34 protein-coding genes and 2 pseudogenes are annotated in these 44319 nt (G+C 68.5%); 19 read left to right on the top strand and 17 right to left on the bottom strand.

The window, feature by feature from the left end; genetic code table 11:
• Positions 1 to 543 (top strand): annotated as a pseudogene (locus tag FXN61_RS16775) (hypothetical protein); the annotation flags it as partial.
• On the opposite strand, the gene FXN61_RS16770 reads toward FXN61_RS16775, so the two are convergent.
• Both FXN61_RS16770 and FXN61_RS16765 read right to left on the bottom strand, forming a co-directional pair.
• Positions 540 to 1127, bottom strand: a complete 588-nt coding sequence (locus FXN61_RS16770) for a fibronectin type III domain-containing protein (protein WP_223165470.1) — start codon at positions 1125 to 1127, stop codon at positions 540 to 542. The pseudogene FXN61_RS16775 and the gene FXN61_RS16770 overlap by 4 nt on opposite strands.
• 13 nt (positions 1128 to 1140) lie before the next feature.
• Complete coding sequence (locus tag FXN61_RS16765; protein WP_167974970.1) at positions 1141 to 3360, bottom strand: hypothetical protein; 2220 nt, start codon at positions 3358 to 3360, stop codon at positions 1141 to 1143.
• 291 nt (positions 3361 to 3651) lie between these two features.
• Here FXN61_RS16765 and FXN61_RS16760 point away from each other — a divergent pair, with 291 nt between their 5' ends.
• On the top strand, positions 3652 to 5529 hold the full coding sequence (locus tag FXN61_RS16760) for a S41 family peptidase (RefSeq protein ID WP_167974968.1): 1878 nt from the start codon (positions 3652 to 3654) through the stop codon (positions 5527 to 5529).
• A gap of 51 nt (positions 5530 to 5580) precedes the next feature.
• Here FXN61_RS16760 and FXN61_RS16755 read toward each other — a convergent pair whose 3' ends face one another.
• Positions 5581 to 6507 (bottom strand): LuxR C-terminal-related transcriptional regulator, encoded by a 927-nt coding sequence (locus FXN61_RS16755; RefSeq protein ID WP_167974966.1) that lies wholly within the window; start codon positions 6505 to 6507, stop codon positions 5581 to 5583.
• A 184-nt stretch (positions 6508 to 6691) separates the two neighbouring features.
• Between FXN61_RS16755 and FXN61_RS16750 the strand changes: the two genes are divergently transcribed.
• Positions 6692 to 8482 carry a S8 family peptidase gene (locus tag FXN61_RS16750; protein ID WP_223165469.1) on the top strand — a complete coding sequence of 597 codons (1791 nt, stop codon included), beginning with the start codon at positions 6692 to 6694 and terminating at the stop codon, positions 8480 to 8482.
• Between the two features lie 64 nt (positions 8483 to 8546).
• On the opposite strand, the gene FXN61_RS16745 is transcribed toward FXN61_RS16750, so the two are convergent.
• Positions 8547 to 9782, bottom strand: a complete 1236-nt coding sequence (locus FXN61_RS16745) for a glycosyltransferase (RefSeq protein WP_167974964.1) — start codon at positions 9780 to 9782, stop codon at positions 8547 to 8549.
• A gap of 99 nt (positions 9783 to 9881) precedes the next feature.
• Here FXN61_RS16745 and FXN61_RS16740 point away from each other — a divergent pair, with 99 nt between their 5' ends.
• Positions 9882 to 10631, top strand: coding sequence for a PIG-L family deacetylase (locus tag FXN61_RS16740; RefSeq protein ID WP_167974962.1), 750 nt, complete (start codon positions 9882 to 9884; stop codon positions 10629 to 10631).
• Between the two features lie 57 nt (positions 10632 to 10688).
• On the opposite strand, the gene FXN61_RS16735 is transcribed toward FXN61_RS16740, so the two are convergent.
• From FXN61_RS16735 to FXN61_RS16720, 4 genes are all read right to left on the bottom strand, one after another.
• Positions 10689 to 11306 (bottom strand): LPXTG cell wall anchor domain-containing protein, encoded by a 618-nt coding sequence (locus tag FXN61_RS16735; protein WP_167974960.1) that lies wholly within the window; start codon positions 11304 to 11306, stop codon positions 10689 to 10691.
• A 133-nt stretch (positions 11307 to 11439) separates the two neighbouring features.
• On the bottom strand, positions 11440 to 14304 hold the full coding sequence (locus FXN61_RS16730; RefSeq protein ID WP_167974958.1) for a DEAD/DEAH box helicase: 2865 nt from the start codon (positions 14302 to 14304) through the stop codon (positions 11440 to 11442).
• A 173-nt stretch (positions 14305 to 14477) separates the two neighbouring features.
• Positions 14478 to 15140: a non-homologous end joining protein Ku gene (gene ku, locus FXN61_RS16725; RefSeq protein WP_167974956.1), complete on the bottom strand. Its 663-nt coding sequence runs from the start codon at positions 15138 to 15140 to the stop codon at positions 14478 to 14480.
• 169 nt (positions 15141 to 15309) lie between these two features.
• Positions 15310 to 16695, bottom strand: coding sequence for an SDR family oxidoreductase (locus FXN61_RS16720; protein ID WP_167974954.1), 1386 nt, complete (start codon positions 16693 to 16695; stop codon positions 15310 to 15312).
• Positions 16696 to 16731: 36 nt separating this feature from the next.
• On the opposite strand from FXN61_RS16720, the gene FXN61_RS16715 reads away from it, so the two are divergent.
• Genes FXN61_RS16715 through FXN61_RS16700 form a run of 4 tightly spaced genes read left to right on the top strand, consistent with a single transcriptional unit; the run spans position 16732 to position 19283 of the window.
• Positions 16732 to 17451, top strand: coding sequence for an HAD family hydrolase (locus FXN61_RS16715; RefSeq protein WP_167974952.1), 720 nt, complete (start codon positions 16732 to 16734; stop codon positions 17449 to 17451).
• Entirely contained in the window at positions 17448 to 17618 is a 171-nt protein-coding gene (locus tag FXN61_RS16710) for an Rv3202a family protein (RefSeq protein ID WP_167974950.1), read from the top strand. Before FXN61_RS16715 ends, FXN61_RS16710 begins: the two co-directional genes overlap by 4 nt.
• 43 nt (positions 17619 to 17661) lie before the next feature.
• Positions 17662 to 18864, top strand: a complete 1203-nt coding sequence (locus FXN61_RS16705) for a TRP family putative cation channel (RefSeq protein WP_167974948.1) — start codon at positions 17662 to 17664, stop codon at positions 18862 to 18864.
• On the top strand, positions 18861 to 19283 hold the full coding sequence (locus FXN61_RS16700; RefSeq protein WP_167974946.1) for an SLATT domain-containing protein: 423 nt from the start codon (positions 18861 to 18863) through the stop codon (positions 19281 to 19283). Before FXN61_RS16705 ends, FXN61_RS16700 begins: the two co-directional genes overlap by 4 nt.
• A 247-nt stretch (positions 19284 to 19530) precedes the next feature.
• Here the strand turns inward: FXN61_RS16700 and FXN61_RS16690 are convergent, their stop codons facing one another.
• Positions 19531 to 20214, bottom strand: coding sequence for a DUF2306 domain-containing protein (locus FXN61_RS16690; RefSeq protein ID WP_167974942.1), 684 nt, complete (start codon positions 20212 to 20214; stop codon positions 19531 to 19533).
• 89 nt (positions 20215 to 20303) lie between these two features.
• Here FXN61_RS16690 and FXN61_RS16685 point away from each other — a divergent pair, with 89 nt between their 5' ends.
• The 9 genes and pseudogenes from FXN61_RS16685 (at position 20304) to FXN61_RS16645 (ending at position 32890) form a co-directional block, all read left to right on the top strand.
• Positions 20304 to 20519 carry an RNA-binding S4 domain-containing protein gene (locus tag FXN61_RS16685; protein ID WP_167974940.1) on the top strand — a complete coding sequence of 72 codons (216 nt, stop codon included), beginning with the start codon at positions 20304 to 20306 and terminating at the stop codon, positions 20517 to 20519.
• A 364-nt stretch (positions 20520 to 20883) separates the two neighbouring features.
• Positions 20884 to 22375 (top strand): annotated as a pseudogene (locus FXN61_RS16680) (sugar transferase).
• Positions 22376 to 22389: 14 nt separating this feature from the next.
• A complete protein-coding gene (locus FXN61_RS16675; RefSeq protein WP_312877791.1) occupies positions 22390 to 23412 on the top strand; it encodes a Gfo/Idh/MocA family protein in 1023 nt (340 codons plus the stop codon).
• Entirely contained in the window at positions 23412 to 24431 is a 1020-nt protein-coding gene (locus tag FXN61_RS16670; protein ID WP_167974936.1) for an NAD-dependent epimerase/dehydratase family protein, read from the top strand. Before FXN61_RS16675 ends, FXN61_RS16670 begins: the two co-directional genes overlap by 1 nt.
• Before the next feature lie 91 nt (positions 24432 to 24522).
• A complete protein-coding gene (locus FXN61_RS16665; protein WP_312877790.1) occupies positions 24523 to 25683 on the top strand; it encodes a DegT/DnrJ/EryC1/StrS family aminotransferase in 1161 nt (386 codons plus the stop codon).
• 148 nt (positions 25684 to 25831) lie between these two features.
• Positions 25832 to 30613: a DUF4082 domain-containing protein gene (locus tag FXN61_RS16660; RefSeq protein WP_167974934.1), complete on the top strand. Its 4782-nt coding sequence runs from the start codon at positions 25832 to 25834 to the stop codon at positions 30611 to 30613.
• Positions 30610 to 31257, top strand: coding sequence for a NeuD/PglB/VioB family sugar acetyltransferase (locus FXN61_RS16655; RefSeq protein ID WP_167974932.1), 648 nt, complete (start codon positions 30610 to 30612; stop codon positions 31255 to 31257). Before FXN61_RS16660 ends, FXN61_RS16655 begins: the two co-directional genes overlap by 4 nt.
• Complete coding sequence (locus FXN61_RS16650) at positions 31254 to 32333, top strand: DegT/DnrJ/EryC1/StrS family aminotransferase (protein WP_167974930.1); 1080 nt, start codon at positions 31254 to 31256, stop codon at positions 32331 to 32333. The genes FXN61_RS16655 and FXN61_RS16650 overlap by 4 nt, the downstream gene beginning before the upstream one ends.
• On the top strand, positions 32330 to 32890 hold the full coding sequence (locus FXN61_RS16645; RefSeq protein WP_167974928.1) for an acyltransferase: 561 nt from the start codon (positions 32330 to 32332) through the stop codon (positions 32888 to 32890). The genes FXN61_RS16650 and FXN61_RS16645 overlap by 4 nt, the downstream gene beginning before the upstream one ends.
• 351 nt (positions 32891 to 33241) lie before the next feature.
• Here FXN61_RS16645 and FXN61_RS16640 read toward each other — a convergent pair whose 3' ends face one another.
• From FXN61_RS16640 to FXN61_RS16630, 3 genes are all read right to left on the bottom strand, one after another.
• Complete coding sequence (locus tag FXN61_RS16640; RefSeq protein ID WP_167974926.1) at positions 33242 to 34420, bottom strand: HNH endonuclease signature motif containing protein; 1179 nt, start codon at positions 34418 to 34420, stop codon at positions 33242 to 33244.
• A gap of 316 nt (positions 34421 to 34736) precedes the next feature.
• Positions 34737 to 36071, bottom strand: coding sequence for an O-antigen ligase family protein (locus tag FXN61_RS16635; protein WP_167974924.1), 1335 nt, complete (start codon positions 36069 to 36071; stop codon positions 34737 to 34739).
• Positions 36050 to 36889 (bottom strand): YveK family protein, encoded by an 840-nt coding sequence (locus tag FXN61_RS16630; RefSeq protein ID WP_167974921.1) that lies wholly within the window; start codon positions 36887 to 36889, stop codon positions 36050 to 36052. Before FXN61_RS16630 ends, FXN61_RS16635 begins: the two co-directional genes overlap by 22 nt.
• Before the next feature lie 137 nt (positions 36890 to 37026).
• Between FXN61_RS16630 and FXN61_RS16625 the strand changes: the two genes are divergently transcribed.
• The gene (locus tag FXN61_RS16625) at positions 37027 to 37992 is read left to right on the top strand and encodes a TolB-like translocation protein (protein ID WP_167974919.1); all 966 of its coding nucleotides are present in this window, start codon (positions 37027 to 37029) and stop codon (positions 37990 to 37992) included.
• On the opposite strand, the gene FXN61_RS16620 is transcribed toward FXN61_RS16625, so the two are convergent.
• The 3 genes from FXN61_RS16620 to FXN61_RS16610 are packed head-to-tail and all read right to left on the bottom strand — an operon-like array spanning position 37985 to position 41651.
• A complete protein-coding gene (locus FXN61_RS16620) occupies positions 37985 to 39178 on the bottom strand; it encodes a rhamnosyltransferase WsaF family glycosyltransferase (RefSeq protein ID WP_167974917.1) in 1194 nt (397 codons plus the stop codon). The two genes, FXN61_RS16625 and FXN61_RS16620, sit on opposite strands and share 8 nt — an antisense overlap.
• Positions 39175 to 40611, bottom strand: a complete 1437-nt coding sequence (locus FXN61_RS16615; protein WP_167974915.1) for a lipopolysaccharide biosynthesis protein — start codon at positions 40609 to 40611, stop codon at positions 39175 to 39177. Before FXN61_RS16615 ends, FXN61_RS16620 begins: the two co-directional genes overlap by 4 nt.
• Positions 40608 to 41651, bottom strand: coding sequence for a glycosyltransferase (locus FXN61_RS16610; RefSeq protein ID WP_167974912.1), 1044 nt, complete (start codon positions 41649 to 41651; stop codon positions 40608 to 40610). Before FXN61_RS16610 ends, FXN61_RS16615 begins: the two co-directional genes overlap by 4 nt.
• A gap of 91 nt (positions 41652 to 41742) precedes the next feature.
• On the opposite strand from FXN61_RS16610, the gene FXN61_RS16605 reads away from it, so the two are divergent.
• Complete coding sequence (locus tag FXN61_RS16605; protein WP_167974910.1) at positions 41743 to 42585, top strand: glycosyltransferase; 843 nt, start codon at positions 41743 to 41745, stop codon at positions 42583 to 42585.
• Positions 42586 to 42639: 54 nt separating this feature from the next.
• On the opposite strand, the gene FXN61_RS16600 is transcribed toward FXN61_RS16605, so the two are convergent.
• Positions 42640 to 43848, bottom strand: a complete 1209-nt coding sequence (locus FXN61_RS16600) for an MFS transporter (RefSeq protein WP_167974908.1) — start codon at positions 43846 to 43848, stop codon at positions 42640 to 42642.
• Positions 43849 to 43856: 8 nt separating this feature from the next.
• Positions 43857 to 44319 (bottom strand): asparagine synthase-related protein (locus FXN61_RS16595; protein WP_188135135.1); only part of this gene is annotated, 463 nt, incomplete at its 5' end.

Below are 44319 nucleotides of genomic sequence, written 5' to 3'. Positions count from 1 at the left end.
CTGCGGGTCGTCGTCACCGCGCTGGCACCAACGGGGCTGCTGGCCGAGCACGTGTTCCCGCTGGGAGCGCTGTGCGACGACGCCGCGGTGAAGTTGCTCCTCACGCACGTGCACCGGGTGCGGCCCGGTTTCCGGCCTGAACCGGCGAACCAGGCCGCGCTGACGGGTCTCGTGCGCGAGCTGGACGGGCTGCCGTCGGCGCTGGAGTTCGCCGCCGGGTGGTTCATGGTCTACTCGCCGCAGCACCTGCTGGAACGACTGCGGTCCAACCCGATGGATCCGACCTCGGCGCACCTGCGCGACTCGTTGCGGCGCTCACTGTCCACATTGGATAAGCCTGCACGGGCGTTGCTGGCGCGCATGGCCGACCATGAACACGACGACCCCGCGGACGCCCTGTTCCTGCGGGAACTGTGCGTGCGCGGACTGGTCCGCCGCGCCGGGCCCCGGCACGAGGTGCTCAACCTCGTGCGTGCGGCGGTGCGGGAACCGGTGTCAGGGCCGCACCTCGCCGGAGGTGTGGCCCTGACCTGGCCCTGCTAGAACTGCGCGGTGAGGCAGGCGAGCCTGTCGCCGGCGGTGCCCGCCTTGCCGTGCTCGGTGCTGGTGTGCGCGGCGTGGACGATGACCGCGTTCGCCTCGCCCTTGCGGAACTCCCAGCCCACCGTCGCCGTGCCGGTCGCGGCACCCTGCGCGTCGGTCGTGAAGTCGAGCCAGATCTCGTTCTGGGCGTTGGCGTACTTCGGGTCGACGCTCGGCGTCACCGGGTCCTTCTCGTGCTGGTAGTGCGGGCCCGAGTCGGCGGGCTTGGCGCCGCACGGCTTGGTGTGCACGTGCGAGCCGTACTTCGTGTCCGGCAGCAGGCCGGACACCTTCAGCTCGACGGTCGTCCGTCCATCCGAGACGGACGCGCCGGTGGAGAGCTTGGCGCCCACCGGGATTCGCTTGACGTCGTAGGTGATGCCCTTCGGCTGGTCACCGGAGGCGGCGGGGGCGTCCACCGCGGTCTCGGCCACCGGCTTGATCTCGGGGGCCTTCGGCGCGGAGGGCGGGGCCTCGCCCGAGCAGGCTGCCAGTCCACCGGTGAGCAGTACGGCACCCACGAGGGCCGCCACAGTCGTGCGCATGTTTCTCCTTGAGTCAACTGCGTTCCAGGTTCCCACCCCCTCCACGTTCACCATCGGGTGACCGGTTCAGATCAAATGAGACGAGGTCGGTGAACGCCTGCCGATAGGCGGCGCAGTAGTGGTAGTCGCCGTGAGTCTCCACTTTGTCCGGAGATCCGTCCGTCTCGCTCGCGCGACGATCAACGGAGTTCGGTTCCCAGCCGTGCACGGGGAAGCCCAGGTAGTCGGTGCGGCGCCACAGGTTGATCCAGTTCCGGCCCAGGAGCGTGGTGAGCCCGCGATCCGGTGTTGCGCCAGGGTTTCGGCGCCACGGGTCGCACGAGAACATCGCTCCCGCCCGCACTTCCGGCGTTCCGAGCACGGCCGGGCCCAGCAGTTCGGGGAAGATCCGCCCGAAGTACGGCCGCAGCTGCACGCCGTACGTCAGCAGCTGCATCCGGTGCAGATATCCCTCTGGCAACGCGAACAACGCCGCCACGGCCAGCACGGCGCCCAGGCTGTGCGCGGACAGCACCACGCGGTGGTCGGGCGACTCGTCGAGGAACTCGCGGGACCTGTCGGCGATCTCCGGCACCGCGCGCTCGGCGTAGCAGGGCGGCGCGAAGGGGTGGGCCGTGCGCGGCAGGAAGCACATCAGGTCCCACAGCAGCCCGAGCGGCCTGCGGTTGGTCAGCATCCCGGCGCCGACGAACGACCCGACCACCGCGACCCCGGCGAGCCCGGTGATCCAGTCGCCCTTGCCCAGCACCCACGTGACGCCCTCCCATCGCGACCAGGAAGGCGCGTCGAACGTGAGGTAGCAGGTCAGCACCAGGGCGAGAACACCCAGCACCGACAGCACACCGACGACGTTCTCCGCCCGATGCGTGACAGCGACCACGTGCCGCACCCGCACCACGAGCACCTCGGCCTCGTCGTCGAGCGCGGAAGGCTTGGTCAGCCGCGACAACAACGTGAGGGCCTGCGCGATCACGAGCAACACCAACGGAACCAGCGTGACCGCGAAGGCGGCGCTGAACCACGAGTAGAACCACGGCGCCCGCAGCCCGGTACCGACCCAGCCGCGGAACGTCAGCACCAGCACCGTCGACAACATCACCGACGAAGTCAGGGACAACCCCAGCAGCACACCGGGTCCCGCGCCACGCCACGCCTGCCACTCGTCACCGGCACGCGGCCGGGCCCGCCACGCGAGCACACCGCCGAACACGACAGCGCCGATCCAGGCGAGCGAAACCCAGTACGTGGCAACCATGAACGCGACGAACAGCACGAGCAGAACCAGCGGTCCCTTGGCGTCGTTGCGCCGCCACGACCACGCCGCCATCACCGATCCGAGCAACGCCACGGTGACGACCGGCGGACCCCACGAGGTCAGCCACAGCGGCCCGTCGAACGACGGCGCGATCGCGTACAGCCCGAAACCGTGCGCCACCAGCACGATCACGGCCGAGATCATCAGCAGCCACGACCACAGCCCGCCCTTCTCGGTCGAGGGCACGTCCGGGCAGTCGGTCGCGGTCACCACCACCCTGCCCATCACGACCGCCAGCACCCCGCCGGCGAGCACGGTGAGCACCAGGAAGAACACGTGCTGCAACAACTGGGCGCTCGTCACCAGCGTCACGACGCAGCATCCCGCCGCGATGTGCAGGCGGGTGAGCCGGCGGATCCGCGGGCTGCCCTCCCACATCGACGACCGGCTGAGCATCACGCCGGGCCGCCGCACCGGCTTGCGCCGCATGGTCGTCATCTCGTACCTGCTGCGGGACAACGAGGTCAGCGCCAGCAACCCGAGCAGCAACAGCACCGGTACGGCGGACGCGGCGAGCACACGGACGTGCCGCGGAGGATCACCGAGCAGGTCCAGGAACTCCGGCAGCCGCTTGCACGTGGTGCCGGGCGACGAGCACTGGATCGCGTAGACGTCGATCGCGACCTCGCACACCGCGAGCACCAGCAGCACCGTCAGCCCCAGCCCGAACAGCCGCGTGCTGGCGGCGCCGCGCCCGGCGTTCCACCACACCATCCGCTTCGTCGTCGGAATCGAGTCGTCGGGCAGCTTTCGCGACCAGTAGGCGACGTTCGCCAGGCCGAACGGCAGCAGCAACGCCCAGCCGATGCGCCCCAGCACGTTCGCGAGCACCGACGGCACCCCGCTGCCCGGCACACCGGGACTGCTGCGCGCCATGCCGCCCCACGAGTACGCCTCGCGGCGGACCTCCTCCGGCACCTGGCCCGCGTGATCGGTGGCAGCTCGGCGAGCTTGTCCGGTTTCGGCCGCCAGAAGCTGCCGAACCTGTCGCCCCGGAACTGCTCGACCGCGTGCTCGGGGAGCGCGAGCATCGCGTACGGGGGCGTGTTGTTGACCCCGTGGATGCGCAGTTCCAGGGCCCGTGGGCTCATCGACGGCCTCCTTTACTCCAGTTGTCGTCTCGAAAACTGCTCCAGTTAGCGGCCGAACGGGTGAAAAGGGTGTATCCAGCCGCCCTCGAAAGCCTCTACTTGGCAAGGAGGCCCCACCATGACCACAACCGCTCACCCGAACGTCGCAAACTCCGTCGGACTCGCCGAGTTCCTCGCGACCGCGGGCAGTCTCACCCTGGCTCAGCGCAAGCTCATCGTCGACCAGGCGTTGATCCTGCTGGAACAGAACTACGCGCACCTGCCGCTCAAAGTCGCCATGCACGCGGTGAACCCCGTGCAAAGACTCCGGGTTTTACGAGCCAGACTCGAACGGCAGACCGACGCCACGGCCGAGCCCGAGTGGCAGTTCCACCGCGAGCTGTCGAGCACCTTCCACTCCGTGCGCGACCTGCACACGAACTACCTGCTGCCCGCGCCGTTCGCTGGCAAGATCGCTTTCCTGCCGTTCCAGCTGGAGCGCTGTTTCGCCGCAGACGGCACCGAGCAGTACCTCGTCGCCCGCACGGTCGCGAACTTCAACGGTCTCGCGGTCGGCACCGAGGTGACGCACTGGAACGGCACGCCGATCGCCCGCGCGGTCGCGTTGAACGGCGCGATCTTCGCCGGCAGCAACACCGCCGCGAACCTCGCTCGCGGCCTCGAGTCGCTCACGTTGCGCCCCTTGGTGATCCAGCTCCCGCCCGACGAGGACTGGGTCGTAGTCAGCTACCGCAACGAAAACGGCGTCTCCGAGGAGATCCGCGTCGACTGGCAGGTCACCGACAACCTGCCGCCGATGACCGACGTCGACTCGTTGTCACCGGCCGCGGCCGCGCAGGGCGTGGACCTGGACTCCGACGAGAAGGCCCGCGCCAAGAAGTTGTTGCACGCGCCCAAGGTCGTGCAGGCCGAAGCGGCGGGCGGCGCTGTCGCGATGTCGGCGCAGGACGTGCCCACGACGATGCCCGGCGTGTTCCGCGCGCGTCCGGTCACCACGCCGTCCGGCGAGTTCGGCCACGTGCGGATCTTCACGTTCAGCGTGGACGACCCGGACGCGTTCCTCGCCGAGTTCATCAGGCTCGCGGCTTTGCTGCCGCAGAACGGGCTCATCGTCGACGTCCGCGACAACGGCGGCGGCCACATCTTCGCCTCGGAGTTCCTGCTGCAGACGATGACGCCGCGCCGCATCGACCCGGAACCCGTGCAGTTCCTCAGCACGCCGCTGAACCTGCGGATCTGCCGCCGCCACGCGGACGACCCGACCGGCCAGATCGACCTCGGCCCGTGGTTCCCGTCGCTGGACTCCTCGACCGAGACCGGCCAGGCGTTCTCCTGCGCGCACACGATCACGCCGGTCGACGGCGCGAACGCCGTGGGGCAGACCTATCACGGCCCGGTCGTGCTGATCACCGACGCGCGCTGCTACTCGGCCACGGACATCTTCGCCGCGGGCTGGGCCGACCACGAGCTTGGCCCGATCCTCGGCGTGGACGACAACACCGGTGCCGGCGGCGCGAACGTGTGGACGCACGGGCTGCTGTCGACGCTGCTGAAGATCCCGGCGCCGGGCGACGCGGAGTCGCCGTACAAGACGTTGCCCAACAAGGCGAACATGCGCGTGTCGATCCGCCGCACGTTGCGCGTCGGCAAGCTCGCCGGCACGCCCGTGGAGGACCTCGGCGTGCGTCCGACGCACCAGCACAAGGTGACGCGCGCGGACCTGTTGCAGGGCAACGTGGATCTGCTCGCGCGTGCGGGCTCGCTGCTGGCGGCGCTGCCGGTGCGGCGGCTCGGAGTGGTGGTCGAGGGGACGACCGTCACGCTGGACACCGTGAACCTCGACCGGGTGGACATCTACGTCGACGGCCGCCCGGCCACCTCACTGGACGTGACCGACGGCGCGCACACCGCGACGTTGAGCGCGACCGGGCGCGAGGTGCGCGTCGAGGGGTTCGCGGACGGGCAGCTGGTGGCCGCGCGCAAGGTCGCCAGTTGAAAGGGCGGGCGCTTCCGGTGACTCCATGACCGGAAGCGCCCGCTCCTCTTTCTAGAGCCAGCCGCGCCGCATCGCCTGCACTCCGGCCTGGAACCGGGTCTGCGCGCCGCACCGGTCCATCAGCTGCCGCACGCGCCGCTGCACCGTCCGCGGTGCCAGACCCAGCTGGCGCGCGATCGACTCGTCGGTCAGCCCGGCCGCGAGCAGCCCGAGCAGGTTCGGGTCCACGTCGGCCGCCGCCGCGTAGATCCCGCCGGGACTGAACGGGATTCCCTTGTCCCAGTACAGCTCGAACGTCGACCGCAGCACGTCCAGCAAGGCCGACGGGCGGATCAGCAGGACCTTGTCGACGACGTCGCCGTTCGCAACAGGCAGCACGGCCGCGTGCGTGTCGATCACGGCGAGCTTGAACGGCAGGGTCGGCGTGACGCGGGCCCGTTCTCCGGCCGCGACCAGCTCGATGATCTCGGTGACGCGGCCGGGAAGGTCCACAGCGGACCGGTCGTAGACCACCCGCCACTGCACGTCCCGTTCGCGTGTCTCGTCTTCCAGCGCGACGTGTTCGCCCAGCGGCGTCACGTACGGTGGCTGGTCGAGCACGCAGACCTCGTCGCGGGCGCCGCGCAGCAGGGTGTGCCACAGCTCACGCACCGCGCCCACCCCGGACACCACCTCGACGAACGCGTTGTCTGCCTGCTCCTCGCCGCGGTTGCGCAGGTACAGCTCCATCAACGGGGCGACGTCCGAGCGGGCGCGGCGATGAGCCTCCTCGCGGGCCGCGATCAGGGCCTCCACGGCGAGATCCGGTGCGACCGCCTGCCACACGTCACCTGGCAGGTGCCGGACCATGCCGAGCTCCCGCATCTGCTCCAGCACGGTGGCGGCGACGCCGATCTCGTCGGTGGTGCGGCTGCCTCCCGTCACCAGGAGCTCGTAAACAGCGGTCAGCTCCGGTGAGACGCCCAAGTGTCCGAACACGGCCACATTGTGCGCCATTCAGCGCAGTGGCCCTGTCGTGAACACGTCAGTGTCGTTATTCGGACTCCGCCAGACCTGTTTTCGCAGGTGTGCCCGACTTACGGTCCTCGTCACCTCCGCAGCCGGTTCAGAAACCTGACGCCCTCCCCGGCACGCGAAGGCCCTGCGTGGAAGGACCCGTCTCGTGAACGGATTGCGACGCACGAGCCTGTGCGCCGCGGCTGTCTCCGCCGCCGTGCTGAGCGTTGTCTCACCAGTCAACGCTGCCCCCGCCCAGATCCAGTCCCAACCGGACTCGACCCAGGTGAACCGCCCGTTCGAACGGTTGATCGTCGGCTACAAGCCGGGCACCGCCGAAGCCTCGTCCGACACCGCTGCCTCGGACGACGTGAAGAACAAGGGCAAGTCCGTGCACCGCCGCATGTCGAGCGGTGCCGTTGTCGTCGACCTCGGCTCGAAGACCTCGAACGCCGACTCGACCATCCAGGCCTTCAAGGCCGACCCCGATGTCGCGTACGTCGAGCCGGACCTGCTGATGCAGCCGTTCGCCGACCCGAACGACACCGACTACTCCCGGCAGTGGGACCTGTTCGAAGCCACCGCGGGCATGAACGTGCCCGGCGCGTGGTCCAGCACCACCGGCGCCGGCGTGACCGTTGCCGTGATCGACACCGGCTACGTCGCGCACAGCGACCTCTCGGCCCGAGTCGTCGCGGGGTACGACTTCGTGTCGGACGCCACGCGCGCTCGTGACGGCAACGGCCGTGACTTCAACTCGGCCGACGAGGGCGACTGGGTCGCCCGCGGCGAGTGCGGCACCGACGCCTCCGGCAACCCGGTGCCCGCCGCCGACCAGGGCTCGTCCTGGCACGGCACGCACGTGGCCGGCACCATCGCCGCGTCCACGAACAACGCCAAGGGCATCGCGGGCATCGCCTACGACGCCAAGATCCAGCCGTTGCGCGTGCTCGCCAAGTGCGGTGGCGCCACCTCGGACATCGCCGACGCGATCACCTGGGCGTCCGGCGGCACGGTGAGCGGCGTCCCCGCGAACCAGACGCCCGCCAAGGTCATCAACATGTCGCTGGGCGGTCAGTCGTCCTGCTCGACGACCTACCAGAACGCGATCAACGGCGCGATCAACCGCGGCACCACCGTCGTCGTCGCGGCCGGCAACTCGAACATGAACGTCGCGAACTTCACCCCGGCGAACTGCAGCGGTGTGATCACCGTGGCCGCGTCGTCCCGTGAGGGCAACAAGGCGTTCTACTCGAACTTCGGCACCCGCATCGACATCGCGGCGCCCGGCGGTGAGACCCGCCGCGGCACCGACACCCCCGGCACCATCACCACGCCGGAGAACGGCATCTGGTCGACGCTGAACGCCGGCACCACCACCCCCGGTGCCGAGAACTACAAGCCCTACCAGGGCACGTCGATGGCCGCCCCGCACGTCGCGGGCCTCGCGGCACTGCTGGTGGCGAAGAAGTCGTCGCTCACGCCGGCTCAGGTCAAGGACCTGATCAAGACGAACTCCCGTCCGCTCCCCGGCACCTGCTCCGGTGGTTGTGGCGCGGGCCTGGCCGACGCGACCAAGACCGTGAACGCCGTCGACACGACTCCGCCGCCCTCCGGTGGCCTGGAGAACACGACCGACGTCGCCATCGCGGACATGGGCACCGTCACGTCGTCGATCAGCTCCTCGGTGACGGGCAACGCCTCCTCGACCACCAAGGTCGGCGTGGACATCGTCCACACCTACCGCGGTGACCTGGTGATCGACCTGATCGCGCCGGACGGCACCGCCTACCGGCTGAAGAACTCGTCCTCTTCGGACAGCGCCGACAACGTGGTGGCGACCTACACGGTCAACGCCTCGTCCGAGGTCGCGGCGGGCACGTGGAAGCTGCGGGTCCAGGACGTGTACTCGGGTGACACCGGGTACATCAACGCCTGGAACCTGACCCTGCGATAGCTCCACCTGTTCGCCGAGGGGCGGCGCCTTCCAGCCTGGACGTTCTGGGGGAGGCGCCGCCCTTTCACATGCTCACGAGCCTGCGGTTGCGTTGCACGATCCGCTCCAAATACCCGGCGACAGCGCGGATCGACGGCAGGCTCAGCATGTGCCGCTGAGCTCCGCGCACACCTTGCCGGACGGCCTCGTCCGCGAGCGCGTACCGGCAGGCCTCGGTAACCGCATCCGCGCAATGGTCATGAACCCGTACGCCGAGCTTGAGCTCACCGACCCGATGAGCGTTGTGCATCTGGTCGTGCATCACCGGCAACACCGCCACCGGCACCCCTGCCCGCATGGCCTCGCGAATCGAGTTGTACCCACCGTGCGAAACCAGCAAATCCGCGCCCTGCAGCAACAACGCCTGCGGCAACGACTCGACCAGGTGCACGTGCGGCGCCTCGGCCGCCTCCACCGGCAACCCGCCCGTCAGCACCACCGCTTCACAGTCCACATCGGACAGGCCGGCCACCAGCGTCTCCAGGTGCGCCAAGGGCGAACGCCGCAGAGCCTGGTCCGGAATCGCGTCGAAGTCGAACAGCCGCAACGCCGACTCGGTGGCGAACACGCCGCCGGACGTGCTCGTGGACGCCACCACCAGCGGCCGCGACGGATCCAGGTCGGCCAGCCACTGCGGCAACCGTTCCCCGGCGCTGTGGTGCGAGGGCTGCTGATAGGCGAACGCGGCGGGCATCGGCTGGCGGGCAAGGGAGTAGGCAGGGGGAACCGCGTCCAACCGGCCGAACCGGTGCACCGAGTCGAGCGATTCGTGCAGCGGCAGGCGCAGTTCCGCGCGGCGTTCGTTCACAGCGTTCAGCAACGTCGAGCGGTCCATGTACTGGCCGGCACCGGACGGCGCGGCCACGTGCGGCACGCCCAGACGCTCAGCCACGAGCAGCCCGGCGAACTCGATGCCCGCGCGCAGAACGAGATGCGGTCGGAAGTCGGCGGCGACCGGTAGCAGGGCCCGCGCGGCACCGGTGATGTGCGGGCCCGCCGCGAACTCGACGATCATCTCGTCGGCGAACGGGTCGTAGTCAGGCGGGAGCGCCAGAACCTCGCCCTGCAACAGGTCCGCGAGCTGGTCGCACACCTCGGGCAACGCACCGGCGGTCCGCACCGGTTCGTCGGCGAAGCCCCGCAGGACCGAGGACGGGCCCGCGACCAGCACCTCGTGGCCCAGTTCGGTGAGCATGGTGATGAGGGGGAGGGTGGCCCGTGCGTGGGCAGCCGAGAACGCGACCGTGCACAGCACGCGCACGTCAGACCTCCCCTGCGGCCTAGGGTTTGTTCCCCACCGTAGGGAGCCGCGAGAGCGTGCGGGAATGGAAGAGTTCCACTGCCGGGTAACGTCGAGGGCATGGCGACACTGGTGACGTTCCACGCTCATCCCGACGACGAGTGCATCGTCACGGGCGGCGTGATGCGGAAGGCGTTCGAGGAGGGGCATCGGGTCGTGCTCGTCGTCGCGACCCGCGGGGAGGTCGGTGAGATCCCGGACTTCCTGGAGGACGGGGAGGAACTCTCGCAACGGCGGGTGACCGAGACGCACGCGGCCGCCGAGCTGCTGGGCGTGGCGCGCGTGGAGTTCCTGGACTACCTGGACTCCGGGATGATGGGGGACGAGCTCAACGACCGGCAGGGGTCGTTCTGGACGGCTGACGTCGACGAGGCGGCGCGCAAGCTCGCCGCGATCCTCAAGGAAGAGGACGCGCAGACGCTCACGATCTACGACAGCAACGGGGGATACGGCCACCCGGACCACATCCAGGTGCACCGGGTGGGCATGCGGGCCGCGGAGATCGCCGGCACGCCTGCCGTCTACCAGGCGACGATGAGCCGCGAGAACATGATGGAGGCGTTCCGGCGCTTCGGTGAGGTGGACCTCGAAGCCCCCGAGGAGGCGGGCACACCGGAGGCGGAGATCACCGCACGGGTCGACGTGACGAAGTACCTGGACGTCAAGCGAGCCGCGATGCGCGCGCACGCCTCGCAGATCCCGGAGCAGTCGTTCTTCCTGTCGATGGACGACGAGACGTTCGGCCTCGCGTTCGGCACCGAGTGGTTCATCCGCGAAGGCCACGGGTCCGAGACCACTTTGGAGCTGTAGACAGCGAAACGGGGACGGCTCCGCGCTGGGCCGTCCCCGGCTGTCACTCGGCTACTTTCAGGCGCGGCGGCGGCGCAGGAACAGCAGAGTGCCGGCACCGGCGCCGACGAGACCCAGACCCGAGAGCAGCAGCCACATCGGGGACGCACCGGTCGCCGCGAGCGGCGGTTCCGGCGTGCTGCCACCGGGAGCCGGAGCGGTCGGGGTCGACGACGACGGCGGCGTGACGGAGGACGAGGGCACCTCCGGCGTGGTCGGCTCGCTGGGCTTCGTCGTCTTGGTCGGCTTGGTGGGCTTGGTCGGCGGCGTCTTCACGCACGCTTTGACCTCAACCTTTTCGTAGTGGTCGTAGCTCTTGCCCGGCCTGTTGTCGGAGGCCTTGACGTCAACGACGAACGTGTGGTCGACCGTTGCGTCCAGGTCCTCCCACTTCTCGTCGTAGCTCTCGCTGAACTTCCGGTCTCGGAGAACCTTGTCGCCGTCCGTGATCTTCACGGTGTTCTTGTTGCCGCCCGCGTAGTACGTCAGCGACACACTCAGCACGGTCTTCTTGGCCGTCTCGTCGCAAAATGCCTTCACGACGGGGACGTGTGCGCTGGCGGGGGTCGCCAGTGCCAGCGTGGCCAGTGCAGCGGTGACAGTCACCGCGAACGCGCCGAGAACTCTACTTGCCAACGGATTTCTCCTGCTCTGGTTGGTGCGTGGCGGATCGAGCACATGTGATTTGTTGATCACCCGACCGGGTGAACCGCGCCACGCTAGCAACACTGAGCGGTCGGAAGGTCACTGTCCGACAACACTTGCGTCGTCAAACAGGGAATTCCCTCACCTGTGCGAGGAGACCGAGCATCCCGGCCACCAGGCGCATCTGGTCCACGCCTCGGACGTCGGCGTCCAGCAGCCGTGGCGAGCAGATCATCACGGCGAGTGCCTGGGCACGCGAGAGTGCCACGTTCAATCTGTTACGTGACAAAAGAAAGTCCAGGCCGCGCGGCAGGTCCACGGTGGACGAGGACGTCATGGACATGATGACGGCGGGTGCTTCCTGGCCCTGGAAGCGGTCCACCGTGCCCACGCGGGTGTCGTCGAACCCCGCGTCGGCGAGCCTGCGCCGGATCACTCGGACCTGCAGGTTGTACGGCGCCACCACCAGGATGTCCGCATCGGTCAGTTCGCGCGTTTTGCCGTTGTCCGTCCACGTACGACCGACGATCTGCTTGACGGTGTCCACCACCGCGTCCGCTTCTTCGGCCGACGACGTGATGTTGTGCCGGTGATCGACCTCGCGCAGGTAGATGCCGGGCTCGATGCCGTCGATCCACCGGTGTGCGGCGGTTTCGTGCGAATGGAGCAGTCCGGCATAGGAAAGCTCCGACACCGGCTTGCACACCGCCGGATGCATCCGCCGCGTCTCGGCCAGGAAGTAGCCGAGGTGCTCAGGGATCACGTCCGCGTCGCCGAGCAGATGCCCGAGCGCGGAGGCGTCGCTGCCGGGCGGGTGCACGCCCTGCACCACCTGCGGCAGCTGCTGCGGATCTCCCAGCAGCACGAGGTTTCTGGCCGCCGTGGACACCGCGACCGCGTCCGCCAGCGCGAACTGGCCGGCCTCGTCGATGATCATCACGTCGAACGGCTGCGCCTTGATCACGGCGTTGGCGAACGTCCACGCCGTGCCGCCGACCAGATGTCCCTGCGGGTGTTCCTCACGCCAGCGTGCCAGCGCGCCGTTGTCCTTCGGCTGGTCCCACGGCAGGCCTTCCTCCGGCTTTCCCTTGGGACGCTTGGCCATGGGGATGCTCGGGTCGGCGCTGGAGAGCACGTTCTCCACGGCCTTGTGCGACGTGGAGGTCACCGCGACCGTCTTGCCCTGGTCGATCAGGTGCTTCACGAGCTGGGTTGCCAGGTACGTCTTGCCGGCACCGGGCGGTCCCTGTACGGCCAGCGTGCCGCCGTCCAGCTGGTCGACGGCCTTGATCACGGCCTGCACCACGTCGTCGTGCTGCGGCAACTGCCCCGGCGGGGTGCGCAGCAGCAGGTCGATGCCGGGATTGCGGGGGAGCAGCGGCAGCAGGTGGATCGCCTGCTCCGCCAGTTCCGCGACTGCCTCGTCCTTGGGCGCCGCCGGCACCGGACTGCCTGGCAGCACGGCGATCGGCAGTTCGGTGTGCTCCTGCGAGTTGCTTTCCGTGAGCACCAGCTCGTACGGGTTGTCGTCCGCCACGACGGCATTGCGCGTGACGTTGCCGGGATAGAGCAGCCGGACCTGCTCGTCCTTGCCGAACGGGTGCGGCCGCTCCGGGTCGATCCGTGCTTTCACCTGGCGTTTGTGCGTGCGGACCCGCCCGCTCGGCGGCACCCAGTCCTCGGCTTTGAGAGTGATCGGCACCGCGCAGTTGGAGTCCGTCTCCAGGTCGGAGATCGGCGCGCTCGCCTGCCGGAAGAAGTCACCCCACGCGGGACTGGCCTCGCGCCGGTGATACCCGACTGTCGCCGCGAACAACGCGTGCCCCTCGGCGATCAACGGCTCGGTGAGCGCGGCCATCCGGCGCGCCCGTTCGGCCGCCTTCTCCTTGGCCGCCTCGTCCTGCTCCTGCGGCGGCGCGGTCTCGATCTCGTGCTCGCGCTTGATCCGCTCCAGCAGATCGCGGACGCCGCGGGTCGGGATGTCGTCGTCCAGCAACGGTTTCAGCGCCTGCAGGGTGTATTCCCGCGTGGACACCCGTAGCACTCGGCGGGTCAGCACGCCCAGGTCGACGCACCGCCGCACGAGCTCGTCCACTTCGGACTCTTTGGTCGCCGTGCGCGCGGCCCGTCCGGCGAGGTCGTGCGGCGTGAAGTGGTAGACCGTGCCGATGGGCGTGCGGTCGACGAACTCCGCGAACGTGCCCTCCCAGCCGGGCGTGCGGAACGTGTCGCCGTCGACCTCGAGGAACACGTCGTCCTCTGCCGGGTCCGGGAGGTTCTGCAGGGCTTCCGGCGCGACGACCTCGTAGGTGGTGACGCCGGTGCGTTCCTGTTGCACCTGCAGCCGGGCCTGCGCGGTCAGCGCGGTGAAGCTCGCGGGGGAGAGCGTGGCCGGCCGTTCCTCGGTGGCTGCGAGTGCGTCGATGGTGTCAATGCCGGCTGAAACCAGCTTCCTCCGCTGGTCGGCCCTGAGCCCGGCCACGAGCGAGAGGTCACGTGCCTCTTCGCGCCCGGTCACGCAGTGACGGGAGAAGCGGCAGCCGTTGCACGCGGCCCTGACCTCACCCCAGGACCGCTTCGGCGCTGGTGAGGGCTTCGCGAGCCGGGTCTTGAGGCGGCTGATCAGGGGAGCGAAGTCGGCGATCCTGAACGTCGTGCGCCGGCCGTCGATGATCAGATGGGCTCGTTCAGCGCTGATGGCCTGCGCGACCGCAGTCAGGCTCAGGACGGCCAGGGGAGTGGCCTCCTGAGCTTCGTCGCACGGCTCGTAGCCGTCAGGTGTGCGGACCAGCGTCTGTGCCGAGCAGTGGAAGACACCGTCGAAGAAGACGGCGTTCTCGACGAGGTCCTTGCCGGAGCGCATCTCGGCGGCCGTGCGTTCAGCCTCGGCGTGCAGTTCATCCGGGTCGCCTTGCCGATCCTTGCGGCCCAGGTAGCTGCGGTGCTCGCATTCGAGCAGGTCGACGAGGTCGAACGGGCTGGCGAGCATGGCCTCCGATGCTAGTACCGCGGCTCAAAACCATGGCGGTGAACCCACGCTCAGCAGGGCGCCTCGCGGCACCGCCCCCGCGCCCCCGTACAACCAGTACGAGGACGCGGGGGCGGCACCACGATGCACCCGTCTGACCGCGAGTTCGCACGGCATGGTTTTGAGCCGCGGCACTAGACGTTCGCCTCCACCAGATGCAGCAAGGCTTCGTGGTGCGTGTTCGGGTAGTCGTGCGGCTTGAACGGGCGGGTCTGCGCCCGCACCAACGCCGCCGCAGCGGCCAGTTCACCGGTGCGCACCTCGGTGTCGCGGTGCAGGAACGGGAAGTGAGGGTCACGGACCTCGTCCGGCCACAGCAACGTGTGCAGCACCAGAACCCCCTGCTGCGGCCGTATGGCGGCCAGCGTCTCCTTGCCCCGCAACGCGAACTTCACGATCGCCGCGGTCTTGGTTCGCTCCAAGGTCTCCCGCAGCAACACGTAAGAGCGAACCGAGAGGTCGTCCGGTTCGACGTAGTAGCTGCGGTGCAACGCGATCGGGTCCAGGTCGGTCTGCGGCGCGAACTGCTGGACGTCGATGACGCCGTCCTCCGGCGCCGGCAGCTCGTGCGGGTCGATCTGCACGATGCGGCCGTCGTCGAGCTCGTAGCCGCGGCCGATGTCCTCCGGGGTCAGCCGGAGCGAGCACTCGCCACACACCTGTTGGTGCCGCACGCGGCCGCTGTCCTCCCGGTGCACCAGGTGCACCCTGCTGCGATGTTCGGTGGCGGCTGACACCAGCCGCACCGTCATCGTCGTCATCCCGAACCGAAGTGCTCCCCGCCACACAGTTCTCATGACAAATGGGTACTCGAACAAGTGGTCGAGTAGACCTGCCGACTGACGAAAGGGCTCGTTCGGGTGCGTCCGACGGGTACCTCGGACGCGTGCTTCACTGTGACATTCCTAGAAGCGTGAGTTGGTGACGTTGTCGACACGCGAGAAAAGCACTCGCGTGTCGACAACGTCACCAAGCGGCGGGCGCGTAGTCCTTCAGGAAGCAGCCGTACAGGTCCTCGCCGGCCTCGCCGCGCACGATCGGGTCGTACACCCGCGCCGCGCCGTCCACCAGGTCCAGCGGGGCGTGGAAGCCCTCGTCGGCGAGCCGCATCTTCATCGGGTGCGGGCGCTCGTCGGTGATCCAGCCCGTGTCGACGGCGGTCATCAGGATGCCGTCCGCCTGCAGCATCTCCTCGGCGCTCGTGCGCGTCAACATGTTCAGCGCGGCCTTGGCCATGTTCGTGTGCGGGTGCCCGGAACCCTTGTAGGCGCGGGAGAACTGGCCTTCCATCGCGGACACGTTCACCACGTACTTGCGGCGGTGGGCGGACTTCGCCATCGCCGAGCGCAACCGGGAGATCAGCAGGAACGGCGCCGTCGAGTTGCACAGCTGCACCTCGATCAGCTCCACCGGGTCGACCTCGTCGACGTTCTGGATCCACGAGTTGACCGGGGCGGTGTCCGGCACCAGGCCGCCCGCGTCGATGTCCTTGGATCCCGCCATCAGCGCCAGCGTCGTCACCGAGTGCGCCTCGGGGACCGCGGTGCCGGGCAGGGCCAGCTGACCGTGCCCGCCGAACGAGATCAGCTCGGGACGGCGGGCGTCACCGGTCAGCGCCTCGTGCTCGGCGGACGCCAGCGGGGCGTAGGCGCCGGACGAGCGGCGGACGGTCTGCGCGGCGTTGTTGATGAGGACGTCCAACGGGCCGTGCGCGGCGACCTCGTCGGCCAGCGCCAGTACCTGGGCCGGGTCGCGCAGGTCGATGCCCACGATCTTGAGGCGGTCGATCCAGTCCGCGGCGTCGGGCATCTGGGCGAACCGCCTGGCCGCGTCCTTCGGGAACCGGGTGGTGATGGTGGTGTGCGCGCCGTCGCGCAGCAGCCGCAGGGCGATGTACATGCCGATCTTGGCGCGCCCGCCGGTCAGCAGGGCGTTGCGGCCGGTCAGGTCCGTGCGCGCGTCGCGCTTGCTGTGGTTGAAGGCGGCGCAGGCCGGGCAGAGGTTGTGGTAGAAGGCGTCCACCTCGACGAACCGCTTGCGGCACGTGTAGCAGGACCGCGCGCGCAGCAGCGTGCCCGCCGTGGCGCCCGCGGCGTTCGACACCAGGGGCAGGCCCTGCGTCTCGTCGTCGATGCGGTCCGGCGACCCGGTGGCGGTCAGCGCCGTCACCGCACGGTCGTTGGCCGTGATGGCGGCACGGCGCTCCGTCTTCCGGAACTTCTTCGCGGCCTTGAAGATCTTCGCGGTGGCCCGGCGGACGCGCACCGCGTCGTCGTGCTCCGCGGGCAGGTCCTCGACCTGGGCAAGCACGCGCAGGCAGACTTCCAGCTCTGCGGGGTCGATCGAGGTCATGAGCAGGCATTTTACGGGTTGAGGGGTGGTGGTCCGGTGACCGGGCCCGAACTGCTGGTGCTGTGGGACATCGACAACACGCTGATCTCGGCGCGCGGCTTCGGCAAGCTGATGTACCGCCAGGCCTTCCTGGACGCGTTCGGCAGGGAGCTCGACGGCCCCGTCGACCTCGGCGGACGCACCGAGCTGGACATCATCGCGGAGATCTTGCGTCAGCACGGCATCGAGCACACGGACGAGGCCTCGCAGCTGCTGGCCAACGCACTCGCGAACTCGTTCGAGAACCGGCGCGCGGACCTGCCGGGCCACGCCGAGGTGCTGCCGGGCGCGCTGCGGGCGCTGGAGGCGTTCGCGGACGACCCGCGCGTGCACCAGGGCGTGCTGACCGCCAACCTGCAGAGCGTCGCGAGGATCAAGCTGGAGGAGTTCGGGCTCGCGCACCTCGTCGACTGGGACGTGAGCGCGTTCGGCGACGACCACGCGGACCGCGCCGAGCTGGTGAGGTTCGCGCGGGAACGCGCGCGGCACATCCGGGTGTTCACACATGACGAGGTCGTGCTCATCGGTGACACCCCGCACGACGTCCACGCGGCGGTGACGGCGGGTGTGCGGCTTGTGGCCGTCGCCACAGGGCGCAGCAGCAAGGAGGACCTCCGCGCGGCCGGGGCGGAGATCGTCCTCGACGACCTGAGCGACCTCGGCGAGCTGACCAGGCAGGTGTGGAAGACCGCCGCGCAGGGAAACCGCACGGCATGAACCCCGAAGCACCCGACGCGGACGTCCAGGAGCAGCAGCGGGAAGTCGTCCCGCTCGAGCCATCTGAGACGCAGCAGACACCGCACGAGACTCCGCTGGAAGCTAACGAGGCGGACGCCTTCGAGCAGCGCCAGGAAGTCCCTGTGGACGATGAGGACAGGGCCTGAACGGCTCTGGTCTGCGATCGATCACGGCGTTATGGTGCGCGGCATGCCCACAGCAGGCGGCCCGACAGTCAAACGGCTGTCCCAGCCGGACGCCGACATCAAACCCAAGGCCCTCGGCTTGCCCCGAGGGCGGACGGTGATCTCGGTCTTCGGCTCCACAGAAGACATCGAGACGGATCTCGCCGCGAAGTTGTTGCCGGTGCTCAGATCCGTCGTGGTGACCGCGGCGCGCAACGGCGCGGTGTTCGTCACCGAAGGCACCGACAGAGGCGTTGTCCACTTGCTGGGCATGGCTTTGCAGGCGTGCGAGCAACGCTGGCCCGTCGTCGTCGGTGTCGCGCCGAGCAGCAAGGTGCACGACCTCACCGAAACCTCCACCAACGGTCAGATCGCGCTGGAGCCCAACCACAGCGTCGCCGTCATCGTGCCGGGTTCGGAGTGGACGGACGCGACGCCGGTGCTGTTCCGCACGATCGACGCCGTCCGGCACAAGAAGCCCGTGGTCGCTCTCGTCGTCGGAGGCGAGAACGAGAAAGAGGTGATCGACCACCTCAGCGGTGACAACCCGCTGCTCGTGCTCGCCGGAACCGGTGGCCTCGCGGACCGCATCGCGACGGGCGCCCTCACCGGCGACCTCGCGGTGCTCGTGCGCAGCGGCAAGATCTTCATCGTCCACGTCGACGAAGGTGCCGGCAAGGCCGTCACCGCCCTGGAACGGTTGCTGGGCAAGGAAAAGCCCGTCAAACCGCCGAAGATCTGGCCCAAGGTCCGTTATCGGGCACCGGAACCGCGCCCGCTCGTCGACCCCGGTTTCGTCGTCGCGTACCCGGCGCTCGCCGACGCCATCCACGACGCCAACCAGGTCGTCGCGCCGGCGTTCCACGAGCTCGACGCGCAGGCCGACGTCGAGCAGAACCGCTATCGGCTCACGGCGGTGCTGGCGATCGCGGGCGGGCTCACGACGACGGTGTTCGGCGCGCTGCAGACGTGGCTCAAGGACACGCCGTGGCCCGGTGTGCTCGTCGTGGCGGGCGGTGCGTTCGCGGCCGCCATCACGATCGTGGCGCGCAAGCGGGAGTCGCTCGACAAGTACCTCACCGCGCGGTCCCGCGCGGAACGCCTGCGGGCGCTGTACTTCGCCCACCTCGCCGCTCCTGCACCGGCTACGGAAGAGGAGCGGCAGGACAAGGTGGCCGATCTGGAAGCCGCGGTCAGCGACCGCAAGCACGAGGTGGTCAGGACATGACAGCGCCGACCGATCAGCGCCAAGCTCAGTTCGTCGAAGCCTATCTTCGGCACCGCTTCCAGGACCGGCTCGACCACTTCGAACGCGGCCGCAAGCGGTACTCCAGTGCTCGCACGTGGACGGTCGCGATCGCGGCCGCCCTCTTCATCGCCGCAGCGGCCGCCGCGGCCGTGGGGATGGCGGACGGGCCGCGCAGGGCCATGTGGGGTTTCGCGGCAACGACTTTGGCCGCTCTGGGTACCGCGGTGTCGCTCTACGAGGCCACGTTCGGGTTCCGTCGCCTGGCGCGGGAGAGCGCCACCACTTCCGTTGCGCTGCAACGGCTCGCGGTGGACGGTCCCACGCCGGACGATGTGGACGACGAACGGCTTGTCGCATTTGTGACCGAAGTGGAGTCGGTGCTGAGGTACGGCCGATAAAGCAGGGAAAAGCGCATTCCGGGTTTATACTCTGCGTGGGTGGTCGATTACGGAAAGCATCAGCACTGGTGTTTCCCGGGTCCCGTTGTCATGATGACCACATCCCCCGATGCGGAAGCAGGCACGACATGACTTGGGCGCGTCCCGCGATCGCCGAGCCCGAAACCGGCACCTTCGCCGAGGCCAAGGCTCTGGAAAAGGAGCACAGCACGATTCAGAACAGCAAGGCGGCACGTACCGTGGCCTGTCACGCCACGGACGCGCTCGACTGCGCTGACCTGCTCGAGATGCTGGGCCTCAACGCTGCGGAGGGCAAGGCGCGGGTGTAACCCCGCGACTGGATCCACCACTCGGCCACCAGCAGGTTCACCACGAACGACAGCCAGTTCGCGGTGGCGAAGACGAGCAGCCCGTCCCCGTCGGGCTGCAGTGCGCCGAGCAGCAGGCCCCACAGCCGGCCGGTCACGGCGGCGCTGGTGAGAGCGAAACCGCGGATCATCCAGATCCGGTGTTCGCCGAACCGGCGCTGCCGTGCGGTCCGCAAGCCATGGACGGCGCTGATGAACCACAGCGCCGACAGCACCGTCAGCGGCCCTGACGACGCCAGCCCGTACAGCGACAGCTGGGCGCACACCAGGCCGAGCAGAGACGACGGCAGCACCGCCCCGAAGTAGACGCGGCCCATCACCCGATGCACGCGCGGATGCCGCGCGCGCAGGCCGGGCCAGAACTGCGATACACCCGCGAGGATCGCGGCCGTTCCGGTGAAGATGTGCGCGACGAGCAGGCCGTAATGAACCGGGCCGTGCAGATCCGGCCGCGCCTGACTCATGTCCAGCGTCACGTACGCGCTCGCGGCGAAGATCGTTATCGCCACGCAGACCACTCCGGACACCGCCAACCAGGCGACGTACCCCCAAGAAGTTTTCATGCTTCAAGGCTGTCAACGACTTCACCCGGATGCGCTGGGGTGCGCCCCCGAGCGAGCGGTGGGGTGCGCCCTACTGGGATGATGGGCTCATGCGGACGGTGGAGATCTCCGAAGAGCCGATCAGGCTAGGGCAGTTCCTCAAGCTGGCTCAGCTCGCCGAGGACGGCGCGCACGCCAAGGAACTCATCGAGGACGGAGAGGTCCACGTCAACGGCTCTGTGGAGCTGCGGCGCGGAGCACAACTGCGCGACGGCGACGTCGTGGTCGTCGAGCATGACGAGGTGCGCATTTCTGTTCGACAGTAGGCATTACTCCGTTCAGCGGTAAGAGCATGCACAATCACAGTCGATCGGACTAGGGTCCGAAGACCTGTTCTGAACCATTCTCGCGCGCCATACGTAACCTTAATGTCCCTTGTGGACATCAGGAATCGTCTTGCGAGGCCAAGGTTTTCAGACGGTGAGACGCGCGTCACGTCCGGTATTCGGTCATCGGGGAAACTTTTTTCCGGGGCCTGTAACGCGGATGCCACAACTGGCGAATCACCGGTTGCGAGCTTCGGCAGCCGAGCCTGAATGCGGCGTTACCGAAGATCGAAGGTTGAAGGTCCTCGGGGTGACCTGCGTAGGTACACGTCCGGAATCGCCGCTGAGCCGGGGAGTCAGAACGATGAGTGAGCAGGTCCGCGCTGCCCGTGACGTCGACGGTCTGCGCTCCACGCTCAACCCGCTGTCTGAACACAGACAGACTCACCCACCCGTAGCCCGTTGGGAAAGCCGCTACCGCTACGCCGTGATCACGGCTGACGTGCTGACGATCGCCCTGGTCGTCATCGCCGTCGGCGCGATCATGGACATGCGGCACGCTGCCTTTGGCCCGCTTTCCCTTGCACTGCTGGACGTACTCACAGTAGTTGCCGTGGTCGGCTCTCTCGCGATCAACCGCGTGTGGACGTCGACCGTTCTCGGCCAGGGAGCCGAGGAGTTCCGAAGACTTGGCCGGGGTTTGTTCGGTGCCGTCGTGGCGCTCGGTCTTGGAGCGCTCGCCGTCGACATCCCCGGCGCCCGCCTGTGGGTCTTCGTAGTGGTTCCCGCGATCGCCCTGGTCGCGTTCCCGATGCGTTACCTCCTGCGCCGCCCTCTGCACCGCGGCCGCAGTGAAGGGCGCTTCCTGCTGTCCGTCCTCGCCGCCGGCAACCTGGACACCGTCGAGGACCTCATCCACCGCACCAAGCGCGTCGCCCACCTCGGCTGGCGCGTGGACGCGGTCTGCACCATCGACGGTCGCGGCCGCTCCGGCACCGAGGTCGACGGCGTGCCCGTCGTCGGCCAGCTGCGCGAGCTCGCCGAGCACGTCCGCCGCGGCGGCTACCGCATCGTCGCCGTCACACCCGACGCCTACTGGACGCCTCGCCGGCTGCAGCAGCTCGCCTGGGCGCTGGAGGGTTCCGGTGCCGAGATGGTCGTGTCGCCCGGCCTGATGGAGGTCGCGGCCGCGTCTGCACATGAGCGCCGTGCTCGGCATGCCGCTGCTGCGGGTGAGCGAACCGGCACTGAGCGGCTTCCGCCGTCTGGTCAAGGACGTCGTCGACCGCGTCGGCGCATTCCTGTTGCTGATCCTATTGGCGCCGTTGATGTTCGCTGTCGCCGCCTTCGTGATGATCGACAGCCGTGGTCCCGTGTTCTACCGCCAGAAGCGGGTCGGCAAGAGCGGCGTGCCGTTCACGATCATCAAGTTCCGCACCATGGTCACGAACGCCGACGTGCTGCGCGCCAGGCTGGCCGCCGTCAACGAGGGCCACGGTCTGCTGTTCAAGATGAAGAAGGACCCGCGCATCACCAGGGTCGGCACGTTCCTGCGCCGCTACTCGATCGACGAGCTGCCGCAGCTGTTCAACGTCCTCGCGGGCAGCATGTCGCTCGTCGGTCCACGCCCGCCGTTGCCGGAGGAGACCGCGAAGTACTCCTCGGACGTGCGGCGCCGCCTGCTCGTGAAGCCGGGGTTGACGGGTCTGTGGCAGGTGAGCGGACGCAGCGACCTGTCGTGGGAGGAGTCGATCCGCCTCGATCTGCGCTACGTCGAGGACTGGTCGCTCGCGCTCGACGCCGTGATCTTGTGGAAGACCTTCCGTGCCGTCTTCGGCGGTCAGGGGGCCTACTGATGGAGAAATCTCCTGTGATTGGCATTGCTGTCATCGGTGCCGGGTACTGGGGGCCGAACCTCGTTCGCAACGCCCAGGCGACGCCCTCGCTGCGCCTGCGCTACCTGTGCGACCTCGACGTCGACAAGGCCCGGCGCGTGCTGGGGGAGTACTCGACCGTGCGCGCCACGGCGTCGCTGGACGAGGTGCTCGCCGACCCCGAGGTGCACGCGGTCGCGATCGCGACGCCCGCGGCCACGCACCTGCCCGTCGCGCTGGCGGCGTTGGAGGCCGGCAAGCACGTCCTGGTGGAGAAGCCGCTCGCGGCCACCTTCGAGGACGGCCTGAAGCTCGTCGAGGCCGCGGAAGAACGCGGTCTCACGCTGATGCTGGACCACACGTTCGCGTACACGTCGGCCGTGCAGCACCTCCGCGAGATCATTCGCGGCGGCGAGATCGGTGACATCCAGTACATCGACTCGGTGCGCATCAACCTCGGCCTGGTCCAGCCGGACGTGGACGTGCTGTGGGACCTCGCCCCGCACGACCTGTCGATTTTCGAGGCGATCCTGCCCGACGACGTCACGCCCGTGGAGGTCGCGGCGCACGGCTCGGACCCGATCGGAGCCGGTGTCGCGTGCGTCGGTCACCTGACGGTCCGGCTGTCCAACGGCGCGATCACGCACGTGCACGTGAACTGGCTGTCGCCGACCAAGATCCGCACGATGGTCATTGGCGGTTCGCAGCGCACGGTGGTGTGGGACGACAACAACCCGGCGCAGCGACTGTCCATTTACGACCGCGGCGTCGACCGTTCCGAGGAACAGCAGAAGATCTCCTACCGCACCGGCGACATGGTCGCGCCGGCGCTGGTGGAGCGCGAGGCACTGCGCACGATGATGGCCGAGTTCGCCGCGTCCATCACCGAGAAGCGCCCGCCACTGACCGACGGCCGCGCGGGTCTGCGCGTGCTGGCCGTGCTGGAGGCGGCGTCGGAGTCGCTGCGCACCGGCGGAGTTTTCGTTCCCGTTCAACAAGTGGAAAGCAGGGTTTCTTGATGTCGGCCCAGCAGGATCTGGCCCAGCAGGATCTGGCCCAGCAGGATCTGGCCCAGCCCATCGCCGGTCAGCGCGCGCTCGTCACGGGCGGCGCGGGCACGATCGGGTCGTCGGTGGTGGACCAGCTCGTCGAGGCCGGCGCGGCGGAGGTCGTCGTGCTGGACAACTTCGTGCGCGGCCGCCGGGAGAACCTGGCCCAGGCGCTCGAGTCCGGCGTCGTCAAGATCGTCGAAGGCGACATCAACGACAAGGCCCTGGCCGGCGAGCTGACCGCGGGCAAGGACCTCGTCTTCCACCTCGCCGCCATCCGCATCACCCAGTGCGCCGAGGAACCGCGTCTGGCGCTGGAGTGCCTCGTCGACGGCACGTTCACGATCCTGGAGGCCGCCGCGGCCGCCGGTGTGAAGAAGGTCGTCGCGTCGTCCTCGGCGTCGGTGTACGGGCTCGCGGAGTCGTTCCCGACCAACGAGCGGCACCACCCGTACAACAACGACACCTTCTACGGCGCCGCGAAGGCGTTCAACGAAGGCACGCTGCGCAGCTTCAAGGCCATGTACGACCTCGACTACGTGGCGCTGCGCTACTTCAACGTGTACGGCCCGCGGATGGACGTCCACGGCCTGTACACCGAGGTGCTCATCCGCTGGATGGAGCGCATCGCCGACGGCAAGTCGCCGCTGATCTTCGGTGACGGGGCGCAGACGATGGACTTCGTGCACGTGCACGACATCGCCCGCGCGAACATCCTCGCCGCCAAGGCGCCGGTGACGGACGCGGTGTACAACATCGCGTCCTCCAAGGAGACCTCGCTCAAGGAGCTCGCCCTCGCGTTGCTTGCCGCGATGGACTCCGACCTGCCGCTGGAGCACGGCCCGGAGCGCAAGGTGAACGGCGTGACGCGCCGGCTCGCCGACATCAGCGCCGCTGCCACCGACCTTGGGTGGAAGCCCGAGATCGAGATGGACGGCGGCCTGCGCGACCTCGTCGCGTGGTGGCGCTCCGAGAAGCAGGACGCGTAACCCGCACGTCAGTTGGGACGTCTGCAAGTACTACCAACTCGCTGTTGGTGGTACTTGCAGACACCAGAACCGCTAACGAGAAGGTAGAGCTGTGATTCCGGTTATGCGGCCGTTGCTCGGTGAGGAAGAGGCGCTCGCCGCCGCCGAGGCCGTGCGGTCCGGGTGGGTGGCGCAAGGGCCGAGGGTTCGCCAGTTCGAGGAGGCGTTCGCCGCGTCCGTCGGCGCTGGGCACGGTGTCGCCGTGTCCTCCTGCACCACGGGCCTGCACCTCGCCGTGCACCTGCTCGGCGTCGGTCCCGGCGACGAGGTCGTCGTGCCGTCGCTGTCGTTCATCGCGACCGCGAACGCCGTGCGCTACACCGGCGCGACACCGGTGTTCGCCGACGTCGACGCGAAGACGGGCAACCTGACAGCGTCCACAGTGGAACCGGTCCTCACCGCCAGGACGCGTGCGGTGATGGTCGTGCACCAGGCCGGCGTGCCCGCGGACGTCGACGCGCTCAAGGCGTTGTGCGAGCCGCGCGGCATCTCGGTGATCGAGGACGCGGCCTGCGCGGCGGGCTCCACCTACAAGGGCAAGCCGGTCGGCACCAACGCGCTGCTGGCGGCCTGGTCGTTCCACCCGCGCAAGCTCCTCACCACCGGTGAGGGCGGCATGGTCACCACGGACGACGCGGACTGGGCCGTTCGGCTCAAGCGGTTGCGGGAACACGGGATGAGCGTGTCCGCGGCGGACCGCCACAACGGCGGTGCCGCGGTCATCGAGCAGTACCTGGAGACCGCGTTCAACTACCGGATGACCGACATCCAGGCAGCCGTCGGCCTGGTCCAGTTGTCCAAACTGGACGCGATCATCGCCCGTCGCCGTGAGCTGGCCGCCCGCTACCACGAGTTGCTCGCTCAGATCGATGTGGACAGTGCTTCCCCGATCACCGCGGTTCGTGACCCTGAGTACGGCACGACGAACTACCAGTCGTTCTGGGTCTGGCTGCCCGAGGGCGCGCCGGATCGCCAGGAAGTCCTTGCGGGCCTTGCCGAACGTGGAGTGTCGGCACGGCGCGGAATCATGGCGTCACACCTCGAACCCGCCTACGAGGGTCACCCCAGCGCCCCGCTGCCGGTGACGGAGGCGTTCACCGCCAGGACGCTGATTCTCCCGCTCTTCCACGACATGACCGCGCACGACCAGGACACCGTCGTGTCAGCGTTGTCGGCAACTCTCCACGCACCCCATCTGACCCTACGTGGTTGAAAGATAAAGATTCAGCTTGAACCGGAACATTTTTGTGTTGGCACGTAACAGCTTCCATCAAAACGCCGACGTTCGGAGTAGCAGCCCTGTGCTGTCCAGCGTAGTGCGCGGATCACACACGGTAACTCCGTCCGAGAGGTGAAAACCCATGGTGGCTCAGCAGTCGCGTCTCGTGCGGGTGCTTGTGATCACGGCATTGGTCGCTTCCACGATGTTCGTGCTCGGGGTCTTCAACGCGCCCAACGCCAACGCCGCTCCCTGTGACTTCCCGGTCACCAACAAGGTCGCGTGCGAGAACACGCAGCCCGGTGCCGACAACTGGCAGGCCCAGTACCGCGACGACGCGATCCTCGGCTACACCACCGACATCAGCTACAACGTCGGCCAGACCGTCAGCTTCAAGATGCTGACGTCCGCGTCGTCGTACAAGCTCGACATCTACCGGCTCGGTTGGTACGGCGGCAAGGGCGCGCGGTACATGGGCACGGTCAACCGGAACACGCCGCAGAACCAGCCACCATGTCTGCGGGACGGGCCGACCGCGCTCATCGACTGCGGCAACTGGGCAGTCTCGGTGACCTGGAACATCCCGTCGACGGCGGTCTCCGGCATCTACTACGCGCGCCTGACGCGCAACGACACCGGCGTGCAGAACGAGATCGTGTTCGTCGTCCGCGACGACGCGTCCACGTCGAAGGTCTTCTTCCAGACCTCCGACGCCACCTGGGTCGCGTACAACCGCTACGGCGGCAACAGCCTCTACTTCGGTGACGGCCCCGGCCAGGGCGGTTCGTCGTACAAGGTCAGCTACAACCGCCCGTACACCGGCGGTGACGGCGACGAGAACTTCATCTTCAACGCCGAGTACCCGATGCTGAGATTCCTGGAGCGCAACGGGTACGACCTCAGTTACACCACCGATGTGGACTCGGCGCGGCGCGGGAACCTGATCAAGAACCACAAGGTGTTCATGGCCGTCGGCCACGACGAGTACTGGTCGAACGAGCAGATGGCGAACGTCATGGCCGCTCGTGACGCCGGCGTGCACATGGCGTTCCTGACCGGCAACGAGATCTTCTGGAAGACCCGCTACGAGAAGAGCATCGACTCCTCCCAGACCGACTGGCGCACCGTGGCGTGCTTCAAGGAGACCAAGGGCACCCAGAACGACGGCCTGAACGACTGGACCGGCACGTGGCGCGACCCGCGCTACAGCCCGCCACAGGACGGCGGAAGACCGGAGAACGCGTTGCTGGGCAACATGTTCACCGTCAACGGCCGGCGTGACGACGCGCTGCAGGTACCGGCCGCGTACGGCAAGATGCGGCTCTGGCGCAACACCGACCTGCAGAACATGACCTCCGGCACCACGTACACGTTCGAGCCCGGCACGCTGGGCTACGAGTGGAACACCGTGTACGACAACGGCCACCAGCCCGCCGGCGTGGCCCAGATGTCGCGCACCACGGTCAACCTCGACGGCTACTACGGGCTGAAGAACTACGGCGACGAGTACGGCTCTGGCCCCGAGACGCACGCGATCACGTACTACCGGGCACCTTCCGGCGCGCTGGTGTTCGGCGCGGGCACGGTGCAGTGGGCGTGGGGCGTCGACGACGAACACGCGTTCCTCACCAACACGCCGACCTCGGACAAGCGGATCAAGCAGGCGACCGTCAACTTCCTCGCGGACATGGGCGTGCAGCCCTACCAGCTGTGGGGAGCGGACCAGCTCGTCATCTCCGGCGCCATCAACGACAACGCGGCACCCGGCGTGCAGATCACGAACCTGCCGTCGCAGTCCACGGTCGGCCAGCCCTACACGTTCAGCGGCACGGTGATCGACGCGTCCGGCCGCGTGGCGGGCGTCGAGGTCTCCACCGACGGCGGCACCCGCTGGCACTACGCCACCTGGCAGGCCGGTCAGACGACGTGGAGCTACACCTACACGCCGTCGCAGTCCGGTGCCGCGGCACTGCGCGTCCGCGCCGTCGACGACTCGCTGAACCTGTCCACGCCGGTGCAGGCGTCACCGAACGTCGGCGCCCGCACCTGCCCGTGCGGCATGTTCTCCGGCCAGGAGGTCCCGAAGATCACCTCCGCAGACGACAGCTCGCAGCTGGAGCTCGGCGTGAAGTTCCGCGCCGCCAGCAGCGGCTACGTCCGCGGCGTGAAGTTCTACAAGGGCACCGGCAACACCGGCACGCACACCGGTTCGCTGTGGTCGGCCAACGGTGACCTGCTCGCCACCGGCACGTTCGCCAACGAGTCGCCCACGGGCTGGCAGACACTGCTCTTCCCGTCGCCGATCGCGGTGACCGGCAACACGACCTACGTGGTCTCGTACTTCACGCCGACCGGCCACTTCGCGTACGACACCGGCGGGTTCTTCAACCAGCAGGCGTACATGGAACCGGTCACCGGCCTGAAGTCCGGTGTGGACGGACCGAACGGCGTGTTCCGCTTCGGCGCCGGCTTCCCGAACAACACGTTCGACCACACGAACTACTGGGTCGACGTGGTGTGGGCGCCGGACCCCGGTCCCGACACCCGCGCCCCGGTCCAGACCGCGATGTCCCCGGTGTCCAACGCCGGTTCGGTCGCGCTGAACACCACCGTGTCCGGCACGTTCGACGAGAACGTCACGCTGAACTCCGCCCAGGTCACGGTGACCGGCCCGGCCGGTGCGGTGACCGGCACGAAGTCGCTGTCGGCTGACGCCCGCACGGTGACGTTCACGCCGTCCGCACCGCTGGCGGCCGCCACGTCCTACACGGTCACGATGAAGGCCGCGGACGCGTCGAACAACCTGTCCTCGCAGGCGAACTGGACGTTCACGACCGGCTCGCCCCGCCCGGCGGCCTGCCCGTGCACGATCTGGGACGACTTCGCGGGACCCGCCGTGATCGACGCCGGTGACACGAACCAGGTCGAGGTCGGCACCAAGGTCCGCTTCGACGGCAAGGGCGAGGTGCTCGGCGTCCGGTTCTACAAGGGCACCGGCAACACCGGCACGCACACCGGCTCGCTGTGGACCTCCACGGGTCTGCTGCTCGCGACCGGAACGTTCACCGCCGAGACCACGTCCGGCTGGCAGAAGCTGATGTTCAACTCGCCGGTGCAGGTGCAGGCGAACACGACCTACGTCGTGTCGTACTACGCCCCGAACGGCCGTTACTCGGTCAGCTCCGGCTACTTCAACGGCCAGGGCGCGGACTACCAGTCGCTGCACGCCCTGCCGAACGGCGTGGACGGCGGCAACGGCGTCTACCGCTACGGCAGTGGCGGCGGGTTCCCGAACTCGTCGTACAACGCCACGAACTACTGGGTCGACGTCATCTACCGCAACGGCCTCAACGGCGACACCACGCCGCCGTCGCTGACGAACCGCACGCCGGCCGTCGACGCGACGAACGTGGGCCTGCAGAGCACGCTGACGGCGACGTTCAACGAGCCCGTCGACCCGGCGTCGGCGCAGATCTGGCTGACGGACCCGAAGGGCGGCAAGCTCTCCGGCTCGGTGTCGTTGTCCGGTGACCAGAAGACGGTCACGTGGACGCCGTCCGGCAAGCTCGTCCCCGGCACGCGGTACCAGGCGCGCGTGGGCATCGCGGACGTCAACGGCATCGCGATGCCGACGCCCGCGGAGTGGGGCTTCACGACCACGACAACGCCGACCTGTCCGTGTTCGCTGTTCAGCACGGCGACCGTGCCGACGGTGACGTCGGCCGATGACGGCGGCGCGTACGAGCTGGGCGTGCGGTTCAGCCCGACCCAGTCGGGCCAGATCACCGGTGTCCGCTTCTACAAGGGCGCGGGCAACACCGGCACGCACACGGGCTCGCTGTGGAGCGCCTCCGGTCAGAGGCTCGCGACCGGCACGTTCTCCGCGGAGACCGCGACCGGCTGGCAGACGCTGACGTTCGCGCAACCGGTGATCGTCAGCGCCGGGCAGACCTACACCGCGTCGTACACGACCACCACCGGCCACTACGCGGTGAACGGCGGGTACTTCTCGACGGGTCCGGTGAACTCGGGACCGCTGATGGCACCGCAGGAGCAGAACGGCGTGTTCGCGCCGGGCTCCGGGTTCCCGACGATGACGTACGGCTCTGGCAACTACTGGGTCGACGTCGTCTACCAGCCCAACGCGGACAACGACGCCCCGGTGCACCAGTCGCACACGCCGCTGTCCGGGGCGTCCGAAGTGGACCTGACGTCGGCGGTCACCGCATCGTTCAACGAGGCGGTCGACCTGAGTGATGCGCAGTTCACGGTCAGCGATCCCGGTGGCGCTCGCATCGCCGGAACGCTGGCGTTGTCGCCGGACGGCAGGATGGTCACGTTCACGCCTGCCGCGAGGCTCGCGGCGTCCACCGTGTACTCGGTGTCCGTGAAGGTCGCGGACACGTTCGGCAACATGATGGCGAACCCGGTCACGTGGTCGTTCACGTCGGCGACGACGCAGACCTGTCCGTGCTCGCTGTTCAGCGCGGCGACCGTGCCGACGGTGACTTCGGCTGATGACACCAGCGCGTACGAGCTGGGCGTGAAGTTCACCTCCACGGCCAACGGCCAGATCACCGGCGTGAAGTTCTACAAGGGCGCCGGCAACACCGGTACCCACACAGGGTCGCTCTGGTCCGCGGACGGCACCCGTCTGGCAACCGGCACGTTCTCGAACGAGACCGAGTCGGGCTGGCAGACGCTGACGTTCTCGTCGCCGGTGTCGATCACGGCCGGGACCACGTACGTGGCCTCGTACACGACCACCACGGGTCACTACGCGGTGAACGCCGGCTACTTCGGCACGGTGACCTCATCGCCGCTGAGCGCCGCACCGTCGGCCGGTGTGTTCACCTCCGGGTCCGGGTTCCCGACCTCGACCTACAACGGTGGCAACTACTGGGTGGACGTGGTGTTCCAGTGACGGTTCGGCCGTTGCTGCTCATCGGGGCAGGCGGACTCGCTCGCGAGGTGATCGCGACGGTCCGCCTCCTCCCGGACGTCTGGCGGCTCGCTGGTGCGCTGGACGACTCCACCGCCCTGCACGGCACCCTGATCGACGGGGTGCCCGTGCTGGGCGGGCTCGACCAGATCGGTGAACATCCGGACGCGGCCGTCGTTTGTTGCGTTGCGAACGCGCGGCGGCCGCTGTCCCGCCTTTCGCTTGCTGTGCGTCTCGGGCTGCCGGACGAGCGATGGGCGACCGTCGTGCATCCGTCGGCCGTCACGTCCGGTGCCTCGTTGGGTGTGGGCACCGTTGTGCTGGCGGGTGTCGTGATCACGACCCCGCTTTCTGTCGGCCGGCACGTGGTGGCGATGCCCCACGTGCTGATCACCCACGACGACGTCGTTTCGGACGGCGTGACGTTCGCCGGCCGTGCGTCGCTCGGCGGGAGTGTTTTCGTGGGGGAGTCCGCGTACCTGGGCCAGGGCTCGATGGTGCGCGAGGGGTGCAAGATCGGCGCCGGTGCCGTGGTGGGCATGGGAGCCGTTGTCCTGCAGGACGTTCCGGCAGGAGAGACGTGGGCCGGCGTGCCGGCCCGCCCGTTGCGTGGGGAGAGCGCGTGATCGAGATTCCGCTGGTGGACCTGCGTGCCCAGCACGAGCAGGTGGCCGACGAGGTGGCCGACGGCTGGGCAGAGGTGCTCAAGACGACAGCCTTCATCAACGGTCCGCAGGTCGCCAGGTTCGAGTCGGAATTCGCTGCCTACCAAGAGGTTCCGCACGCCATCGGTGTCGGCAACGGCACCGACGCGATCGAGCTCGCGCTGCGTGCACTGGGCGTCGGCCACGGTGACGAGGTCGTCCTGCCCGCCAACACGTTCATCGCCACCGCCGAGGCGGTCGCCCGTTGCGGCGCCACCCCGGTGCTCGTGGACTGCGTCGACGACACACTGCTGATCGACGTCTCCGCCGTTTCCTCGGTGGTCACCTCCCGCACCAAGGCCGTCGTGCCGGTGCACTTGTACGGCCAGGCCGCGCCGGTCGAGCTGCTGCACGGTCTGCCGGTCGTCGAGGACGCCGCACAGGCCCAGGGCGCTCGCCGCAACGGTGTCGCCGTCGGTGGCCTGGGCGTCGCCGCCGCCACCTCGTTCTACCCCGGCAAGAACCTCGGCGCCTACGGCGACGGCGGCGCGGTGCTCACCACTTCGGATGCCGTCGCGGAGTCCGTGCGGTTGCTGCGCGAGCACGGTTCGCCGCGCAAGTACGAGCACCCGGTGCTCGGCTTCAACAGCCGCCTCGACACGCTCCAGGCCGTGGTGCTGTCCGCGAAGCTGCGCCGGCTGGAGGGCTGGAACCAGTCCCGCCGCGCCGCCGCCCAGCGCTACACCGACATGCTGGCTTCCGCTGAGCGCGTGCGGGTTCCGGTGGTCCTCGACGGCAACCTGCCCGTCTGGCACCTGTACGTCGTGCGCGTGCCGGACCGCGACCGCGTGCTGTCCGCCCTGCACGCCGCGGGAATCGGCGCCGGCATCCACTACCCGACGCCGCTGCACAAGACCGGCGCGTTCGCTCACCTGACGGGGTCGTTCCCGGTCGCCGAGTCGTCGGCCGCGGAAATCCTGTCGCTACCGTTGTTCCCGGAGATCACCGAGTCGCAGCAGGCTCGGGTCGTCGAAGCGCTGACGGAGGCATTGCGATGAGCGGCGTGCGAGTGCACCCCCAGGGACTGTGCGAGTCCGACGACGTCGGCGAGGGCACGCGCGTGTGGGCTTTCGCGCACGTGCTGCCAGGCGCGCGCATCGGCCGTGACTGCAACATCTGCGACGGCGCGTTCGTCGAGTCGCGCGCGGTGCTGGGCGACAACGTGACGGTGAAGAACGGCACGTTGGTCTTCGACGGCGTGACGTGCGAGGACGACGTGTTCCTCGGCCCGAACGTGTTGTTCACCAACGACCTGCGGCCTCGCGCACACATCAAGAAGACCGGCAACGCCCTGGAGACCACGCTGGTGCGCCGCGGCGCAACGCTCGGCGCGGGCACGGTGGTCGTGTGCGGCACCGAGATCGGCGAGCACGCGTTCGCCGCCGCCGGCTCGGTCGTCACGCGCTCGGTGCCGGCGCACGCGTTCGTGGCGGGCAACCCGGCGGTCGTGAAGGGCTGGGTCTGCGCGTGCGGTGCGCGGCTCTCAGCCGACCACACGTGCCCCGAGTGCGGTGCCCGGCACGAGGAGACCCCGGACGGCCTGAAGGCTGTCTAACGCCTCCCGTGGAGCCGCCGTAGTCCGGGTTGCCGTAGTCCGGGTTTCCGGGGTGCGGCGGCGTCTGGCGCTGGCCATGTTCCTTGCCGCCGCCCCCCGCGTTCCGCATTTCTGCGGGTGTGAGTTGACCATGGTTTCGTGACATCTACTAGAGGGCGCCAGGCGTGGATCGGGACAAGTTTCACCTGTCTGGGTGACCTGCGCTGGGCGGCCTAGGCCCCGGCGAATCTAGGCCGGGCGACCCGCGCCGGTGGCCTACCCCGGGCGGCCTACCCCGGGCGGCCTGTGCCGGGGGCCTATGCCGGGGGCCTATGCCGGGCGACTTAGGCCGGGCGACCCGCGCCGGGCGGTCTAGGCGGTGCGCAGCAGGTTGCGTTGTGGTCTTCGTTGCGGGTCGATGAACGCGGGCGGGCGGAAGACCGGTAGTCCGCCGATCATCTGGACCTGCCAGTCCGACTGGTGGACGAGGTCGTGGTGGCGGCGGCACAGCAACACGAGGTTGCCGAGGATTGTTTCACCGCCGTCGGACCAGTAGCGGATGTGGTGGGCTTCGCAGTGTTTGGGCGGTCTGGTGCAGCCGGGGAAGGCGCATCCTGCGTCTCTGGCGACGAGCACGCGGCGCAGGCCCGCGTTGATGGTCCTGGTCTTGCGGCCGACGTCGTAGATCTGGGAGCGGCTGCCGAGCAGCACGGGGATGATGCCGCTGTCGCAGGCGATTTTGCGGACCTGGTTCATCGGGATGTGCTCACCGTTGTCGAGGCGGGCGGTGCCGATGCCCGCGCGGAGCTTGTCGTAGTCGACGGTGACGGTGAGCTGGACGCGCTCGCCACCGCAGATGCGGTACTGGTCGGCGCGCAGGGCGAGGTCGACGATCTCGCAGAACGCGTCGCCCTCCCGTTCCGGCGCGAACCTCACGTCGTCCGGTTCGGGTTTGGCCAACGGGTCGATCAACGCGTCCAGCTTCGCGCCGGTCTCCGCGTCGACGTCGGCGAACAGCTGGTACCGGCCACCCTGCCACCGGCGCCGCACCACGTTGCGCGGCTGCACCGGCTCTGGCTCCTTGGGTTCGGGGCCGTCCTGGTCGAGCCGGTAGGCGAGCTCCTTGCAGAACGCCTTGGCTGAACGGGGTTCGTGCCGCAGCGCGTACTCGACGACGTGCTCCTCGGCTGCGGCAGGCAGCGCGGCCATCGCCTCGGCAAGAACCTCAACGTGATCCTCGGACAGCGCGCCGTCCGCCATCGCCGCTGCGACTCCGGGCAGCGCGGGTTCGACCCTGGAACCGGTCGGCGTCACCGTGGGACACAAAGCCTTGGCCTGTGCGAGTTTGCGGCGCGACACCTTGGGATCCCAACGCAACGCGTGCTTGAACACCTCGACGAGATCCTTGTACCCCAACGTTTCCGCCGCACCCTGCTGATCGAGCGCGCCGACGATCTCCACGATCTGGAACTGAAGCTGTTGCAGCGCACGAACTTTCCGCTTGAGCTCGTCGAGGAGCTCAAGCGGTGAAGCAAGTCCGAGTGCTGACATGCGTCCATTGTGGCATGAACACGTGTTCGAATTCCATTCCACAATCGGGTGAAGTCGCAGGTCAGACCCCCTATGGCACCGTGCGCACAAACTCTCTCTTGTACGCAACACGCCCCTAGGGACCACCCACGCAACCGACGCCAACGCACGCAACAGCACCACGCCCCGCAACCACCTACGGACGCCAACCACAGAAACTCGGTCCGGCACACGCCCGACGGAGGAGGGCATGTGCCGGGTCGGCGAAAGGCGAAGCCGTGCCGCCCCAACGCAACCGCCGCCCGTCAACGCAACGCGACAACCGCCGCCCACCGGGTCAGCCGGCCCGCCCCTCACCAACCACCACAGACCGAGCCGCAACGACCTCCTGCTTGGCAACCCGCAGCAACGCCCCAGAAACCCCGATCAACAGGAAAGTCATCCCAGTGGCCACGCTGAAGCTCAGCGAGTCGAACGTGGCAGCACCCAGCGCCGACGTCAGCATCGCGCTGACGAGGCACACCGCGATCCCGCGCACGTTCTCGTTCTTCGACAGCGAGCGGGCCCGCAGCGCCGCGAAGATGCCGCCGATGAACAGCAGGACGTAGGCCAGCAGCCCCAGGTAGCCGTTCTCGATCATCGTCAGCAGGTACTGGTTGTCGAGGATCGTGTACTTGGACGGGAGGAACGTGCCGAATCCGCGGCCCATCCACGGGTGCTTGGCGATCTCGAACCACGCGCCGTCGTAGTCCTTGGTGCGGCCCTGGAACGACGGGTCGTCCTCGATGTTGGAGAACATCGACGTCACCGTGCCGAACAGGCCCGGTACCACGGCCGAGGCGCCGCCCAGGAACAGCGCGCCGACACCGAGCAGCGGCAGGCCGCGTTGGCGTGGGAGCAGCAGGCCGAGCACCAGGCCGGTCACGACGAGGCCGATGATGGCCGTGCGGGACAGCGACAGGATCGCCATCAGGCTCAGCAGCGACAGCGCCGTCCACCAGCGGCCGACGGGTTCGCCCCGGTCGCGGGCCTGGAACACGAAGTGCGCGGCGAACGGCACGCCCAGGACGCAGACCAGGCCGAACTCGATGGGGTGGTTCACGGTGCCCGCCGGGCGGTAGAAGATCGACCGCGACTCCAGCGCCGAGTAGCCGTTGTCCTGCACGCGCAGGCCGGGCAGCGTCACGTACGACGCGAGGTCGATGCCGAGTCCGAACTGGATCAGGCCGATGAACGCGCCGAACGTCAGGCAGCCCACCATGACCCTGAGCACGCGGCTCAGCCGTTCGCCACTGCGGACCGCGTCGCAGACGAACACCGCGAGTGCCGACATCGCCACGATCCGGATCAGCGCGGAGTCCGACACCGACAGTTCGTCGGCGGGCAGGTAGCGGCGGGTGGCGATGGCGTACGTGGTCAGGTGCAGGATCACGTACACCGCGAGGAGCGTGCGGACCGCGTTGCGGCCCTTGGCCATCGACAGATGATCCACGAGGTGGGCGGCGAACCACAGCACCGCGAGGCACAGCGCCACGAACAACGCCGGCGGCAGCGTGATCGGGACGAACGCGATGGTGAACCTGGCAGGGACGACGAGCAGAGCCAGCAGGTAGAAGATCAGCAGCGTGGCTCCGTCGGCACGCTGCTGGGTCAGTCGTCTTTGGTCGGCCATGCCGGGTTCGGCTTGGGCGCGGGGATGATGACAGTCTTCTGGTGCGCGTTCGGCACGCCCTGGCCCTGGATCGGGGGCCGTTGCGGGGGCGCGCCGTTGGCCTGCGGCTGCGGCCGGGCCGGGGGAGCGTGCGAGGGCGGCGGTGGGGAAGCGTCCTTCTCGGACGGTGGCGCGCCGGATTCCTTGCGGCGTTTGATCGTCAGCAGGATCGAGTCGGCGGCGAACGTCGAGGCGATCGTCAGCAGCAACAACACGACCGTGGCGGCGCCGACGTACCGGACCTTGCCGCCGATCTTGGCCGACGCCGTGGTCGGCTTCACCAGGATCTGCGCCGTGATGAACGTCTGCTCAGGCGCGTTGAGCGCCTTCTGCTGCGAGGCGAGCTCGGCCACGGTCTTGTCGAGCACCTTGCCGACCAGGCCCTCTGCCGCCACGGCGGAGTCGGCCTCGGTCGAGACGAACAGCAGCGGGCCGCCGACAGGGCCCGTGTTCGCGGTGTAGGTCGCCGTCGAGCCCTTGCCCGCCAGCTCCTCCGCCGTCTTCGGGTCGCCCAGGACCTGGGTCAGGATCTGCGCGGTGGTCGTGAGGCTGCCGTCGAACTGCAGCAGCGGGTTGACCTTGACCACGTCCTCGGGCTTGGTCTTCTCCGAGTAACGTCCACCGGCCGCGGGGGAGGTGAGGACCAGCACGCCGCTCGACTCGTAGCGGGTCGGCACCGTGATGTAGACGTACAGGGCGAGGACACCGGTGAGCAGCACCGCGGGCAGGGCTATGTACCACCGCCGCCGCAGCACTCGTACGGTTCCCCAGAAGTCCATCAAAATCCCCGATCCGCGGCTCGGTCTTGCGAACGCGATGTTCGTAGGGTATCGCCTGCCTGGAAAATCGGAGTTAGCTGCCAACTGTTACAGGCTGTAGCCCCTGAGCGATGAAGAAGAGGAACCCAGGAGGCAGCATGCGTGCAGGACGACTGACCGTGACCATCGCGGCCATTCTCGTGGTCGTCGGTGGGACAGCGGCTTACGTCGTCACGGCCGCCGGCGACGCGAACGAGCCGGCGGGCACCGAGCACGTGTCGCAGGCCAAGGTCGGCGATCTGCTGTTCGTCGATCTCGCCGGTGGGCAGAACCGGGTCGAGAAGCTGGCCGGCAGCGGTGCCCGCACGCCGACCGACATTGCCTGCCAGCGGTTTTACGCCGCGAGCGGCACGAGCGTGTGCCTCAAGCTGGCCGGTCCCGGCCCGTCCTACGCCGCCGAGGTCAGCCGTGACGGCAAGCCGGTCAAGTCGGTCGCGCTGCCTGGCATCCCGAGCAGGGCGAAGGTGTCTCGGTCCGGGAACGTGGTGTCGTGGACCAGTTTCGTCACTGGCGACTCGTACTCGGTGCCCGGAGGGTTCTCCACCCGCACCGGGTTCCTCGACGTGCGCACCGGGGAGACCGTCGAGTCGCTGGAGCACTTCACCGCCACTGTCGAGGGTTCCGTGCTCACCGCGCGTGACGTCAACTACTGGGGACTGACCGTCGGCTCCGACGACCGGACCTTCTACGCGACCCTCGCCAGCGGTGGCTTCACGTGGCTGGTCAAGGGCGATCTCGCCGCCAAGACGGTGACGTCGTTGCGCCGTGACGCCGAGTGCCCGTCGCTCTCGCCGGACGGCACGAAGGTCGCCTACAAGAAGCGCATCGGCCGCCTCGGACCGTGGGACCTGGCCGTGCTCGACCTCGCCAGCAACACCGAGAAGCGGCTTCCCGGCACGGCAGGCATCGACGACCAGGCGACCTGGCTGGGCGAGAACGAGCTGGCGTTCGCCGCGGTGCCCAAGGACGCCAAGCTGCCCGCGGTTCACATCGTCCCCGCTGATGGCTCGCAGCCCGCGAAGGTCCTGATCCCGGACGCCACTTCGCCGTCTCCTGTCACGTAGAGAGCTCGCGGCGGAGCACCTTCTCGAGCTCGTGTCCTGCCGCATCCCAGGAACGTCCCTCCACACTGGACGCGGCCGCGCGGGCGACCGTGTCGAAGTCCGGCGATGTGACCACTTCGGACAACGCACGCGCCAGTGAGTGCGGGGTGGGTGCCGCGTACCGGACGTGGTCGTTGTCCAGGACCACGCGGTTGAAGTGCGCGTCGTTCACCACGGGCACGCACCCGGCGGCGAGCATCTCGTGCGGCACGAGCGACACGTTGGTCATCGACAGCGACAACCCGGCGAAGCAACGGTTGTAGATGGCGTTGAGGTCGTCGGGCGTGACGAGGCCGTGGTCGACGAACTGCGGCCCCGGTTGCCCGATCTTCTCGCCGTAGACGTGGATCTTCAGGTCGGGGTGCTTCTCGGCGAACAGCTCCAGCGCGAGCAGGCCGAGCTCGAACGCGCGCCGCGGTGCTTTGCGGCGGGCGTAGAACACGATGCCGTCGCGCTGGGAGTCACCGAGCTTGTACCTGTCGGCGTCGCAGCCGAAGTCGAAGTGGTCGGCGGGCATGCCGTGCTCGTCGCGGACCTTGTCGGCGAGGAACCGGCCGGCGGTGAAGCCGTGCATGCCCATCCGGTACGTGTTCTCCGCCAGTGCGTACAGCCCGCCGGACGGGTAGAACCACGGTTCGTAGTCCTGGACCAGGTAGAACCTCTTGCCCGCGCACGGGTCGTTGAACGCCGGGTACGCGGTGATCCACGCCGTTGCGAACACCGCATGCGCGTCGGCCATCCCGTCGGTCACGTCGTGGATCGAGCCCTTGAAGAACGGGAAAGCGTCCCGCACCACCGGTTCGAGGTCGGCGACCGTGTTGCCGAACGTCTCGTACAGGTACAGCCTGCACTCGTGGCCGAGCGACTCGAGGTGCCGGATGAGCCGGAACATCGTGGTGTGGCCACCGGATCCCTTGGACGGGGGAGTGGTCACCCAGTTGATCGTGAGCTTGCCGTCCTGGCCGATCGGCGGGATCACCACGGGCTTGCGCGACTCGACGTCGGCCTTGCGGACGTCCTCCAGGCGCACGGGCATCTCTTCGCCCTCGCCGCCGAGCCTGCGGGTCGCGGCGGTGAGCAGGCGGACGCCGAGCTGCCGGGCGCCCTGCTCGCGCACGATCTTCGTGACCTGTCTCAGTCGTCTCACGGGGTGGCCTTCTTCCGCAGCACGGCAAGGACTTCGTGTCTCATCGGGAGCACCACGAGCGCGTAGGCGAGGCAGGACAGGGCGCCGCCGACGAGGATCTGCAGCACCTCGCTGTCGATCACGCTTCTGACTCCGAGCACCACGGCGACCATCAGCACGCCACCGAGGAAGGGGCGCAGCAGCCGTGTGCCCAGCGCGCCGGCGCGGACGCCGTAGGGCTTGAAGGCGATCAGGTACGCGGGCGTGATGACCACGACGGCGACGATCACGTGCGCCGCCGCGACCCCGCGGATGCCGTCGAACTTCGCGCCCAGCGCCAGCAACGGCACCAGCGCGGCCAGCCAGACCAGGTGGATCCACAGGATCGCCCGCGACCGTCCCGCGGACGCCAGGAAGTCGTAGCCGAGCTCGAGGGCGACGCGCACGGCGCCGAGCAGCACGAGCAACGCCAGTGCGGTCGCCGCGGGTGCCCAGCGTTCGCCGTAGACGACGCGGATGAGCGGCTCGGCCAGTGCGGCCAGGAGCACGCACGCGGGGACCGTGACGAGCGCCAGGAGACCGAGGGCGCGGCCGAACGACCTCTGGAACAGCTCGGGGTCCTCGCGGACCTTCGAGAACGCGGCCAGCGAGACGCTGCGCACGGGCGCCGAGAACGCCGCCACCGGCCAGCTCGCGAGGTTGAACGCCAGCAGGTAGAAGCCGAGCTGGACCGTGCCGAGCATCGCGCCGACCACGATGTAGTCGACGTTCATGACACCGAAGATCAGCAGGCTCGACCCGGCCAGCGGCAGGCCGAACGCCAGCAGTTCCTTCGCCTGGACCGGATTCCAGCCGGGGCGGAAGCGGTCCTTGGTGAGCCAGAACATGATGACCGCGGCGGAGAGGTTCTGCGCGATCCGCTGCCACGCGAGGCTCCACGCGCCGAAGCCCATGAAGGCGAGCACCACCGCGACGGCCGTTCCGCAGAGGAACGCGGCCGTGTCGGCGTAGAACTTGTGGTCCTGGCGGAAGTTGCGCTGCATCATCGCGCCAGGCACCGCGCTGGCGCCGGCGATCACCAACGCCACCGCCATGAGCTGGATGACGCCCGTTGCCTCCGGGGCGTCCATCGCGTTCGAGAACCAGGGCGCGCCCACCACGCAGATCAACGCCAGCAGCGTGCCGGACGCGAGCGACAACGTGGTGACCGTCGGTGCCATCTCGTCGACCGGGCCGTTGGTGCGGACCAGGGCGGCGCTGACACCGAGCTCGGAGACGCTCAGGACGATGTTGAGGACGACGAGCGCGACCGCGAAGACACCGAACTGCTCGGGGGCGATCAGGCGCGCAAGCAGGACGCTGATGCCTACGGCGGCGAGCCGTTGCAACAAGGAGTTGATGGCGCTCCAGCGGATCGCCGAAGAGACCTTGCTTTCGAGTTGCTGCGTGCTCACCACTCGCCCCGCCACTTCCAGCGCTGCGTGCCCGCCCACAGCTTGGCGCGCTTGTACGCGTGCGGTGCGAGGAACAGCTGGGTGCGGCTGAGGAACGACGGGCTGAACTTCTGGCGGCGCAGCAGTGCCCGGTACTCCGGCAGTTCCTCCAGCGCGGGGTACGTCTCGCGAGCGAAGTCGAGCAGCTCCTTCTCAGTGCCGTCGAGCTGGTCGCGGTCGTGCAGCCGGACCGCGCGCCACAGGGCGTCGCCCGCGATCGACTTGCGCACCAACGGCTTGAGCCTCGCGGGCAGGCCGGGGTTCTGCTCCAGCACCAGGTCGAACACGTCACGGCGCTGCTCCAGGTCGGCGAACACCGACTTGAACGTCGTGCGCATCATGGAGTTCTCGTGCACCCGGTAGTACGCGGCGGGCTTGCCGCTGACGTATCCGATGTCGGACACGGCCGCGATCCGCAGCCACATCTCCAGGTCGCCGGCGTGCGGCAGGTCGGCGCGGTAGCCGCCGACCTTCTGCTGGACCTTGGTGCGCACCACGACCTCCGGCGAGGAGATCACGTTGCGGCTGCTGCGGAAGCGGTTCTCGATCCACTCGTCACCGCGCCAGACCCTGGACCTGGTCGGCAGCTGGGTGACCTTCGGCAACGCGTTGTGGTCGCTGTAATACACGACGCGGCCGTACACCATGCCCACGTCCGGGTTCTGCTCGAAGACCCCGGCCGCGCGCTGCAGCGCTCCTGGCGCCAGCAGGTCGTCCGCGGACAGCAGCACCGTGTAGTCGGCGCTCGCCCACTCCAGCAGACCCTCGTTGTAGGTGGCGATGTGTCCCTTGTTCACCTCGTGCCTGCGGCCCTCGACGCGCTTGTCGGCGGCCATCAGCTCGGCCATCACCTCGGGTGTGTTGTCCGATGACGTGTCGTCGATCACAAGCACCCGCACGTCCACGCCGGGCTGGTCGAGAACACTGCGAACACAGGCCGGCAGGAAGTGGGCGTAGTTGTAACAGGGGATCACGACGTCCACTGTGGGAAGCGTTGGCACAACCTAGCTATCGGTATCGCCCGGCATTCGTTAGCGCCGCAACGTTTTGGGCCCATCGGGCGATGTAGGGATGACCGGAGTAAGGGGAGTCATGGACCACGTCATCCTGACGCGCTTCAACCTGCCTTCCAAGGGCGCCGAGAGTTACGTCCGGGCAAAGGAAGGATGGCTGACCGAACGCGTTGCGCTGTTCGAGCGCTACTGCCTGCCATCGGTTCTAGCGCAGACCGACAAACGGACGCGTTGGCTCATCTATTTCGACCCCGAATCACCAAAGTGGCTCAAGGACAAAATCGCGCAACACGGCGACGCGTACACGCCCGTTTACCGCGCAGAGGTTTCGCGGGACGAGCTGAGATCGGACATCCGGTCGCTGTACTCCCGCACCGGTGACGAGCTCATCACCACGAACCTGGACAACGACGACGGCCTGTCCGTGGACTTCGTGGAACGGCTCTGCGCCGCACCCCGCCCCACGACGACGGCGGCGTACTACCTGGTCAACGGCCTGATCAAGTCGCCGGGCGGCCTGTACCACCGGGCGGACAGGCACAACGCGTTCGTCTCGGTGCGGGAGAGCTGGGACGAGCCGGTGACGTGCTGGGCGCACTGGCACAACCACATGCACCTGCACTTCCCGGTCGTGGAGCTGGGTGGCGCGCCGGGCTGGCTGCAGGTCGTGCACGGAGGCAACGTCTCGAACCGCACGCGTGGCCGGCTGGTCTCGCCCGAGCCGTACAGGGCGTCGTTCGGTGCCTCGCTGGACGACGTGCCGGCGCCGGGTGCGCGGGCGGTGGCGCAGGACCGTCTGGTGGATCAGCCGATCCGGTTCGTGCGCGACTCCGGGCGGGTGGCGGCGAAGAACGCGGCCATGAAGGTGCTCGGCAGGAACGGCTTCGAGACGATCAAGCAGAAGCTGGCTGCTCGCGGTTGAGCGCGTTTCCGCTCACGAGCGCTTTTCTCGTGAGCGGAAGCAGATCTGATCTTGTTAATGATTCAACACAGCAGCCACGAAAAGCGTGACGGTGAGCGCACACAGCGCCACCGTCATGCCCGTTCCGAAGCTCGCGTACTGCAGCAGCAGTCCAAAAGCGACGGACGAAACGAGGCGTCCCAGCGCCTGGCCGGTCTGCACGACGGAAAGCCCTGACGCGCGCAGCGACTCCGGCGCGGTCTCGCTCACCTTGGCCGACAGCACACCGTCCGTGGCCGCGTAGAACAGGCCGTGCAGCAGCAGAGCGGCGATCGCGACGCCCATCCCGCCCTCCGGGATGAACAGCAGCGCGTACACGCCCAGCAGCAGCCCGTGGCCGACGAGGAACATCCGCCAGCGGCCCATCCCGTCGGCGAGCTTCCCGAGAGGCGCGGCGGCCGCGAGGAAGACGACCGCCGTGCCCAGCGGGAGCAGGGGCAGGTAGCCGAGCGAGATGTTCGTGGCCTTCTGCACCAGCACGTAGACGAACGCGTCTGACACCGTCGCGAGCCCCAGCAACCCGGCCGAGATGGTGGTCCTGCGGAACTGCCGGTCGTTGAGCAGCCCGAGCCCGGCCTTGAACGACGGCCGAGGCCCTTTCGGCTTCTTGTCGGTCGGTGTCTCCCGCACGAACGAGATCAGCACGATCAGGCCGATGACCGCGAACGCCGCGGACACCGCGAAGATGGGCCCCGGCACCATGCCGATCTGGGCGAGCAGCAGGAACGTCACCAGCGGCCCGAGCAGCGCGCCGAACGTGTCCATGCTGCGGTGCACGCCGAACGCGGCGCCGAGCCGGTCCTCGGGCGTGGCCAGCGAGATCATGGCGTCCCTGGGCGCCGTCCGGATGCCTTTGCCCGCCCGGTCCGCGGCCATCAGCGCGCCGATGCCGAACGGTGAGGCCCCGACCAGAGGGAAGAACACCTTCGTGGCGGCCGACAGTCCGTATCCGGCGGCCGCGACGGTCTTGGGCCTGCGGAACTTGTCCGACACCGCGCCGCCCACCAGCCGCAGCACCGCCGTGGCGCCCGTGTAGATGCCGTCCAGCAGGCCGAACTGCGCGTAGCCCAGCTGCAGCGTGAAGAGCAGGTAGACGGGCAGGAACGCGGTGATCATCTCCGCGGAGATGTCGGTCAGCAGGCTGACCGTGCCCAGCGCGAACACGGTGCCCGGCAACCGTTTGCGGAAGTCGGTCTTGGCCGGACGGGACGATGCGACGTACATGCGCGGCCCTACCAGGTCAAAGTCTGGTGCCACACCTCGAGCGACAGCAGCGTCCAGATGCGCGGCTGCTCGTTGCGGTCACCCGAGTCGTGGTCGTCGAGCAGCGAACGCACCGCGGCCCGGTCGAAGGTCTTGCCCACGAACGACGTGGGCCCGGTCAGCAGGTCGTACGCCATGTCCCGCAGGCCGTCGCGGAACCAGGCGTCCAGCGGCACCTTGAAGCCCGACTTCGGGCGGTCGACGATGTCGGCGGGCAGGTGCTGGCGCGCGACCTCCTTGACGACCCACTTGGTCGTGCCGCCGCGCACCTTCACGTTGCTGGGCAACGAGAACGCGAGCTCGGCGACCCGGTGGTCGAGGAACGGAGGGCGCAGCTCCAGCGACGCGGCCATCGACATGCGGTCGCCGCGCTCCAGGAGGTTGTCGGCGAGCCAGGTGTGCGAGTCGGCGTAGAGCATGCGCCGCAACGCG

Origin of the sequence: Lentzea indica (assembly GCF_012184385.1) — a bacterium.
In the GTDB taxonomy this organism is placed as follows: domain Bacteria; phylum Actinomycetota; class Actinomycetes; order Mycobacteriales; family Pseudonocardiaceae; genus Lentzea; species Lentzea indica.
The sequence above is the reverse complement of the archived record's forward strand: the minus strand, read 5'-3'. Positions and strand labels throughout refer to the sequence as shown.

What these genes read in the sequence shown, in the direction of transcription:
- FXN61_RS16770 (WP_223165470.1), bottom strand. Translation starts at nt 1,127, where the DNA reads ATGCGCACGACTGTGGCGGCCCTCGTGGGTGCCGTACTGCTCACCGGT.
- FXN61_RS16760 (WP_167974968.1), top strand. Translation starts at nt 3,652, where the DNA reads ATGACCACAACCGCTCACCCGAACGTCGCAAACTCCGTCGGACTCGCC.
- FXN61_RS16740 (WP_167974962.1), top strand. Translation starts at nt 9,882, where the DNA reads ATGGCGACACTGGTGACGTTCCACGCTCATCCCGACGACGAGTGCATC.
- FXN61_RS16730 (WP_167974958.1), bottom strand. Translation starts at nt 14,304, where the DNA reads ATGCTCGCCAGCCCGTTCGACCTCGTCGACCTGCTCGAATGCGAGCAC.
- ku (WP_167974956.1), bottom strand. Translation starts at nt 15,140, where the DNA reads ATGAGAACTGTGTGGCGGGGAGCACTTCGGTTCGGGATGACGACGATG.
- FXN61_RS16720 (WP_167974954.1), bottom strand. Translation starts at nt 16,695, where the DNA reads ATGACCTCGATCGACCCCGCAGAGCTGGAAGTCTGCCTGCGCGTGCTT.
- FXN61_RS16710 (WP_167974950.1), top strand. Translation starts at nt 17,448, where the DNA reads ATGAACCCCGAAGCACCCGACGCGGACGTCCAGGAGCAGCAGCGGGAA.
- FXN61_RS16705 (WP_167974948.1), top strand. Translation starts at nt 17,662, where the DNA reads ATGCCCACAGCAGGCGGCCCGACAGTCAAACGGCTGTCCCAGCCGGAC.
- FXN61_RS16700 (WP_167974946.1), top strand. Translation starts at nt 18,861, where the DNA reads ATGACAGCGCCGACCGATCAGCGCCAAGCTCAGTTCGTCGAAGCCTAT.
- FXN61_RS16690 (WP_167974942.1), bottom strand. Translation starts at nt 20,214, where the DNA reads ATGAAAACTTCTTGGGGGTACGTCGCCTGGTTGGCGGTGTCCGGAGTG.
- FXN61_RS16685 (WP_167974940.1), top strand. Translation starts at nt 20,304, where the DNA reads ATGCGGACGGTGGAGATCTCCGAAGAGCCGATCAGGCTAGGGCAGTTC.
- FXN61_RS16670 (WP_167974936.1), top strand. Translation starts at nt 23,412, where the DNA reads ATGTCGGCCCAGCAGGATCTGGCCCAGCAGGATCTGGCCCAGCAGGAT.
- FXN61_RS16660 (WP_167974934.1), top strand. Translation starts at nt 25,832, where the DNA reads ATGGTGGCTCAGCAGTCGCGTCTCGTGCGGGTGCTTGTGATCACGGCA.
- FXN61_RS16645 (WP_167974928.1), top strand. Translation starts at nt 32,330, where the DNA reads ATGAGCGGCGTGCGAGTGCACCCCCAGGGACTGTGCGAGTCCGACGAC.
- FXN61_RS16640 (WP_167974926.1), bottom strand. Translation starts at nt 34,420, where the DNA reads ATGTCAGCACTCGGACTTGCTTCACCGCTTGAGCTCCTCGACGAGCTC.
- FXN61_RS16635 (WP_167974924.1), bottom strand. Translation starts at nt 36,071, where the DNA reads ATGGCCGACCAAAGACGACTGACCCAGCAGCGTGCCGACGGAGCCACG.
- FXN61_RS16630 (WP_167974921.1), bottom strand. Translation starts at nt 36,889, where the DNA reads ATGGACTTCTGGGGAACCGTACGAGTGCTGCGGCGGCGGTGGTACATA.
- FXN61_RS16625 (WP_167974919.1), top strand. Translation starts at nt 37,027, where the DNA reads ATGCGTGCAGGACGACTGACCGTGACCATCGCGGCCATTCTCGTGGTC.
- FXN61_RS16605 (WP_167974910.1), top strand. Translation starts at nt 41,743, where the DNA reads ATGGACCACGTCATCCTGACGCGCTTCAACCTGCCTTCCAAGGGCGCC.
- FXN61_RS16600 (WP_167974908.1), bottom strand. Translation starts at nt 43,848, where the DNA reads ATGTACGTCGCATCGTCCCGTCCGGCCAAGACCGACTTCCGCAAACGG.